Annotated in this window: 47 protein-coding genes (2 of these 47 running past the window's edge); 32 read left to right on the forward strand and 15 right to left on the reverse strand. The window is 45.2% G+C overall.

The window, feature by feature from the left end:
* From KCTCHS21_RS01200 to KCTCHS21_RS01210, 3 genes are all read left to right on the forward strand, one after another.
* On the forward strand, nt 1-886 hold the 3' portion of the coding sequence (locus KCTCHS21_RS01200; protein ID WP_130604757.1) for a sensor histidine kinase. It extends 494 nt beyond the left edge of the window; the window shows 886 of its 1,380 coding nt (coding positions 495-1,380); its start codon lies off the left edge, out of view; its stop codon occupies nt 884-886.
* Between the two features lie 64 nt (nt 887-950).
* The gene (locus KCTCHS21_RS01205) at nt 951-2,069 is read left to right on the forward strand and encodes an ABC transporter permease (RefSeq protein ID WP_130604758.1); all 1,119 of its coding nucleotides are present in this window, start codon (nt 951-953) and stop codon (nt 2,067-2,069) included.
* Nucleotides 2,066-2,746, forward strand: a complete 681-nt coding sequence (locus KCTCHS21_RS01210; RefSeq protein ID WP_130604759.1) for an ABC transporter ATP-binding protein — start codon at nt 2,066-2,068, stop codon at nt 2,744-2,746. Before KCTCHS21_RS01205 ends, KCTCHS21_RS01210 begins: the two co-directional genes overlap by 4 nt.
* 121 nt (nt 2,747-2,867) lie before the next feature.
* On the opposite strand, the gene KCTCHS21_RS01215 is transcribed toward KCTCHS21_RS01210, so the two are convergent.
* The gene (locus tag KCTCHS21_RS01215; RefSeq protein ID WP_130604760.1) at nt 2,868-3,626 is read right to left on the reverse strand and encodes a TrmB family transcriptional regulator; all 759 of its coding nucleotides are present in this window, start codon (nt 3,624-3,626) and stop codon (nt 2,868-2,870) included.
* A 321-nt stretch (nt 3,627-3,947) separates the two neighbouring features.
* On the opposite strand from KCTCHS21_RS01215, the gene KCTCHS21_RS01220 reads away from it, so the two are divergent.
* The gene (locus tag KCTCHS21_RS01220) at nt 3,948-5,321 is read left to right on the forward strand and encodes a purine-cytosine permease family protein (protein ID WP_130604761.1); all 1,374 of its coding nucleotides are present in this window, start codon (nt 3,948-3,950) and stop codon (nt 5,319-5,321) included.
* A 21-nt stretch (nt 5,322-5,342) separates the two neighbouring features.
* On the forward strand, nt 5,343-6,692 hold the full coding sequence (locus KCTCHS21_RS01225; RefSeq protein ID WP_232058021.1) for an amidohydrolase family protein: 1,350 nt from the start codon (nt 5,343-5,345) through the stop codon (nt 6,690-6,692).
* A 58-nt stretch (nt 6,693-6,750) separates the two neighbouring features.
* On the opposite strand, the gene KCTCHS21_RS01230 is transcribed toward KCTCHS21_RS01225, so the two are convergent.
* The 8 genes from KCTCHS21_RS01230 to KCTCHS21_RS01265 all read right to left on the reverse strand — a co-directional run bounded on the left by KCTCHS21_RS01230 (nt 6,751) and on the right by KCTCHS21_RS01265 (nt 17,408).
* The gene (locus tag KCTCHS21_RS01230; protein WP_130604763.1) at nt 6,751-9,414 is read right to left on the reverse strand and encodes an FG-GAP-like repeat-containing protein; all 2,664 of its coding nucleotides are present in this window, start codon (nt 9,412-9,414) and stop codon (nt 6,751-6,753) included.
* Between the two features lie 257 nt (nt 9,415-9,671).
* Nucleotides 9,672-10,226, reverse strand: a complete 555-nt coding sequence (locus KCTCHS21_RS01235) for a DUF1697 domain-containing protein (RefSeq protein WP_130604764.1) — start codon at nt 10,224-10,226, stop codon at nt 9,672-9,674.
* A gap of 280 nt (nt 10,227-10,506) precedes the next feature.
* Nucleotides 10,507-11,853 (reverse strand): MATE family efflux transporter, encoded by a 1,347-nt coding sequence (locus KCTCHS21_RS01240; RefSeq protein ID WP_130604765.1) that lies wholly within the window; start codon nt 11,851-11,853, stop codon nt 10,507-10,509.
* Entirely contained in the window at nt 11,850-12,848 is a 999-nt protein-coding gene (locus KCTCHS21_RS01245) for a histidinol phosphate phosphatase domain-containing protein (RefSeq protein ID WP_130604766.1), read from the reverse strand. Before KCTCHS21_RS01245 ends, KCTCHS21_RS01240 begins: the two co-directional genes overlap by 4 nt.
* Nucleotides 12,849-12,872: 24 nt before the next feature.
* Nucleotides 12,873-13,772 (reverse strand): metallophosphoesterase family protein, encoded by a 900-nt coding sequence (locus KCTCHS21_RS01250; RefSeq protein WP_130604767.1) that lies wholly within the window; start codon nt 13,770-13,772, stop codon nt 12,873-12,875.
* Nucleotides 13,773-13,790: 18 nt separating this feature from the next.
* Nucleotides 13,791-14,702: a carbohydrate ABC transporter permease gene (locus KCTCHS21_RS01255; protein WP_130604768.1), complete on the reverse strand. Its 912-nt coding sequence runs from the start codon at nt 14,700-14,702 to the stop codon at nt 13,791-13,793.
* A gap of 74 nt (nt 14,703-14,776) precedes the next feature.
* Nucleotides 14,777-16,465, reverse strand: coding sequence for an extracellular solute-binding protein (locus KCTCHS21_RS01260; protein ID WP_162309416.1), 1,689 nt, complete (start codon nt 16,463-16,465; stop codon nt 14,777-14,779).
* Between the two features lie 34 nt (nt 16,466-16,499).
* Nucleotides 16,500-17,408, reverse strand: a complete 909-nt coding sequence (locus KCTCHS21_RS01265; RefSeq protein ID WP_130604770.1) for an ABC transporter permease — start codon at nt 17,406-17,408, stop codon at nt 16,500-16,502.
* A gap of 246 nt (nt 17,409-17,654) precedes the next feature.
* Between KCTCHS21_RS01265 and KCTCHS21_RS01270 the strand changes: the two genes are divergently transcribed.
* On the forward strand, nt 17,655-18,449 hold the full coding sequence (locus KCTCHS21_RS01270; protein ID WP_130604771.1) for a DeoR/GlpR family DNA-binding transcription regulator: 795 nt from the start codon (nt 17,655-17,657) through the stop codon (nt 18,447-18,449).
* A gap of 138 nt (nt 18,450-18,587) precedes the next feature.
* Here KCTCHS21_RS01270 and KCTCHS21_RS01275 read toward each other — a convergent pair whose 3' ends face one another.
* On the reverse strand, nt 18,588-20,519 hold the full coding sequence (locus KCTCHS21_RS01275; RefSeq protein ID WP_130616287.1) for an S-layer homology domain-containing protein: 1,932 nt from the start codon (nt 20,517-20,519) through the stop codon (nt 18,588-18,590).
* A gap of 297 nt (nt 20,520-20,816) precedes the next feature.
* Between KCTCHS21_RS01275 and KCTCHS21_RS01280 the strand changes: the two genes are divergently transcribed.
* From KCTCHS21_RS01280 to KCTCHS21_RS01330, 11 genes are all read left to right on the forward strand, one after another.
* Nucleotides 20,817-21,386, forward strand: coding sequence for a 5' nucleotidase, NT5C type (locus KCTCHS21_RS01280; protein WP_130604772.1), 570 nt, complete (start codon nt 20,817-20,819; stop codon nt 21,384-21,386).
* Nucleotide 21,387: 1 nt separating this feature from the next.
* Nucleotides 21,388-23,136, forward strand: a complete 1,749-nt coding sequence (locus KCTCHS21_RS01285; RefSeq protein ID WP_130604773.1) for a LamG-like jellyroll fold domain-containing protein — start codon at nt 21,388-21,390, stop codon at nt 23,134-23,136.
* 29 nt (nt 23,137-23,165) lie between these two features.
* Complete coding sequence (locus tag KCTCHS21_RS01290) at nt 23,166-23,963, forward strand: DeoR/GlpR family DNA-binding transcription regulator (protein ID WP_130604774.1); 798 nt, start codon at nt 23,166-23,168, stop codon at nt 23,961-23,963.
* A 339-nt stretch (nt 23,964-24,302) separates the two neighbouring features.
* Nucleotides 24,303-25,028, forward strand: coding sequence for a glycerophosphodiester phosphodiesterase (locus KCTCHS21_RS01295; RefSeq protein ID WP_130604775.1), 726 nt, complete (start codon nt 24,303-24,305; stop codon nt 25,026-25,028).
* A gap of 143 nt (nt 25,029-25,171) precedes the next feature.
* Entirely contained in the window at nt 25,172-26,032 is an 861-nt protein-coding gene (locus KCTCHS21_RS01300; RefSeq protein ID WP_130616288.1) for an ABC transporter permease, read from the forward strand.
* A 91-nt stretch (nt 26,033-26,123) separates the two neighbouring features.
* Complete coding sequence (locus KCTCHS21_RS01305; protein WP_130604776.1) at nt 26,124-27,836, forward strand: extracellular solute-binding protein; 1,713 nt, start codon at nt 26,124-26,126, stop codon at nt 27,834-27,836.
* A 124-nt stretch (nt 27,837-27,960) separates the two neighbouring features.
* Nucleotides 27,961-28,872: a carbohydrate ABC transporter permease gene (locus KCTCHS21_RS01310; RefSeq protein WP_130604777.1), complete on the forward strand. Its 912-nt coding sequence runs from the start codon at nt 27,961-27,963 to the stop codon at nt 28,870-28,872.
* Between the two features lie 23 nt (nt 28,873-28,895).
* Nucleotides 28,896-29,792: a CehA/McbA family metallohydrolase domain-containing protein gene (locus tag KCTCHS21_RS01315; protein ID WP_232058023.1), complete on the forward strand. Its 897-nt coding sequence runs from the start codon at nt 28,896-28,898 to the stop codon at nt 29,790-29,792.
* Between the two features lie 85 nt (nt 29,793-29,877).
* Complete coding sequence (locus KCTCHS21_RS01320; protein WP_130604778.1) at nt 29,878-31,230, forward strand: MATE family efflux transporter; 1,353 nt, start codon at nt 29,878-29,880, stop codon at nt 31,228-31,230.
* Nucleotides 31,231-31,471: 241 nt separating this feature from the next.
* A complete protein-coding gene (locus KCTCHS21_RS01325) occupies nt 31,472-31,846 on the forward strand; it encodes a hypothetical protein (RefSeq protein WP_232058024.1) in 375 nt (124 codons plus the stop codon).
* Nucleotides 31,847-32,192: 346 nt separating this feature from the next.
* Nucleotides 32,193-34,385, forward strand: coding sequence for a WG repeat-containing protein (locus tag KCTCHS21_RS01330; protein WP_162309243.1), 2,193 nt, complete (start codon nt 32,193-32,195; stop codon nt 34,383-34,385).
* 118 nt (nt 34,386-34,503) lie between these two features.
* On the opposite strand, the gene KCTCHS21_RS01335 is transcribed toward KCTCHS21_RS01330, so the two are convergent.
* Complete coding sequence (locus KCTCHS21_RS01335; RefSeq protein ID WP_130604780.1) at nt 34,504-35,544, reverse strand: NAD(P)/FAD-dependent oxidoreductase; 1,041 nt, start codon at nt 35,542-35,544, stop codon at nt 34,504-34,506.
* An 81-nt stretch (nt 35,545-35,625) separates the two neighbouring features.
* Nucleotides 35,626-36,189: a TVP38/TMEM64 family protein gene (locus tag KCTCHS21_RS01340; protein ID WP_130604781.1), complete on the reverse strand. Its 564-nt coding sequence runs from the start codon at nt 36,187-36,189 to the stop codon at nt 35,626-35,628.
* Nucleotides 36,190-36,315: 126 nt separating this feature from the next.
* Between KCTCHS21_RS01340 and KCTCHS21_RS01345 the strand changes: the two genes are divergently transcribed.
* The 3 genes from KCTCHS21_RS01345 to KCTCHS21_RS01355 all read left to right on the forward strand — a co-directional run bounded on the left by KCTCHS21_RS01345 (nt 36,316) and on the right by KCTCHS21_RS01355 (nt 37,940).
* Nucleotides 36,316-36,933 (forward strand): DUF2975 domain-containing protein, encoded by a 618-nt coding sequence (locus KCTCHS21_RS01345; protein WP_130604782.1) that lies wholly within the window; start codon nt 36,316-36,318, stop codon nt 36,931-36,933.
* Nucleotides 36,934-36,951: 18 nt separating this feature from the next.
* A complete protein-coding gene (locus tag KCTCHS21_RS01350) occupies nt 36,952-37,179 on the forward strand; it encodes a helix-turn-helix domain-containing protein (RefSeq protein WP_130604783.1) in 228 nt (75 codons plus the stop codon).
* 530 nt (nt 37,180-37,709) lie between these two features.
* Nucleotides 37,710-37,940, forward strand: a complete 231-nt coding sequence (locus KCTCHS21_RS01355) for a hypothetical protein (protein WP_145988914.1) — start codon at nt 37,710-37,712, stop codon at nt 37,938-37,940.
* A 93-nt stretch (nt 37,941-38,033) separates the two neighbouring features.
* Here KCTCHS21_RS01355 and KCTCHS21_RS01360 read toward each other — a convergent pair whose 3' ends face one another.
* Genes KCTCHS21_RS01360 through KCTCHS21_RS01370 form a run of 3 tightly spaced genes read right to left on the reverse strand, consistent with a single transcriptional unit; the run spans nt 38,034 to nt 43,147 of the window.
* The gene (locus KCTCHS21_RS01360) at nt 38,034-40,271 is read right to left on the reverse strand and encodes an ABC transporter ATP-binding protein (RefSeq protein WP_232058025.1); all 2,238 of its coding nucleotides are present in this window, start codon (nt 40,269-40,271) and stop codon (nt 38,034-38,036) included.
* A 33-nt stretch (nt 40,272-40,304) separates the two neighbouring features.
* Nucleotides 40,305-40,883 (reverse strand): DUF1854 domain-containing protein, encoded by a 579-nt coding sequence (locus tag KCTCHS21_RS01365; RefSeq protein ID WP_130604785.1) that lies wholly within the window; start codon nt 40,881-40,883, stop codon nt 40,305-40,307.
* On the reverse strand, nt 40,880-43,147 hold the full coding sequence (locus KCTCHS21_RS01370) for an ABC transporter ATP-binding protein (RefSeq protein WP_232058026.1): 2,268 nt from the start codon (nt 43,145-43,147) through the stop codon (nt 40,880-40,882). The genes KCTCHS21_RS01365 and KCTCHS21_RS01370 overlap by 4 nt, the downstream gene beginning before the upstream one ends.
* 205 nt (nt 43,148-43,352) lie before the next feature.
* Between KCTCHS21_RS01370 and KCTCHS21_RS01375 the strand changes: the two genes are divergently transcribed.
* The 12 genes from KCTCHS21_RS01375 to KCTCHS21_RS31450 form a co-directional block, all read left to right on the forward strand.
* Nucleotides 43,353-44,567 carry an MFS transporter gene (locus tag KCTCHS21_RS01375; RefSeq protein WP_130604787.1) on the forward strand — a complete coding sequence of 405 codons (1,215 nt, stop codon included), beginning with the start codon at nt 43,353-43,355 and terminating at the stop codon, nt 44,565-44,567.
* A 203-nt stretch (nt 44,568-44,770) separates the two neighbouring features.
* On the forward strand, nt 44,771-45,265 hold the full coding sequence (locus KCTCHS21_RS01380; RefSeq protein WP_130604788.1) for an RNA polymerase sigma factor: 495 nt from the start codon (nt 44,771-44,773) through the stop codon (nt 45,263-45,265).
* A 312-nt stretch (nt 45,266-45,577) separates the two neighbouring features.
* Entirely contained in the window at nt 45,578-46,171 is a 594-nt protein-coding gene (locus KCTCHS21_RS01385) for a hypothetical protein (RefSeq protein ID WP_130604789.1), read from the forward strand.
* Between the two features lie 757 nt (nt 46,172-46,928).
* On the forward strand, nt 46,929-48,704 hold the full coding sequence (locus KCTCHS21_RS01390; protein ID WP_162309244.1) for a sensor histidine kinase: 1,776 nt from the start codon (nt 46,929-46,931) through the stop codon (nt 48,702-48,704).
* A complete protein-coding gene (locus KCTCHS21_RS01395) occupies nt 48,697-50,379 on the forward strand; it encodes a response regulator transcription factor (protein ID WP_162309245.1) in 1,683 nt (560 codons plus the stop codon). The genes KCTCHS21_RS01390 and KCTCHS21_RS01395 overlap by 8 nt, the downstream gene beginning before the upstream one ends.
* 135 nt (nt 50,380-50,514) lie before the next feature.
* Nucleotides 50,515-52,227 (forward strand): type 2 periplasmic-binding domain-containing protein, encoded by a 1,713-nt coding sequence (locus KCTCHS21_RS01400; protein WP_157993912.1) that lies wholly within the window; start codon nt 50,515-50,517, stop codon nt 52,225-52,227.
* Between the two features lie 115 nt (nt 52,228-52,342).
* A complete protein-coding gene (locus tag KCTCHS21_RS01405; RefSeq protein WP_130616291.1) occupies nt 52,343-53,197 on the forward strand; it encodes an ABC transporter permease in 855 nt (284 codons plus the stop codon).
* A gap of 19 nt (nt 53,198-53,216) precedes the next feature.
* The gene (locus KCTCHS21_RS01410; protein WP_130604793.1) at nt 53,217-54,107 is read left to right on the forward strand and encodes a carbohydrate ABC transporter permease; all 891 of its coding nucleotides are present in this window, start codon (nt 53,217-53,219) and stop codon (nt 54,105-54,107) included.
* Between the two features lie 515 nt (nt 54,108-54,622).
* Entirely contained in the window at nt 54,623-55,201 is a 579-nt protein-coding gene (locus KCTCHS21_RS01415) for a GNAT family N-acetyltransferase (protein WP_130604794.1), read from the forward strand.
* Nucleotides 55,202-55,366: 165 nt separating this feature from the next.
* A complete protein-coding gene (locus tag KCTCHS21_RS01420; protein WP_130604795.1) occupies nt 55,367-55,813 on the forward strand; it encodes a hypothetical protein in 447 nt (148 codons plus the stop codon).
* 13 nt (nt 55,814-55,826) lie between these two features.
* Nucleotides 55,827-56,867: a tetratricopeptide repeat protein gene (locus tag KCTCHS21_RS01425; protein WP_130604796.1), complete on the forward strand. Its 1,041-nt coding sequence runs from the start codon at nt 55,827-55,829 to the stop codon at nt 56,865-56,867.
* Nucleotides 56,868-56,874: 7 nt separating this feature from the next.
* Nucleotides 56,875-57,671, forward strand: the 5' portion of a protein-coding gene (locus tag KCTCHS21_RS31450; protein ID WP_179952654.1) for an ATP-binding protein. 445 nt of this gene lie beyond the right edge of the window; only the first 797 of its 1,242 coding nucleotides appear in the window; it begins with the start codon at nt 56,875-56,877; its stop codon lies off the right edge, out of view.

Genomic DNA, 57,671 nt, shown 5'->3' on the forward strand with positions numbered 1-57,671 from the left:
GATGATTGTACTGTTCACGGTGGTGTTCAGTGTTATTTTGTTCCTCCTAAGCACTCGCTATTTGGTTAATCCAATTACCCGTCTGACAGAAGCGACTAAACGGCTTGCGCAAGGTTATTACAATATCGTACTGCCCACCAAGAGACGTGATGAAATTGGGCAATTGGCTGTTCAGTTTATGACGATGAGTCGGGAAATTGAACGTTCGGAGCGATCGCTTCAAGAATTCGTATCGAATGTATCGCATGAAATCCAGTCCCCACTAACCTCTATTCAGGGATTTGCCCAGGTGATTACGAAGAAGGAGCTCCCTTCTGAGGAGCGGGATCATTACGCAGGAATTATTGAAGAAGAGAGTCGAAAGCTATCGGTGCTTAGTAAGCAGCTGCTTCTGTTATCCTCCTTGGATCAGGCAACTGAGACGCTGCAGAAGAAACCTGTTAATTTACGTGTTCAGTTGAAGCAGGTCGCACAAGCGATGGAATGGCAACTGGAGGCTAAGGAGCTGGCGCTTCGTCTAGTCGTGCCGGAGAACATCGTCGTTAACGGTGATGAGATCCTGCTCTATCAGGTTTGGCTGAATCTGTTATCCAATGCTGTGAAATACATTCCTGTGGGGAGTTCGATCCATATAAGCGCGAATCTCGACGATGACCGAAGCGTTATCAGCATCTCGGACACAGGTGAGGGCATTGCTGCAGAAGAGCTCCCTTTCCTATTTGACCGATTCTATCGCGTTGATCGTGTTCGAGATCGGGAATCAGGTAGTGCTGGACTGGGATTGTCGATTGTTCAGAAAATAGTAAAATTGCATGAGGGAACCATTGAAGTGGAGAGCACCCTAGGGCAAGGCACGAAGTTCACGGTATCCCTTCCGCATTTGTAATCTAATATTCACGCTCCGTTCATTTTCCCTCCCTACACTAAGAGCGAATAGGGGGGGACTAAATATGTATTTAGCTCTAAGGGAAATGAGATTTGCCAAGACACGCTACACTCTTATTATGACCATTATGCTACTGGTCTCGTTTCTGGTCTTGTTCGTTACGGGTCTTGCTAATGGATTGGCTTATGCCAATGCAGCTTCTGTAGAAAATATGTCTGCGAACTACTTTGTTTTGCAGCAGGATTCCAATAGTCGGTTCACCCGCTCGGTAATGAGCCATGATCAATTAACAGCAGCACGTTCTGTCGTAGGCGATACCAATGCGACTCCACTCCGTATTCAAATGACGACCGTCACCCAAGGCTCAACAACCTTGAAAACAGACGTCACGCTATTCGCTATCGATATGGATAGCTGGCTTGCACCAGCTGTAGTTGAAGGTAGTGGAGTAAGCAACGATTCAGTTGGCCACGTTATTGTTGATCAGAAGCTGAAGGACTCAGGCTTTACGATTGGCAGTCCCTTACGAGATCAAGTGACAGGGATGACCTGGACGATTAGTGGTTTTGTTAAAGATGAGTCTTATAGTCATACTCCCGTCGTATTCATGAACAAACAGGATTGGCAGCAGCTGAAGCAGCAATCCGTAATCAATGGGGATTCCGCGGATCAGCCCCCTATTAATACCATTGCCGTAAAAGCTAATTCAAACCAAGCGTTGCAGCTGCAAAAAGAACTCGGCGACGTAGAGGTCATTACGAAGGGGACGGCAGTTTCAGCCATTCCCGGTTACAAGGAGGAGCAGGGCTCGCTCCTTATGATGATTGCTTTTCTATTCGTTATTTCTGCCTTCGTGCTGGCCGTATTTTTCTATGTGATTACGATCCAGAAAACAAGTCAGTTTGGCATCCTAAAGGCGATCGGCACAAATACAGGTTATCTGGCAAGAAGCGTGTTCGGACAGGTGCTGGTATTGTCTATCGGCAGTCAACTGATTAGTCTTCTGCTGATCAAGATTTTATCTATGGCGCTACCAGAGTCGTTACCCTTCAAGCTGGATACCTCGACGATTATTTTCACCTGCTCCTTATTGGTCGCCATGTCGCTGGCTGGTTCGCTTCTATCAGTTATTAAGGTAGCGAGAACAGATGCACTTGATGCCATCGGGAGGGCCGCAGCATGAAAATAAAATTAATGCTCAATGAAGTTTCGCATATGTATCGTGATGGAGATACTACCTTAACTGTGCTTAATAAGCTGAACCTTCAAGTTAATGAGGGAGAGCTCGTTGCGATAATGGGGCCGTCGGGCTCTGGTAAAAGCACCTTTCTATCCATCGCTGGAGCACTGCTAACTCCGACAAGTGGTGAGGTCATCTTGGACGGTCAATCGCTTAAAGGTCAAACGGCAAGGGCGCTCGGTCTGCTTCGCCTAAGAAAAATAGGTTTTATTTTTCAAAGCGCTAATCTAATCCCGTATTTGAAGGTTGAAGAGCAATTGCTTTTTGTCGCTAAGCAGGCGGGAATGGACCAACAGGAGGCTAAGAAACGCGCGAAGCTGCTGCTCGAGCAGCTTGGCTTGCTCAATAAACGCAATAACTATCCTGATAAGCTGTCTGGCGGGGAGAAGCAACGAGTCGCCATCGCGCGGGCATGGATGAACAATCCAGCTATTCTTTTCGCTGACGAACCGACTGCCAGTCTAGATGCTCGCCGTGGGATTGAAGTTGTAACCATGCTCGCTAACCAGGTTAAGTTGGATAGGAAGGCCGCCATTATGGTTACACATGATGAACGGGTTCTTCCTCTATGTGACCGGGTGCTCCATCTGAGGAATGGCACTCTAGTTGAAGGTTCATGAGGGATCGGGACAGCCATAACTGGTGACCAAAAGAAGTGCGTCTGTTCGCTTTTCACGAAGCGGGTGGACGCTTTTTTGCATGCTGAAATCAGAGTTTTTATTATCGTATCAGCTCTTACTGTTAATATCTCAGCTTCGCTAAGAGATCGACATACTCTGCATCGTTCTGCAAAATATCGTTATATTTATCACTTAATAACGTAAGAATGATATCCCGATAAAAGAAATCCCGAAACACATCTACTAATTGCTCCGATTTTGTAATGATCGACTGCCAAGCGGGGTTTTTGGATATGGCAAACACGACCTCGCTATCATCTACGACGATGTTTTGAAACTTTTTAAGCTCTTTTTGGCTCTCACTAGGGACAAAATATTTGAGGTTTTTTAGTTTCGAATCGATCTCCCCAACAACATGGGCTTCTACGTGTATCCCCTGCTTTTCTTTTTCCTCCAGAATCGGCAAGTAATCCTCGATGATTTCCTTCCATGTAGAAATATATATCGTTTTTTTAGCGCTTTCTATTAACGAGAGGCTATACGCATATATAGATTCTTCCGTAGCTAAGTTCCAGACCCGATCATCGGGCTTAAATTGCTTTTGCTCACTAAGCCGCAATTGTTCAATATCAGACTGGAATTGTGATGTGAGCTTTTCTATCACTCGATCGAGTGGAAGGGCGCGATACATCTTTTTCTTTTCCAGCATCGAATCCAGTAATACACCTTTGTCTAGTAATCGGGCGATCACTTCATATACTTTCGCCTTCGGGACGCCGGATACTTTGGCAATTGCAGATGCTTCCACTGCTTGTCCGGCACTAATCATCATCTCGTAAACCTGGCTTTCATATTGAGAAAAACCGAATTTCTGAAGCAAGTGCGTATCCTCCCCCGTGATAATCCTACGATCATTATATAGCAAACTGGCTCACATTTACTATTGACGGAGTTTTCAACATAGGTTACTATCACAGTAGTAATCATATATAACACATTAAGTTATTAAATCTAACAAACAAAAGTGAAAGGAAAGATTCTAGAGCTAATGTGTTAGGTAATCAAACATATCCAAGAAGCAAAGAGCCCCGGTTCTGGCCAGAGAAACCGTGATGCCTAGCGATAATCGCGTTAACTTGTTAGGAAAGCAGCTAATCAGCTCAAGAGGAAGATAACTAACATACAGGTTGGAGGAAATGACATGAATATGGAGCAGCATAGTGTTGATTACATTCCAGAGTCCGAGCGGTATGGTAAGCCTAGAGATTTATTTACGGTATGGTTTGGCGCGAATCTCAATTTAACGACAATTGTGACTGGTGCGGTGTTGGTCATGATGGGATTGAACTTATTTTGGGCAGTAGCTTCCATTTTCTTAGGCTCCTTAATCGGTGGAATTTTTGTTGCTTCCCACTCCGTCCAAGGACCAAGGCTTGGTATTCCGCAAATGATTCAAAGCAGAGCCCAGTTTGGTGTTCTGGGTGCAATCGTACCGATGATCTTCGTGATGTTCGTCTATTTGGGCTTTGGAGTCGCGAACACCTTGCTGGCAACGCAAACCTTAAGCGAGGTTACTCCAGTTTCATCTAATTGGGTCATCTTTCTATTCAGTCTGATTTCTATAGTTATCGCCATCTATGGCTACAGATTAATTCATGCCACGCAAAAATGGCTTTCGATCAGCGCGTTCATCGTGCTCGGCATAGCGACAGTGCTAGCCATACGTCTACCGATTCCCCAAGGCACATGGAGTCCGGGACAGTTCGATCTTTCTTTATTCGTCCTAGGTGTAGGTATGATTACGACTTATGTGCTTGCACTGGCGCCTTACGTAGCCGACTACTCGCGGTATTTGCCATCTAATGCGTCGTCGTCCAAGGTTTTCTGGTACACCTATACGGGACTGACATCTTCAACGATGTGGATGATGACTATTGGTGCAATACTCATCGTAGCTTTACCTGACTTTTCCGATAATTTAGGCGTTGGCTTAGCCGGATTATTCAAGGGTTATGACTCAATTCTGTATATATTAATTATTTATGGCTTGCTAGCTATTAATGTATTTAACTTCTACGGCGCATTTATGTCGATTGTTACAACGATTCTGCCATTCAATAAGCTCAATGTAACCCCTCGTGTCAGGGCAACTATTCTAGGCGTTATTATGCTCATTAATATCGGATTGAGCTTATTAGGGGGAGAAGGAAATTTTATTAACTTTTTCATCAACTTCATTTTCTTCATGAGCTATTTTCTGATCCCATGGACCGCTATCAATCTAGTCGACTACTTCGTCCTACGTAAAGGGGAGTACCATATTGCTGACATATTCGATGTGAATGGGCGATACGGGAAGTTTAACAAGATTACGATTGTTGCTTTTCTAGCTTCGATTGTGATCGAAATCCCATTTGTTAATACATCGCTTTTTGTTGGACCAGCTGCGGAAATGCTCAATGGTATTGATCTGGCTTGGCTAGTAGGAATTATCTCTGCTTCGCTGCTCTATTATTTCCCAATGAAGGCGAAGTTAAGCAGTGGGATGAACGATGTAGGCTTGCAACAAGACTAATGTATACGGGAGGTTTTGAAATTGACATGTAAAGTGATTACTAACGTCGTTGTTTTTACGGTGGACCGAACAGATAGGATTATTAAAAATGGCACCGTCATTGTAAGAAATGGTCTGATTTCTGCTGTAGGTAAGAAGGAAGAAATATCGATCCCTATAGATGCAGATGAAATTATAGATGGAAGAGGCCAGATGGCCTTGCTTCCTGGATTAGTAGATTCGCACAACCATTCCAGTCTTATGCGTGGAGTAGCGGAGAACATGAGGTTAGTTGATTGGTTGCCTGTGTATGATTTGGAGCATCGTGCATGTACGGAAGAGGATGCTTATCACGCGGCGAGGCTGAGCTACTTGGAATGTCTCAAGAATGGCACGACAACTATTATGGATATGTACCGCTATATGCATCGAAGTGCAGAAGCAGCAGGCGAGCTCGGAATTCGAGTACATTTGGCACCCTATGCAGCGGATGTTCAGCCTTACAATTTTTTTGAAACGGCGAGAGACAACGAGAAATTAATCAAGACACACCATATGACTCAGAATGGGAAAATTCGGGTTTGGATGGGACTTGAGAATTTATTTTATTGCAGTGAAGAGATGTACAAAGGAGCCATTAGAGCTCAGCAGGAATATGGAGTCGGCATTCATACGCATGGCTGCGAGCAAGAGGAAGAAGAGCAGACAGTTATTCGCACCTTTGGCAAGTCTACGATTGATATGCTTGAACAACGAGGGATATTGGGCGAAAAAACATTGCTGGCACACTGTGTGTGGGTAAACGATGACGATATTAAAAAAATGGCTGCAACCGGTACGAATTTGGCCCATTGTGCAATTTCGGCAGCTAAGCTTGGCTGCGGTGTGGCGAGAATTCCCCTTATGCTGAAAGAGGGAGTGAACGTATCGATCGGCTCAGACGGAGTCATCGACAACAACAGTATGGATCTGTTTCAAGAGATGAAGTTTGCTTCCTTAATCCAGAAAGCTACGAATTGTGATGCCTCAATTATGAGTGCAAATCAAATGCTCCGCATGGCGACGATTAATGGTGCCAAATCATTGAACATGGAAAACGAGATCGGCTCCATTGAGGTAGGTAAAAGTGCTGATATGATCTTGGTAGATTTCTTTAGACCGAATCTTCAGCCGGTATTCTGGGATGAGGATGAAACGAATTTGCTATGGAACCTGGTATTTGCTGCAAAAGGGGAAAATGTAGATACGGTCATGGTACAAGGAGAGGTGCTCCTTCGCCAAGGTAAATCAACTAAGGTTAGTGAATCAGAAGTCATGATCATGGCTCAAAGGCAAGGCGAGGATTGGATGAGAAGAAGAGAAGTGCATAAGAAATTGACTGGGTTGAGTTAAGTGTTTTTCATAACCAAGCCGTCTAAATCTAGGAAATGAAGATTTAGACGGCCTGACATTAGTTACGTATAGTCCACAGCCTCAGCATTACGACTGCTGCCTCTGCTCTTGTTGTAATCCCATTCGGTACAAACCGATTGCTTCCTCGACCCTGCAGAAGCCCGCTCACATGCACCGCTTCGACATAAGGTCGTGCCCACTCGGGGATGCTCGTGCCATCGGCATAGGATAAATACTTCTCGCTGTCTGCTTTCCACTTCATTGATTTGGCAATCATCGTAGCCATCTCACTCCGCGTGATAGTCTGGTGCGGCCGGAATGTGCCGTCCGTATAACCCTCAAGCATGCCCTCGGCTACGCCTATGTGAATGGTTGAAGCTGCCCAACTTGGAATGCTTTCTTTATCGCTAAAAGGAAGAGTGCCCGATTGCTCACTGATTGGAATTTGGAGCGCCCGCAGCAGCATTACTGCAAACTCCGCCCGCGTGACCGTCCTGTCAGGTGCAAATGTATTTGCGTTCACGCCCTCGACAATCCCTAGATCAGCTGCCTCACAGATCTCTGCTTTTGCCCAATGCTGCTGAATATCGGTGAATGTACATTTGGGCTGAAGCTCAGCTCCTGAAGCAGCTTGACGGGTCAGGGTAATGGTATAGCTTTGGCTTGTGCCATCCTCGGCCGTTACGGTTACATCAATTACGTTCGTTCCCACATTCAGCGGCAACGTACCGCTTGTACCTCCACTAGTAACAGCTATGGGTGTACTACCATTCACCCGCAGCTTTACAGTCGCTTTCGTATCCGCTAATGTTGGGGTCACGCCTACACTGCCAATGTCATTCGTCACACTCGACGTATAGCTGAATGTACCTAAGGTAAACGTAGGGGTTAGTGCTGCTCCCCCTGTCAAGCTCAATCCGTTAAGATTGGCATTTGTGCTTCTTGTAGGCGTTACGACTCCCGTGTAATTCGCCCGAGTCACGTCCACTGTATACGTCTTGATCGTCGTACCATCCTGTGCAGTCACCACTACATCTATCGTGTTCACGCCTACGTTCAGCGGTAACTCGCTGCTTGTACTACCGCTTGCTATTACTTCTGGCGTACCGCCATTTACTTTGACGGTTACCGTAGCTGTCGCATCTCCAACTGGCGTTACGCGAACACTACTTTGACTATACGCCACATTGGAAGTGTAGCTGAGTGTACCTGAGCTAAAGGACTGACTTAGCGTGGCACCTCCTGACAGGCTCAATCCGCTGAGGCTCGCATCCGTGTTAGGACGGCGCGTCACGTCCACTGTGTATGTCTTGACCGTCGTACCATCCTGCGCAGTCACTACTACATCTATCGTGTTGATGCCTACGTTCAGCGGCAACTCACTGCTTGTACCACCGCTTGCTATCGCTTCTGGAGCACCACCACCATACACCTGCGCTGTTACTGTTGCTGTTGTATCGACTAAGGTTGGTTTCAAATTTATACTATATACGTTATAGGCCACGCTTGATGTATAACCGAGAGTGTCCGTATTGAATGGAGTGTTAAGATTGGCGCCTCCTGATAGGCTCAGACTTTGTAAATCTGCATTTCTATGATTACCCAGAAGAATGTAAACATAGTTGCCGCCTTGACTAACGAGCGCAACATCCAATACGCCATCACCGTTAAAGTCACCGCTAACGGAGTTGAATATTGCACCAATGCCGGTATTATAAGTCTTTGCAGGTTCAAAAGTACCGTCACCATGACCGGAGAAGATCGAGAGAGTTGAAGAAGACCCATAATTTGCCACTAAAATATCTACTTCTTCATCACCTACGAAGTCTCCAATTAAGATAGCGCGCGAATCGGCACCTTTAGTTAAATAATTAACTGAATTTTGAAAAGTACCGTCACCATTTCCCAGTAAAATAGAAATAGAACCCGATGAGTTACTCGCAACCAAATCTAATTTTCCATCCTTGTTCAGATCGCCGGTAACTACTCTTTGCGTGTATTGTCCCGTTGTATAATCTACTTTGGGAGCAAAGGTACCGTCACCATTCCCTAAGAGAACACTAACTTTACGATCAGTATAAGAAGCAATCGCAAGATCCGGCTTATCATCCGCATTAAAATCTCCAATTGTAACTTGATAAGTCGCATTCCCGGTGCCAAAGCTTACGCTAGGTTCAAAGGTTCCATCACCCTTTCCTAGCATAATATCCACACGACTACCACCCGAGTAGGTCAATGCCAAATCCATTTTCCCATCCGTATTAAAATCTGCTGTAGCAATAAAATGAACGGAATTGCTCATTGGGATAACCAATGCGTTTGCAAAGGTGCCGTCACCATTTCCTAACAAAATAGAAACGGAATGAGAACTCCAGTTCGCGGTTGCCAAATCGATGTGCCCATCTCCATTGAAATCCGCATTCGTTATGGCGATGGCCTGTCCTCCGGCATTGTATGTTACCTCGGATCCAAAGGTCCCATCCCCGTTGCCTAGTAGAACAGAGATAGAGGAACTGCTCAAACTCGCAGAAGCAACATCTAGATGCCCATCTTTATTAAAATCAGCACTAGTCACATCAGTAGTTGAAGTGCCTGCTGAATAGCTGGTCGCACTCTTAAAAGGTGCTGCATAGGTTTGAAACGGCTTCTGAATCGTAAATAGGAGAACGATAACTAGCGCAACTTTTATAAATAGGGATTTCTGTCTTATTAAAGATTTCATTTGTGTTTCCTCTTTTCTATTTTGTTGGAATGACAAAATGAACTAGCTTCATCGACGAGAAGCTTAACATAGTGCTATGAAAGAATTATGAAAGAAATAAAAAAATACATCGCGACGGGAAATAGCCCAGTGCGATGTATTTTTCAAATCTATATAGAGCCAGTATAGAGGGAGTGTCCAGTCTTCTGAGACACTCCCACTACGTCGATAGGAACGTTGTGAACATGGAGTTCGCGGGGGCATTAAGTTAGATGCCACTATTCAATCCCTTTTGCGATTCCGAGCATAAGCTCGTATATTTTGCGGGTTGTATTTACATTTCTAACTGTTATCTGTTGATAAATTTTTGTTCCGATGATCTTCGACATGCCGCTTCTGGTCACATGCTCTTTGTCCACCGACCAAAGGATCGCACCAGGAATGTACTGAACCCGATCAATCTCCGGCTTGATTTTCAGCTTATCAATAACTGATTCATCATTAATCTCATCCCACAAAAAAAGCACATCGCTTCTCATGCTTTGATCGTTAGTCCAATGGTCCGGCAAGGATTGAATGAGCTGTGTATACTCCTCAATGCTGCGAACGATAACTTTAATAGCTAAGCCGAAATCTGTATATATGGCTTCTTCCAGAATGCTGCAAAGCTCTTGTTTGGAATGCATGCTATCCGTAAATAGGATATTGCCCGTATTGATGTAGGTCATAACAGAACCCATACCGACCCGTTCAAATGTTTGGCTAAGCAACTTCATGTTTATTTTATTGTTCCCGCCGACATTGATTCCTCGTAGAAGTGCGACATAGACCAAAGTGATTCCCTCGCTTTTTGAAAACAGACTATAAATATCATTTCGCCTTCTTGCTGCTGATCCCCTTCCTCTAGACTAACATTGGTTGGCGCAATAGCTATAAAATGTATGGTTAAAGAGCCGATGGCGGCGTGTGAGAGGAGTTAATGGACGAACTGCAGTTAGAACTTGAAAAACTGAACACGATTACTGAGCTGGAGAAAGCGAGAATCAATAGATAAACTGAACGGGATCCAGCGCCCACCGCGCCCGAATCCCGTTCGAGACATACAACTCGCTCCTACGACGCCAGAATCTTAATGCTTTGCCAGGAACGTCTCCTCCATCTAAGTAGCATCATTGAGGCCCTTATCCATTCATCCATAGCAAAGGCCATCCAAATGCCTACTAACCCCAGTTGAAATACAATTCCGAATAAATAGGCTAACGGTACGCTGATCGCCCACATCGACACTAAACCAACAACTACAGGGTACTTAACATCCCCGGCCGCATTCAGAGAACTGATAAGCACCATATTACAAGCGCGTGCCGGCTCCAGTAGAATAGACAGAAGCATGATCTGCTTACCTAGCCGAAGGATCTCAGCGTTATTAGTAAAGAGTCCAAGCAGTAGACTCGACAGGCTATAGAGGAAAACACCGATCGCAAGAGAAATAAGAAACGCTAGTTTCAAGCTGCGAATACCAGAATGATAGGCATCTTCTTTCTGATGAGCTCCAATCAGGTGCCCGACAATAATTTGCGTTCCTTGGCCGATCGCCATCGAAAAAACAAAAACGAAGGAGGTAATATTCTGGGTATAAATCTTGGTCGTTAATGCAGTGGTGCCCAGTATTGTGATCAGGTAAGTGATGACTACCTGAGAAAGATTATAAGAAACATGTTCACCTGCAGAAGGAATGCCTAATTTGAAAATAAGACCAACGTTTCCTCTTCGAAATCTAAAAGGATTCATAAAACGTATGGGGTACCGTAGGTTTCTGAAGCATAGGATCAAATAAGCGATTACCCCAAGCGCCCGAGTAATCCAAGTCGAGACCGCCACTCCTTCTACGCCTAGATTCGGTAAGCCGAACGGTTCCATTAACACTAAATAGTTTCCAAAAATATGAAGCACATTCAACCCTAATGAGATGAGCATCATTTCCTTTAAAATACCGTGGCACCGTATAATCGTACCTAAAGTCATGCTCAATGCGATCATGAAGACTGAACTGCCGACGATAGATAAATACGAGACACCCTCAACCATGATATCTTCAGGTACCCTGAAGAGAGTCAGAAACACATCGGCATAAGCAAGTAATCCCACGCTAGCGATTAACCCGATCATCAAATTCAGAGTCAATGCTGATCTTCCGACCCTATCTACACCCTCCAGATTACCTGCGCCAAGCCACTGATTGAGAATTACGCCTGTACCAACGGCAACAAATCCGAACATCATACCGACTACGGTCAAAACCTGATTGGCTAACCCAACAGCCGCCACGGCGCCATCGGAGTAACTGCTCAGCATCATCGTATCCACAGTTCCAATCAGCGAGCCGAACATGGCTTCAATAAAGATTGGCCATGCTACCGCAAGAATGCTCTTTTTTCGTAGGTCGCTAGATTTACTCATACCAATATATGCCTATTCCGTTGTCGAGCCTTAAAGGTAACCGTTTCTTTAAAACCTACTTCTTTAAGCATGTTCAACTGCTGATTGGTATAACTGCCTAGATTCTCCGGATAATGCGCATCCGTTGAAGTCATAATCGAAACGCCCTTGGCGGACAAAATATTTAGAAAAGCGGGACTTGGACACATTTCCTTGATCGGATATCGGTAGACCATCCCGGCGTTGATTTCCGTGGCTATATTATGTTCAACCAGCAGCTCTGCAATCTGCTTATAAATCGGCAGCAATCGTTGTTCGTCGGGGCGATAGCGGAAAGCTTTCAAATTATCCAGATGGGCGACAATATCAAACAACTCTGAGCGAATAGCTTGTCCGACCACCTTGAAGAACCGATCATATAAGGTTTCTAGATCGAATAGTTCAAACCGGCTTTCCGTAGCCGGATTATCGAAGCCCCATCCATCGATAAAATGGACTGAGCCGATCACGTAATCATAAGGCTGAGAAGATAAAATAAGATCCAGCTCGCTTTCGCAGCCTGGAAAGTAATCAGCTTCAATACCCAAATAAAGTTCTATCCCATTACGCAGCCATTTTTCTTTCTCGTTTTGAATACAGGTTACGAATGAATCAACCGAAGCGACGCACACCTGATCAAGCCATTTTCTCTGCAATGTGCCAAGTGGCGTGTCCGATAGATCAATATATTTTTCATAATACGTTTTATATTCGGTGAACCGATAGAGGTGATCGACAATACCTACCTTTTTCAACCCTGCGTTCTGGGCTTGCTTTAAATACAGATCAAGCCATTCCGAAGTATAAGCTCCCTTATGAATCCGATTTTCCAGTTGGCGGAATACTTCCTGCATCCACTCGATCGAATGAGGCTTCCATTCGCAATCGGTAAATGTGGCAATACTTTCAAACGTGCGCTTCAGCCACCCTGCAGAGTACGGTCCTTCTTCAAGGTGAATGTGAAAATCTGCTTTCATTCTGTACATCCTCTCTTACTCTAGTTAAACAATGCTGTCGTTTTCCGAACGAATCCAAGATTGGAATTCGCGTTTTCCTTCGTGAAGAGTAATCACTCTTGCGCCGCGCTGTAACTCGCCATATGTGTTGTATCCCGTAACGCGACCGTAGACGAGTGAAATGCCATGTAGAACGCCTACATAATCATTGTCGTGATCATGGCCGGCGAATACCCCCATCACGTCGCCCGCCTCGAGAAAAGCCGCGAACAACCCACTATTTATTTTCGGACAGCAAACTTCCTCGCCTTTTCTCCCTGCCATCGTTCCGAATTGCCATACCGCATCATATTCAGGGAGGGGAATGTGCAGGAAAGCCAACCCAGGCAGCGGCCCCTCATTTTTTCCTGTGACTTGTCGGGATTGATCTGCATACCAGTGAATTTGGTCGGGATGAATCCAAGCGTATCCTCCAATGCTATCCGGCGCATACTCTCCTGAATCAAAAAAGTAGAGCACGGCAGCAGCTTGATCCTCCGTGGAATGTTGCACGGTGACCGTATAATTGCCGACACCGTGAATATGGGCCGGACCAGTCTCGGAAATACAATTGTCAAACTCGGATAGGATGTTTTGTAAATCCATTCTTGTAACACCCTTCTCCGAATCATGATTGCCGTAAATTACGGCGAAAGGAATATCGGAATTCGTCGCGCATTGTATAGCCCGGCGAAAAGTCGTTTTCTGATCGTCAACGTCATCGCTGGAAATGAGATCGCCGGTAAAAACAATTAGATCCGGCTTTTCGGTCTCCACAATCCGCTCCATTAAAGCCAGTGTACGGACATCCTTATCCGGTTCGATGCCATCCTTTAGGTGGATATCGGTAAACTGGACGATTTTAAACGTCCCCTCTTTATTAAATACCAGCTTGCTCATACTCATCGCTTGTCTCCTCCTAAACTATTCTTTTAAAGCTCCGGCAGACACGCCTTTTGTAAAATGCTTTTGAACAAACGGGAAAATTAAAATGACCGGCAGAACGACAAGCAAAATCGTCGCCATTTTTAACGAATCGCCTGTTATTTGAATACGATCCACCATCTCGTACGATAACGAGCCTGAAGATTTCATCAGCGCATTGCTAAGCGCCTTCTGCGTAGTAAGCATTTCTTGAAGCAAGGTCGATGCGGGCTTAATATCTGGATTGCGCACAAAGAACGTACCTGTGAACCAATCATTCCAGTGTGTAACCGCATTAAACAAGGACATCGTTGCAATAACCGGCTTGCTAAGCGGCAGAATAATACGGAAGAAAATACCGAAGTCGTTCAAGCCGTCCATTCGTGCAGCTTCTTCAAGCCCTTCAGGAACCTGCTGAAAGAAGGTGCGCATGACCATGATATTCCATACGTTGTATAAGCTCGGAACAATATACACCCATATCGTATTCGTCAGATGCAATTCCTTAAGCACCAAATAATACGGAATCATCCCACCGCTGAACAGCATCGTGAAGAAAATAAAAAAGGCGATCACGCCGCGCCCCGGCAGCGTTCGGCTCGTTAAGGCGTAAGCCGCCATAGCCGTAAGAAAAACGCTAGATATCGTGCCTGCTACTGTTCGTATTAGAGAGATGATAAATCCGTTCGTCATTTGCGATTGGGCAAATACTTCTGTAAAATTTTCGAACGTCCACTCTCTCGGCCATATATAAATGCCGCCTCTTTGTGCATCGGCTCCGCTGTTAAAAGCTAGAGCGAATATATTCAACAATGGAAGAATGATAGTCAGGCAAACGAATAGGATGATCAAATAGTTGAAAATGGTTAAAAGACGTTCACTCCATGGCGCTTTGTAGAAGCTTGTGTTCATTGTCCGTCTCCTTTATTTCAATCAGGAAGCATTCAGGAACCACGCTTAAAGCAAGGCTCCTGAATGTGCAACTATTAAAATTTAATCGATACTTTTTCCGCAGACTCTTTATTTTCCAAAAATTGAACATATTCTTTGAGGCCGTATTTGTCCAACCGAGCAGCTGCCTCATCCATTATTTTACGAGCTTTTTGCATATCGCTGCTGTAATAGGCTCTTAACAAACTTTCATTGTAGTTGTCTATAGCCTGTCTCAAATCCGCACCTTGATCAAAGTCATATATAAAAGAAAGCGGCGTGAGTCCATCAACAATTTTGGCGGCTTTCAGTTTGCCGTCATAATCCCACAATTTAATGATTTCGTTAGGCGTTTTGTTGGTATCCGCGGAAGCTGCATCACCATAAGCATCTTCACCAAAATCGCCCTTCGGATCCAAATCCGTGTAGCCAAGATACTCGCCCCACCAATTGCCTACGCCACGGAATCCAAGCTTGGCAGCTTCAGCAGGATTGCTCGCTTTCAAATCAAGCACTTCTTGTTTCGCAATCGGATTACCCTTGGCATCAAGCGTGTAATCTCGTCCTTCAATGCCGTATTGCGCCAGCAGCTTGCCCTCTCGGCTTGCTAGGAAATCCGCCAGCTTCACAATGTCCTCTGGATTTTTCGTCGTTGCGGGAATGGACCAGCCGCCGCCGCCCGATTTATAATCGACTTGCATTTGATAAGGGCCGTTAACGTAGTTGATAGGGCCAAGCGGTACGTAAGTCATATTATTGTTCTCTGGTATATAATTGTGCATTTCCGCGACAATTCCGAAGCTGTGGTTGATCAGAGCTTCCTTGGAACGGTTTTCCTCCATGGTGAAAAATTCCGGATGTATTAGCTTTTCTTTCAACAGCTTTTGAATAAATGCAATGCGTTCGAGACCATAATCGGTTTGGCTTTCGAATTTGATTTTTCCGGCTTCATCCTTCATAAACTTCTCTTCGGTCGGGCCTGTCCAAACCAAGTCATTAAACAGGGAATTCACATCTTTACCGCCCCACACTGTAGGACCAATCGGATAAATGTCTTTACCATGAGCATCCTTAAAGTGGCCGTCCTTCATTTTCTTCGCCAAATCATAGACTTGCTCAGTCGTGTTGATCGTGCTCGGGTCAATGCCAAGCTGATCCATAATATCTTTGCGTACGAAAGGTCCGCCTACATACTTCTTTCCAATTTGCCCTGTATTCCGGGAGATCGCCGTATAGACAAGATAAGTAGCGCCATTGAAATCAGGACGAAACATAATATTGGTCTTAGCATCGGTCGGGAGATAGCCATCCTGAAAATACTTGCTATAGATGCTCGTGTTTTTCAGAGAAGAGGTCAAGTCGGCGAACATGCCTTCCTTGGCCGCTTTTAATAAAATAGGCATTTCCGGACGTCCGCTATTATTCAAATAAAATCCGATAAAATCCGGCAAATCGCCGGCAGCCAGACCGGCGGCGAGCGCCTGCGTAGAATCTTCCGATGTCACCCCTTGAATCTCAAGCGTAATACCCGTTTTTTCTTTCAACACTTTAGCGATTTCGGGATTCATATAGGTAGAAATATCGCCGGCATCCTGAAAAATTAGTCCTTTAATGGTACGATCCGCGATCCACGTAGCAGGCTTGTCCGATGTAGCAGTTGTATTCTCCTCGTTCGATGTCGCGGATGAACATCCCGTCACGAATAATGCAGCCACAAGAGGAACCGCAAGAGATTTTTTCCAAATATTCATATTCACTGACCTTCCCAATGATGTATTTTTACCACAATGAAGTATTGAACTTTTTACGGGATAGTTGGTTTACCGCGATTACAAGAACAAGGCCGATAACGCCCTGTATCATGCCGACTGCCGAAGCATAACCGAACTGCGAATCCTGCATCCCTACCCGAACGACATACGTATCAAGCGTTTCTGCTAGCTCCATGTTGCCCGGAGTTTTGAGTAAATAAATTTGATCAAAGCCTGCGGATAGAATACTCCCAAGCGATAAGATGAACAAAATCAGGATCGTCGGGCGAATGCCTGGCAAAGTAATATGCCAAATCTGTCTAAGCTTCCCGGCTCCATCCATCTTCGCCGCTTCATAGAGAGCAGGGTTGATTCCCGTAATAGCAGCGAAATAGATAATGGAATTCCAACCAATTTCCTTCCAAATAAAGCTCCAAAACATGATCGGGTAGAAGGATGCCTTTTCCATCATAAAAAATCGGCTGCCATCGCCTCCTAGAGAGTCAATGAATTGATTCAGAAAGCCGGTATCCGGAGCCAAAATTCGCTGAATCATTCCGATTACAACGACCCAAGAGAAAAAATGCGGAAGATACGCGATCCCTTGAAAGACATTCCGGAGCCTTGTATTTTTGATCTCGTTCATCTGCAACGCAAAAATAATTGGGAACGGCAACGCTAAGAAAAGTTTCATAGAACTAATGATGAGCGTATTTTTAACAAAAACCATGCTCTGCGAATCACTAAAGAATTTCTCGAAGTAACGAAGCCCTACCCACTCACCTCCATATAACCCCCCTTTAAACGTGAACTCCTTGAACGCAAGCACAAGTCCTGTCATGGGCAAATAAGAAAAAGCAATAAAAAAGGCGATACTTGGAATTAACATGATGTAAATATAACGATGGAGCCAAATTCGTCTCTGCCATTTCAACATCTTTTTAAATAATCACCTCTTCTTTGTTTCGTTGTTTAAATTTGTTGGTTATTGCGAGTTTGTGTTGTTTCTCGACTGTTTAAACTATAATTTACCTTTGTAAACGCCATTCATTCAGTTTGTAAATTATTTATCAAGTCGATCGGCGCAGCGATATATGATAGACTTGACACGGATAAATTTGATATGGTAGCTGTAAGAAGCGATTCTAGATAGTTCAAAAGTATGGTGTGAGGTGTTTCGAGGATGTCTCTCTTAGCGGAAGAAAGAAAGAAAATTATTTTACAAGAACTAGACGATACGGGTAAGGTCGAGGTCATTCTTCTCTCCAAGCGTTTGCAGGTTTCCAACGAAACCATACGCCGAGATATGGACGTCCTAGAGGAGTTAGGTAAATTAAAGAGGGTGTATGGCGGAGCTGTGAAAATTGCTCACAAAGACGGTGAGCCTGCGTATAACCTTCGTAGAGTTATGAATTATGCCGAGAAGCAAGCGATCGGTCGTCAAGCCTCGGAACTCTTGAAAGATGGCGACACCATTTTTCTGGATACGGGGACAACGGTTCTTGAATTGGCTCGTAGTATTGCGGGCAAGAAGCGGATTACGATTATTACGAATTCCCTTCCTGCTGTCCATGTATTAGTTGAGTCATTAAACCAGGAGCAGTTTACAGGACAGGTGATTCTTCTTGGCGGCGAAATTTCTCCGAAGCAGCAATCGATCAGCGGACTCATGAGTCATGAGATGCTTCAAAATTTTTACGTGGACAAAGCATTTCTGTCCGTCGGAGGGATCTCGCCCTTGCATGGTATAACGGACTTCGATATGAACGAATCTCTCACTTCCAGAATGGCGGCAAAACGTGCCAACGAGGTTATCGTGCTGGCTGATCATAGCAAAATCGGAGGCAACGCCTTTTGCCACATTGCACCGATAGAGGTAGCCGACATGATTATTTCTGATCAAGATCCGCCTGTTTCGTGGATAGAAGACCTGGCCACCCATGATATTACATGGATAAAAGTGTCCTTGCCCGAATAATTCCCGTGGTTAGTAGGCGCCTAAGCTCATCATGCTCAACGCCTTCAATAGGAACAAATTAGGGCTGTGCTCGAAGTGATTATCCCACTTCAGGCGCAGCCCCGTTTTTGACGAGATCATTTGGTTGACTTCTACAAGTTATCCTTCGATGAGCTCAAACACGCGCTCCAAGATCACGTACGTTTGTTCATGCGTAAGTTTGCCATGCGGGTCAAAGTGGGTGCTGTCCGTTCCTTGCAACAAATTCAATCGAACAGCTTCGTAAACTACGTTTTTCGCCCATGGTGAGATAAGGTTGTCGTCTGCAAATGGTGTAGCCGTTGCAATACCGCCGCTCGTCGCGTTCACCGAGCTTCCTGCGCCTTTCTTCATGTTAAGCGCCTTATCGTACACGTTCAACAATAGCTTCGCCGCCTGCTCTCTCGTAATCGTCGCGTCAGGCGAGAACGTCGTAGCCGACGTGCCGCTAATAATCCCATTTTTGTTTGCCCAATTGACTGCCCAATCGCTAACGTCACGGAACGGAGTGGAGTTGATATCGTTGTGGAGCACTTGATTTTCAACAATATCCTGCTTCATGACAATCTCGAGCATCCGCACCGCCATTCCTGTGAACGTTATCCGTGAAATCGGCCGCTGATAATTGAGATCGAAATCCATTGGGATTAGACCGTTTCCTTTAGCCTTCAAGTAAGCGCCCTGCGCCCACGTGCTAACTTTCTCATCCCCATTCCCACTTACCCGCAGTGTTACTATTTTGGATTTTGGATCTCCGATATAACGGTCCACGCTTACATAGGCTTCTCCCTTACGGATTCCCGTAATCCGTCCTTGTGCATCAATCGATACGATCGATGAATTGGAACTCACAAACAAGTTATCGCTCGTTTGTGTGCCCGATTCTAAGCGTAACTGAATCGTTTCGCCTACATGCAATTTTATCGGAGCGTTTGCTGTGAAGTGTGGTAGCATCTCGAACATCGTCGTCTGAAAATGGATTTCCTGCGCCTGACCATCACGACCGTACACGCCTGTAATGGAGACACTGAACGTATCGTCTTCTGCGAACTCCTCTATCCCGTCAGGTCGGAAAATAATCGAATAGGGGATGCCGCCATACCCGCCAGTGTCTACATTAAAAAATTTCCCTTCTCTATCCGTATCACTTGCATTAAACGACCATTTGCGTTCGTCGCGTTCCCGCACCAATTCGACCCGAATGTCATTAGTGTGCGACTTGTCATAACGGCTCGTATTTAACGACACTGACCAAGCATCATTCGGGGAGAATACTTCTTGTGGAAAATAGCCCGCCGAAGGCCACGCGACATAATCGTAGCTTACTTCGCTCGGATTACGTTCACTATTGAACGCGGACATCGTGGCAAACGGAACTGGATACCCATACGACATGTCCGCATACACCATGCCGAACATCGTCTTCTTCATTGTCGGATTGATGATCCAGCGGCGATGCCCTACACGATCAATATTCGATGCATCACTGTCCGACATATAGCCAAGCACGTTATCGTAAAAAGTATTGCTGCCCAGGAATAAGTTACTTGAGCTCGTCGCTTTGTATCCAAGATCAAATTGCGATTGGCTCATATCGGCTGGCTGAACTGGATGATGGGAAAGTTGTTTGTTGACCGCATTCAGAAGCGCACCAGTTTGCTGCTGCTGTTCCAACGATGAATCTGCTACTAGGTCGTCCGGAACTCCTGCGAGGTAGCGAACGAAATTTGCTGCATTAATGCCATCTTCAATATATTGAGGTTTGAGCTTGCCTGGAGAATACGGTGCAATTAACTGAGGGGCTTGCTTATAAATTGCATCCGTATTGTATATTCCGTCCTCAGATGTATAGCCGGCCTTCACCATGTCCATGGGGCGGTATTGCAGCCATTTGGCTAAAATGTCCTGCTTCGCGCGGTTTTGCGTTAACTGCTGTACATCACTGGAGGCGGCAGAGGCGTGTTGCGGTGCTCCGGCTGCTGACCAGATTGACGTTGCAACGAGTGTGGCGAGTATGAGCTTGAGCGGTTGGTTCCATCGGTGGCGAGTCATGTTCACGAATGTTGTCCTCCTAGGGCGTTTGATTATGCGACAAATTTTGCGTACAACATTTTTATATTATTCAATAGAAATTTCCAATATCCTCTCGCGAAATGTGATATCGAACGAAATCAGAAGCAAAACTATAAATATCTTAAATGTGTGGAACTTTCATTTGTTTTACAATACGCTGATACGGACTTTAAATAATGAAAACAATCAATGCCTACAATTGTGGTATATAGACTGTTTGATTCCGATTTTTTTGTTTTTTTGAATACTTCGATGTTGAAAATAGGAGAGATTATATTGAAACGCATAGCAATTGATATGGATGAAGTCATGGCGGACACTGTGGCTACACATTTGGAATGGTACAACAGGGATTATCATGATAACCTGCATCTAACGGATCTGCATGGAACTACACTGATACAACTAAGACCTGAGCGGATAAGAGAAATAGAAAGCTATTACGATAAAGAAAATTTCTTTCGTGAACTGAAAGTTATTGAACATAGTCAAGAGGTCATACGAGAGCTAAGTCAGTTTTATGAAATATTTATCACTACTGCTGCCATGGAGGTTCCTGCTTCCTTCAAAGCCAAGTACGAATGGCTACTTGAACACTTTAGCTTTCTTGATCAAATGAATTTTGTTTTTTGCGGAAACAAGAGCGTTATTCACGCTGATTATTTAATTGATGACAATGTAAAACAGCTTGATCGTTTTCGAGGGCAAGGCATTCTTTACACTGCGTCCCACAATATTTTTGAAACCGGGTACGTTAGGGTGAATAACTGGCATGAAGTGAGAGAGTTTTTCGTAGATAAAGAACGTCTGCTAGATGGTATGGATATAGAAAGGGAGGTTAAGTAATATGGAGATGTGTCGTGTAATGCACATCCCCAAGCGCCAGCAGCCTATACAAGTACTAGCCCACTGGATATTCGATCCGATCCATACGAAATCTGGATCGATTCAGGAAGGGAATCTAGTCTTAGCCGATAAGAGCGGCCTCGGCAATCATATCGAATTGGTTACGACTAATGAAAGTACTACGCAGCAATACGCCCCTCATCTTGATTGGATGAAGGATACTTCAGGAGGGGCCGGCTTATCTTTATATAATGATCGATGCGATAAAGGTACAGGAAGTTATTTTCAAACCGTGAAGGATGCCCCTCTCAATCAAGAGAGCTTTGGGCAAGGATACACCATCGAAGTCGTCGTTCAAATGCCAGAGCTTTTCGATGAGGATAGACACAGTTGGATGGGTGTGCTGACGAGACAGGGTAGAGCGGCGGATCTTGGTAAATCGGGAGAAAACGAAATTGTTGCAACTCTATCTATTTCGAATTGTAAGGAATACCAATGGGTAAGTCATCCTACGAATCAAACTTCATCGGTTACGAATTGGTCACGTTATTTGAAACCCGGACAATGGCATCATGTCGTCATCGTTAATGATACGATACAAACACTGTTGTACGTGGACGGGATTTGTGATTTCAACAGTCCTACAAGAGATATCAGGGGTATCGCTCAAATCGAAGGAAAAGGTTGGAATATCGGAGCCTCAGAATGGGGCGGCCAACTAGATCAACTGTTTTCTGGCTCCATTAGAGAGATTCGTATTGCAGGAGAACCCCTTGAGAGAGTGGATTGGCTACTTGATTCCAAGCCGCAGCAAGTTATTAAAGGTACTAACGAGGAGCATCCTCTTTCACTCCAGAAAAGCGCTTATCACTTTGTTTTTGTCCCTGATGCACAGAAGCTTGTCTATTTAAATCCCGAAATGTTTGAAGCGCAAACAAAATGGATAGTGGACAATCACTCCAGATTTAATATTGCTATGACTGCATTTGTAGGAGATATCGTCGACCATAGTGATGCCCCAGAGGAGTGGGATCGCTCTTCCAGGGCGATATCCCTCTTGGATCAATCTCACACTCCATATATGATGACTGCTGGAAATCACGACTATGACGCCGCTGATACTTATTTGCAGCACTTCGGACCTGATCGCTTTCGCAGCAAGGAATACTATAAAGGCCATTCACCGTCCCAATACAGCTCGTATGGTTTCATTCAAGCAGGAAGCTATACTTATCTCTGGTTAATGGTAGATATGCAATACCTTTTGCAGGACATGGCATGGTGCAAAGCAGTGCTCGAGGAACATCCGAATATACCTACTATTATTGTGTCCCATGATATTCTTTATGCGACGAAGGAAGAGGAGCGCCGAATTGTTCATGAATCGGAGAACGGCAGGCTGATATGGGAGGAATTAGTTGCTCCTTATAATCAGGTGTTCCTGACCGTAAACGGACATTATGACGGGACTGCTCACCATATACGAAGAAATAATTCCGATCATATGGTCATTCAACTGTTGATCAATTATCAGGACAGCTACCGTGGCGGAAATGGTTGGATGAGACTAGCTGGATTTAATGAGGAAGCTAACCAAATTTCTTTTCTGACCTACTCGCCTTGGGTAGAGCTTCTAGGAAAGAACGAACCGCTGTCCTATCCGGATTACCGATACTTGACGGGACAATATGATACTTTTGTGATTCCATTTCCTTTTGAGAAACGTTTTAATTTTGTGACCGAAAGTTAATTATCCGATTAATTTGGAGTGATCGCTCAATGTCTCTTTTATCCGAAGAAAGAAAGCAGCATATTCTCATTCAACTAGATACGATCGGCAAGGTGCGGGTTATCTCGCTGGCTGAACAGCTTCAAGTCTCGAATGAAACGATTCGGCGTGATCTGTTTGTATTGGAGGAAGAAGGAAGGCTTAAACGCGTCTACGGTGGAGCTATAAAGGTGCAATATGATGAGGGCGAGCCCCCCTATCAGCAACGACAAATCTTAAATTATGAAGCAAAGAAGACTATTGGGTACAGGGCTGTTGATCTGATCCAGGACGGAAACACTATCTATATGGATACGGGAACAACGATCCATGAATTGGCACGCTCCCTCAAAGACAAGAAACGAATAACGGTTATCACTAATTCCTTAACTGTCGCGAATCTGCTGACAGAATCGTTGTCCCAAGCCCTCTTCAGCGGGCGAGTAATTATTCTGGGCGGTGAAATATCGCCGGAGCAACAATCTGTAAATGGCTATCTTCCTCAGGAGATGCTTAAAAATCTCTATGTGGATAAGGCTTTTGTTTCGGTGGGAGGGATTTCGATTGAGACAGGTATTAGCGATTACGATATGAATGATTCTGTTATTACCAGAATGGCGATATCGAAAGCGAAGGAAGTTATCATTCTAGTGGATTATAGCAAGATCAGTATACAAGCCTTCTGCCATATTGCGCCTTTAGAATTAATTGATGTTGTCGTATGTGAAAAGGAGCATCCAAAAGCATGGGCACAAGAGCTAGATATGAAAGGGATTACGTGGATTACCGCAAATGCAATCATAGAGTAAGCCGGGTACATAACCTAAATAGCTAGACAACGAGCTTTTTAGCCCTTTCGATTTCTAACAGGAAATCGGGAGGGTCTATTTTTTTCCAACACCTCCCCTCCAATCTCTGCGACACTTGAGCCCGGTTCTTTTTGCTTCGTTAACATTCCGTCAACAAACCACATAAAAAGATCGGTTTTTTTCCATTATTCCTCTAATCAATAACAAAACATCAACATCAGTCTTAATAATAACTTGTTAATGTGAAAATACCACGATAACAATCTCAAATTACAATATTAATATCACAACAATAGTAAATCTGGCGTATTGAGAATTGGAGGAATAGGAGAACAATTTATGAATCACCGACCTTTTTCACTTATTTGCGCACATACGGGTTGCGGCACCGCCCCGGATAACACGATGGCTTCCTTTATGGAGGGTATTGCTATGGGGTCAGACATAGTAGAAGTCGATCTCCGGGTGACTAAAGACGGCACAGTGGTATTAATGCATGACCATAGCCCATTGCTTGACGAAATGTCATTCGAGCAATTAAATCAGCTTGAAAACCGTATGAAGATAAACCCCGCCTACGAATTTCACACTATCGCTACACTCGACGAAATTCTGGAGAAGGCTAGAACACACGGGATAAAGCTCAATCTAGATATCAAAACGGAAGCCACCATTCAACCGACCATTCGAAGCATTCAACGCTCCGAAGCTGAAGATCTTGTCTTCATTACAGGCTGCTCAAATGGCATTACAGACTCTTATAGCGGGATCAAGGTTCTTTACAATACTCCAGAAGATCTTACTGAAGATGAGGAGCGAGAATATGCCTCATGGTCGCGAGCCATTAGCGAATCGGCGCATGCAGGCGGATACTTCGGCTTGAACATGGATTACAAAACTTGCCGACGGGAAGTCGTTGAAGAGGCTCATGCGTTAGGTTTAGCGGTGTGGGTTTATACCGTGGACGATGAGGAAGCTATTTGCAACATGAATGAGATAGGTGTAGATGAGATTACCACCAACGAAGTAACGCTGTTAAAACAGCTCCGAGCCCAGAGAGGCTAGTTGTTTTTTACACAGAAATTTTTTGATGAAGGGAGAATCCTACATTGCAAACAAAAGTTCCATCTGTTCCGGCGGGACTTCGCAAAAAGCAACACCTTGTATATTTGTGGAAAAAAATACTGATTTATCGTTATTTGTACTTGATGCTCATTCCATGTTTTGCATCCTTCATTATTTTCTCCTATATTCCGATGGGCGGGTTGCTGCTGGCGTTTAAGGAGTTCAAATTTAATCAAAGCGTGCTTGAGAGTCCTTGGGTAGGCTTTCAGTATTTCGAACAATTTTTCAACGACTATAAAAGCATGACATTAATCAAAAACACACTCATCATCAGCACCATGAAGCTTTTCCTCGGATTACCTTTTCCGATTCTTCTGGCGCTTATGTTCAATGAAATCAAAAACCGATGGTTTAAGAACATTGCCCAAAGCATTTCGTATTTGCCGCATTTCATGTCGTGGGTCATTGTCATCGGTTTAATGCAAAGAATGTTGGCACCGGATACTGGGTTGTTAAACGAAACGATTACCTTTTTCGGCGGTAACGGTAATACGTTTTTTATGAATGAAGCGCATTATTTTTATCAAATTATGTTCGGCAGCCATATCTGGAAAACAATCGGCTGGGATTCAATCATCTACCTGGCGGCTATTGCCGGAATTAATCAAGATATGTACGAGGCGGCCAAGATAGATGGGGCGAGCAAATGGGCAGAAGTATGGAACATCACCCTTCCGTCGATTCGCCCAACCATCCTGATCGTATTTATCCTATCGCTTGGAAGCATTTTGTCAGCCGGCTTTGATCAGCTTTATTTGCTCAAAATGCCAGGCAATGCAGAGCTTGTAGACATTCTGGATACGTACGTGATCCGCGTTGGTTTGCAGCAAGGCCAATACGGCTATGCAACTGCGGTCGGTATGATGCAAGGCGTTATTGGTTTAATCCTTGTGGTCGTTGCTAATCGTTTCGCTCGAAAAGTGTCTGGCACTTCGGTTTGGTAACTTTCCTTAGCAAGCCACTCTCTTTGAAGAGAAACGACTAGCAGCTTTATATACCATCTAAATCATAAGAGAAAGTGGGAATGAAGAAATCATGTTAAAGAATACAAAGCTGTTAAAGATGCTTGCAGTTCCGCTGATCGCTTCGTTAGTCATGACAGGATGTGCACCAAAGGAAAAAAATTCAGAGAACACCAAACAAGAAACCATCAAGGATACTGCAGGAAAACCAGCGACTTGGATTGCCGACCGCAAGATTAAAGGCTTGATCTTTATGGATGCAGACGATATTACGGAAGAAATGAACCCGGAAGTACTGAAGCAAATTAAAGATAAAACGGGAATAGACTTCGAATTCAATCTTATGCCTGCAGCGAATTCGCTCGACGGATTAATTGCCGGTCTTGCTTCCGGTGACTTACCGGACTTTATCGCCTTTTATTTGAATCATAGCGGTCGAAAGGAAATGCCCATTGTACTGAAAGCTGCGCGCGAAGGCATGTTTACTGACCTGACTCCTTTCATAAAGGATACGAAAATATTCAGCAAGTATTTACAAGATGGATACTTGCCGCTTGATACTAAAAACGGAGTTATGTTCCGTCCGGAATTTAACGGCGCGGCCTACTTCATGCATATGAATGTTTCGAGAGAACCAGGGTATATGACGAGAAAAACGTTAGGTGGACCTTTCATTCGCAAAGATATCGCCGATGCTCTGAATGTGGATCCAAGAACAATTACAACTTCAGAGCAAATGTACGAGCTGGCCAAAAAAATTAAAGCAGATAATTTCAAAGATAACAATGGCAAGGACATCTCTGTCATCGGTCCGAGATATTGGGGCGGCACGGAAGTTAAAGCCTTGTATAGCGATTTAGCAATTAACGTCAACCATACTTTTGGACGCGACAAGGAAGGCAAAATCGTTCACGAAAGCCAGACGGATTACCCGTTGAAGCGCGTGGAGTACGTCCAAAAGCTGCTGAAAGAAAAGCTGATGAACCCTGAGTTTTATACAATGGATGAAAATCGCGCAACAGAAGGTATCTTGAACGGGTCTTTCGCGATCGTTGCAGATATGCACAATTACCTTGATTTTAATAAAGATATGCATTATTTACCGATTGGTCCACTTAATGAGGGGGACAAGCCTTTCCGAATGGGGCTGGACTTTAAGAGCTCTGGCGGTGCTTGGGCAATTCCGTCCACGACGAAAAAACCGGAGGACATTGTTAAATTCGCAGATTTCCTGGCGAGCCGCGAAGGCAAGCTGTTATGGCAGTATGGAATTGAAGGAAGAGACTACACGCTGGATGCTAAAGGCAATCCGATTGTAAACAAAGAAGTGTCTGAAATGAAGGATAAAGATCCCAAAGCTGCTAAAGCGCTCGGGTTCGCAGGAGTAGGAAATTCTTGGGGCGAGATCCTGGGCAATACTGACGTTGATCGCATTGACGACTTCGGTGAAGCAGAATACGGTAGCGCAGCTCAATCTCAAGTAGATGAGGGACCTCTCAAGATTGCGGAATATTGGGGCTGGGACGAAAAACGGAAAAATGCGGAAATCTCGGATACGTATTCTCCTATGGCATTCTTCGGCGAGTTCTCGAAGGAAAATGAGTTAAAGGCTGCACTTGATAATTACAACGAAAGCATCATACGTGCTTATTATGCAAAAAGCCTGGATGAAGCCAAGAAAATTCTCGGTGAGGCGTCGAAGCAATTACACGCAGCCGGCTTGGAAGATTACTTGGCGCTGCTTGAGAAAAAAGACGCCGATCCTAACACGAAGGTGAACCTGTAACAAACATTGATTGCTGGTTGGGAGAGGTCGGTTTTATCGGTTCTTGGATAAAATCGACCTCTCACTATAAGTATATGCTTCGGAAGCCGTTTTGCTTCGCAGACCTTGAAGGAGTGCAAATGACGTGGGGAAAGAATTTTACAAGATTTCTACAGGAGAAAAAGTTACCCGGATCGTTATCTATGTGACAATCATCCTGTTATGTTTATCTATTATTTTGCCGCTTTTGAATATTTTCGCTCTCTCCTTCAATTCCGGTAAAGATGCAGAAAGAGGCGGCATTTATTTTTGGCCGAGAATTTGGTCTATTGAAAACTATAAAGAAGTTTTTACTTCCTCCAATATTGTGAATGCCTTTGGGATATCTATGTTCCGTACGATTGTCGGAACAGTGGCGAGCGTTTTTTTAACCGCAATGGCAGCTTACGCCTTAAAGAGCAGAACGATGCCGGGCGTTCGGATTATTACAATGCTCCTATTTTTTACAATGCTGTTTAGCGGTGGAATCATTCCTTATTATATGCTGTTGAAAGACTTGCATCTGACGAACACGATCTGGGTCTACATTGTACCGGGATTGTACAGTGCGTGGAACATCATTATTATGCGAACCTTCTTTCAGGAAATCAGTCCAAGCCTTGAAGAATCGGCACGGATCGACGGATACAACGATTTTTCAATTTTTATGAGAATTATTATGCCGCTCAGCAGACCAGTTGTTGCTGTCATCGCGTTGTTTAATGCTGTTGAGCACTGGAATGATTGGTTTACAGGGGCATTTTACGTTCGAGAAAGCCGCTTGAGGCCACTATCAACACTGCTACAGGAAATGCTAACCCGGGCAGATGCCCTTCGTAATACGCTTGAACAAACAGCGGGAACGAAGCAATACGAAATGCTGGATAAAATTCAGGTGACGGGAAACTCGCTGAAAATGGCTACGATCATCATCGTCGTCGCACCCATTATTCTTATTTATCCGTTTATTCAGAAGTATTTTGCCAAAGGCGTTATGATCGGTTCGGTCAAAGAATAAAGCGGGAAAGGACGGAAATAGACATGGAACGAATGTTAATTTCAAATCCTTATGACAAGCAAGGAATATGGCTTAAGGGAAGCTTCCATAATCATACGACGAATAGCGCTTGCGGCTCACAGCCGCTCGAAACCGTCTACCGGATGTATGGGCAATACGACTTTCTCGGTATTTCCGACCATGATTTTATAACCGTCCACGAAGGGGAACGTTCTATCCCTTCCGTCTTCGAAGCGTTAGAAGTAAGTAGTCCGCAAAGGCATATGCTTCTCATAAATCCTGCACGGTCGATCATGGACGATTATTCGAACGAATTTTCGATAGAGAGGTATCAGCAGCTATCCGATAGCTGCACCCGACATGGCGGAATGAGCGTACTTGTTCATCCCAATCGTTATTACTCCCAGTTTTGGCCGATTGAAGATATGCTGGCGATGAAGGACTACACCGGAATTGAAGTCATTAATGGCGAAGGAAACCCCGAATACGACATTGCATTCGACAAATGGGATGCTTTGCTGTCGGCTGAGCGTAAAGTATGGGGCTTTGGTGGAGATGATTTTCACGTGTACGGGCAAGAAAAACGAACTTGGAATATGGTTCTAGCCGAACAAAATACGAATGAAAGCATCCTTGCGGCGATGAAAGCCGGAAGTTTCTATATTTCGACCGGTTATGGCTTCGAGTCCATCCGGGTAGAAGACGGCATGATTGAGTTCAACTTGCTTTCCAGTGAAGGGTTGGACCGCATGTACAAATACGTAACCTTGATTGGCAAAGACGGGAACATCTTATACGAAACCTCTGGGCGTATCAATAGCGTTAGCTATAAATGTCGTGGAGACGAAGGTTACGTAAGGGCGGCGGTCTATTTGGAAGGCGGCTTCGGCGCATTCTCTCAACCTTTATTTATCGGATAGGCGCGTATACTTTATTTCGATCCTCTTAAGGATGATGTGACGATAGTCATAGGGTTGGACATGAACAGGGAGAATGTGAGCTTGTATGAGTAAAACGTATGACCCGCGTCAAAAGAGCATTATTTCGATAACATGGCCTATATTTGTTGAAGCTTTATTCGGCATGCTAATCGGAACTGTGGATACAATGATGCTAAGCAGTTACTCCGATGGAGCTGTAGCAGCTGTTGGAATAGCTAATCAGGTTTTAACCGTAGTGGGCTTAATGTTCGGATTTGTTACGGTAGGTACAAGTGTAATCCTTAATCAATGGCTAGGCGCGGGGAAGTTAAATGATGCCGATATAATCGGAAGATCAGCACTGACTTTGAATTTAATAATCGGTTTAATAGCTAGCGTAGGATTATTAGTATATGCAGATGTGTTTCTAAACATTTTCAAAGTACCTGATGCTGTAATGGTTGAAGGTGTCTCTTATTTATCCATTGTTGGCAGCTCCGTCTTCATTATCGCTATTAACATGACTTTGGGTACCATTTTACGATGCCGCGGTATTGTGAAGGAAATGATGCTAATCTCATTGGGGTTAAACGTGTTCCATATTATTGGAAACTATTTGGTGCTGATGGAACCCTTTGGGTTGCCGAATCTAGGTGTAGAAGGTGTTGCAGTATCCACATGGATCACCCGAGCAGTTGGAATGATCGCTTATCTGATTTTATGTATGCGAAGCTTGGGGTACCCCGTTCGTCTACTGAATCCTTTTAAATTTCAAAAAAGGAACCTTGGGCTTATATTCAAATTAGGTATTCCTTCTGCCGGCGAGCATGTTTCCTATAGTCTCTCTCAAGTTGTTATCACCTACTTGGTAACTCTATTAGGTACGACGGCATTAACGACAAAGATCTATTCCCAGAATATAACCTCCTTCGTTTTTATTTTTTCGATGGCGATCGGCCAAGGAACACAAATTATAGTCGGACACATGATTGGGGCTCATCAGAAGGAGAATGCCTATCGATCTGGTATGAAAAGCTTGAAGCTGGCATTGCTAATTTCTCTTGGAATCGGTATTTTCCTCTATAGTCTGGCGGGTCTATTGCTCGGCCTATTTACCAAAGACCCTGAAATTATTCAGCTAGGAAAGCAACTCATACTCTTGTCTATATTACTGGAACCAGCTCGCGCTTGTAACATGGTGCTAATCAGCTCTCTAAATGCAGCCGGAGATGTTAAATTCCCGGTAGCTATTGGCCTAGTGTCCATGTGGGCGATTAGTGTTCCGTTGGCCTATGTATTCGGAATCGTATTTAATATGGGGTTGGTAGGTATTTGGTTGGCCTTCTCGATCGATGAATGGGTAAGGGCATTTATGATGCTCATCCGGTGGAGAAAACGTTCTTGGCAGAACGTCAATCTCCTTACTCCAAATCCGTAAAAGAGTCGGGGGCTGGCAAGTCCCCGCTTTCCATCGGCTGCCGAGCATACTAACACTGAATGATGTTGTGTTGAAAGATTTGGATGAAGAAACCTTTAGAAAGTATTCTGTGAACCTCCCTAATACGAAAAACTCGATTGCATGGCATCTCTGGCATATTACTAGAATTGAAGATATGACCATGAGCATTCTTGTCGCTGATGACCAACAAGCTCTATAATCGGGAAATTGGTTTGAAAGAATGGATACTAGATTTCCCCACTCTGGAAATGATATGAGTGTAGAGGATATTGCCGAATTAAGTTCAAGGATAGATTTTGACTCATTATTGGCATATAGAATGGCTGTCGGAAAGCAAACGCGACAAATCGTATCTACTTTGGAGCCAGGACAGTTAAAAGAAAAGGTTGAACAAAACAGAATAAAACGATTGTTTGAAGAAAACGCTGTTACACAAGATGCGAGCTGGCTGGCCGATTACTGGAGCAAAAAAAGCATAGCAGGGCTAATACTTATGCCCGCAACAAGACACATCTTTTTACACTTAAAAAAATGTATTCATATCAAAGATAAACTCAATAAATCAACAAAGAAACGATTAATCGAATCGATTTAATAGATAACTTGGAGTACATCGTATGTGTGGCGATGTACTCTTTTGCGTTGTGCTCAGGAGTATCGAGGTCAACAAGGAGTCAACGAATGGGGGTGAACGTACTTACAAAACAGTAATGTTGATTTTGGGAATCCTTGTATTTTACATTCTGGACCCCCACCTTTGTATGAAACAACTATGCAATTACCTTGACAACCCGTTGTATAGTTAGTAGTATTTTAAGGAAAATTTTAATATGGGTTTTAAGGAAATATCAGTTTAATTTCCCAAATCCACCAGTAAGTTTGTTCAATATCAAATTTGAAATAAATCACTTGAGATTCATAACATGAGGGGAAGTATCAGAATGTTTAAAAGATTTGTAGCGACCTTGCTAGTGCTGTTGATTACCATGACCTCAGATTTTCAAACCAATTCCGTCGCGGCGAAATCTGACGCCAATAATAATGAGATGGTGGCAATATCCGCCGGAAGCGACTTTTATGTTTCTCTCACACGACAGGGTACGGTTTGGTCTTGGGGAAATAATGAGTTAGGTCAGCTTGGCGATGGAACGGAACTCAAGAGGACGGCACCGGTGCAAGTAGACGGGCTGCTTGATATAACGGCTTTATCCGCAGGGAAGATGCATGTGCTGGCTTTGCAGAAGGATGGATCCGTCTGGGCCTGGGGAAGTAACCGCCTTAAACAATTGGGCATCAAGGACGTTGAGCAGAGCAACATCCCCGTCAAGGTGCAGTCGATTTCCGACGCTACCGGGATTGCGGCAGGGGAATATCACTCCGTGGTCCTCAAACGGGACGGTACCGTCTGGGCTTGGGGACTTCGGTTACTGACGCCAATGCAGGTTACGGGGTTGAGTGACATCACGGCAGTTGCTGCAACAAGCTTTAAATCACTAGCGTTGAACAAGGATGGCTCTGTATGGGAGTGGAGCATGTCCAGAAATCCGAGAGAAGACAGAATCGATTCTTTTACCGTTCCTCAGAAAATTTCTGATCTTTCCAATATAATAGCGATATCGATTAGTGAAAGACATGCTTTGGCATTGAAGAAGGACGGTACCGTTTGGGCCTGGGGCAGCAATTACGTTGGACAGCTCGGTGACGGTACGAATGCGGAGAGAAGCAAGCCAGTTAAAGTTAAAGGACTGTCAGGCGTTATCGCCATATCCTCCGGGGAGGAACACTCGATCGCGCTCAAGTCAGACGGTACCGTCTGGGGCTGGGGGGCGAACAACACTGGCCAAGTCGGAGTTCCGATGCAATGGGAATTCATTAAACATGAGAGAAAACTAATTAACTATAGTACGCCTGTTAAAGTGAATATTAGCGGTATTACTGCAATCGGCGCAGGTGAAACGCAATCGTTTGCTATCGGTAAGGGCGGTGTTGCATGGGGCTGGGGCGATGGCCTGGCGGGGATTAATCGGATGACGGAAGTCCAGTCTTATGTGATCGACCCCCAATTTGAATCGGCAAGCAGCTTTAGTGATGGGGTTGCTTACACGGACAGGGGAGTATTTATTAATCAAGATCGCGAAAAAGTTATGACGGTTCCGGATCGCTTTTGCCGCGGGATGTATGTTTTTGAGAATGGTATCTCCGTTTCGTGTATCATGGTTGGCGACAAAATGCGGTTCGGACTTTTTGATAAGAATTTCCGGGAAATCGTCAAGCCTCAATACGAATTTTTCGATAAGTTCGTCGATGGGCTGGCAGCCGTTTATAAAAATGGCAAATGGGGATTTATAGATCGGAATGGAAAGGAAGTCGTCAAGCCGCAGTACGAAGCCTATGGCTATAGTTATGAATTTTTAGAAGGACTAGCTCTGGTTAGTAAAAACGGAAAAATGGGTTATATCGATAAAACGGGCAAGGTAGTTATTCCTTTACGTTACGATTACGCAAGAAGCTTCAGCGATGGACTAGCTGCGATCATGGTAAAAGACAAATTTGGCTATATCGACAAGAATGGCAAAATCGTGATTCAGCCTAAGTATGATGAGGCTTACTCTTTTGGAGAAGGCGTTGCCATCGTCTATCGCAACGGATGGTTGCTTATCGACAAATCCGGCAAGGAAACGAAGCTGAAGTTGAATTGGCAGTACGAAATCAGCGAGTCTGATACGTTTTCTGAGGGCCTACTCAAGGTGAAGTTTAAAGGAAAGTATGGCTTTATGAACAAAAAGGGCGAGCTTGTGGTTAAAGCACAATATGAGAGCATCGACCCATTCATCGGAGGAGTCGCTAGAATAAGCAAGAGCGACCCGAAGAACGCAAGGGCGTATCCCAAATACGGTTTTGTAGACAAGAAAGGCAAGGAGATTATACCGGCTAAGTACGATTATGTCGGCATGTTCAGTGAAGGCTTGGCAGATGTCAGACAGAATGGAAAATGGGGTTTTGTCGATCAGACGGGCAAGGTTATCGTAAAGCTTCAATTTGATGATGCCTTAAGCTACAGCGAAGGGCTTGCAGCAGTAAAGGTTAACGGCAAATGGGGTTATATTCGAAATCCACTCCATGCGGTGAAATAAAGATAAACTATAAGATATATCTTGAAGTACATTGCCACATGGGCGATGTACTTCTTTATGTTGTACTCGGGATTGTTTAGCTGGAGCTGAGAAACGGCGGGAAAACCCTCAATATGTCCTAAAAGCGAGAGAGCCGACAAGGGTCTAATTCACTTCTTGATTCCCGATCGATTATTTCACTTGCAGCCAGACGCGCAATTAGCGGTGCCAGTGTAATTGCAGAATGCATCACCGTCAGATAAAGCCCCTTTATGTGATCATGGAAGCCCACGATCGGATAGCCGTCTTCAGGCATTGGTCTCATCCCGACCTGGATGCTTTCCAGTTCCAGTTGATTCCCGTCCTTCAAACTGCGACGCAACGTCTCGAACGCTCGTTTGCCGACCGCCTCTGGTCCGTTTTCCTCCGACTCGTCGATATAATCTTCCGCAGCCAGCAGCGTATGATCCGTCAGTTGACGCGCTTCAAATTGCGCATTTGAGATTAATGTGCGTATCAGCTTATTCGTAGTTTTCATCCGAATTAGAATGGAAGGCGACGACGTTACTGGCACGGGACAACCTAACGGGTTGCAAAGTTCGGGTATGCCTGTACCTGCGGCTAATACCACGACATCCGACTCCAGAAAACCCTTGGACGTATGGATGCCGACTAGGCGGGAATCTTCTTGCTGCAGCAATGTAACGATGGTATCGAACTGCACTTTTGCTCCGTACTCCCGCGCTTTGCTGAGCAACAGCTCTGTTAACCCTATTGGGTCCAACGCACCTTCCTCGCTGACAAAAATCGCTTCATCCGGGTATTCCTTCAGATTCGGCTCCAATGCCTCAAGCTGCTCCCGATTTAATTTTTGAGAGTGGAGTTGCTCCCTTAGGGGCGGAGTGCCCCAAGTCAGCGCTCCATGCCAATGAATTTTCAGCTCGGACAGCTCTTGCTGAAGCGCATGATATTCTTCCAATGCTGCATCGTACAAATGCCAGTATTCGGGAGCCACCCTATGAGTCGTATGTATCCAGGCAAAAGATTTTTCCGTCACTTCACGCGCTGCGGCTGGATGCCGCTCAATAACGGTTACATCTTGATTCTGTTTGGCTATATGATAGGCCATGGACGCCCCGACAATTCCTGCGCCAATAATCACGATTTTTTGCTTATTCAATAATGACTCCCCCTTTGGGCTTCTCGTTCAACAGCTTGCAAATTAGTAGCCGGAGAAAGCATTGCTTCGGTTTGTAAGTTGTTAAAAAAGGCTTAGCAGATGCTTGCCTATAAAAGCGTATAGTAGCATCCCCGGAATTTTGCCTATTGCGGATGCTAATGCATAGATTGGAAAAGAAATAGAAGTGGCCCCGGCATAAATTGAAACAATTGATTGCGGAATCACTGGGATAAGACGTGCCAATAAGATGGAAACAAACGGTTTTTTCATCATTTTTGCATGAAATGAGACAACTCGTTCGTTGGTCGACAACCATTTATTCGTTTGTTCGCTATAAAAAAATCTAGTGTAGGCATACATCAGAATGGAAGATATCCAAGCGCCGCTCCAACACAGTAAGGCGCCTGGGAGAGTGCCGTACATAAATGCCATGATCCCGATGACAACGCTGTAAGGGATTATAGGGAAAAAGGTAAAGCAAATCGTTATCAACAGCATGAGGAAGACTGAATGGGAACCCTGCTGCATCCAAGCCAGAAGCTCGGATTTATAAACGATAAGCATGCTTATCGTTAATGCGTAAAAAAGAAAAGCAAGCCATTTTTTTATCTTCGCGTTACCTGATGGAGCATATAGATTCCTCATGAACCGATTATACAGAAATGCCGAGGAAAAATCTTTAATTTAATGTTTATCATTAAATAGTTATTGTTTTTCGTGAACAAATAAATTAATATATAGCTGTAAGTTCACATGAAAAGGAGATCGCGCATGAACGGAATTGAATTCAAAGCCAAACCCGGTTTCAAAAGAATGCACAATACGCTTCAGATCGGATACTGGGGAGCAATCGGGCTACTTATTGCTTTTGTCTGCTTCGATATATGGATCGGATTAAAGCCCCAGGAGTTGTTCTCTGCAGAGAAGGGAATCGCGCACTGGTCCTTTTCCGTACCGATATGGGATACGGTGACGAAGAGCGTTCTGGTTCCTTTCACTTATTTTCAGCCGATCAATCCTGATAAGTTCGATGCCAAGACCGCTTATCTGGTCGTCAGCTTGACCAATACCGTGCTTGCCTTCTGTGCCTACCTCTACTCAATTGGTCAGATCCGCCATATAATAGGAAGCATACTTAGTGGAAGCAGCCCTTTCGTCCTGGCGAATGCCTCCCGTCTGAGAAAGCTGGGAATCGCCGTCATTCTGTATTCCTTGCTGGCGAAGCTCATTCTCAATATTATGATCTGCCTGCTCGTCACTCGCATCTTTTCCATTAATCTGGGCGGTATCTCTTTAATCGGAATTATTATCGGCATACTCGTTCTGTTCGTGTCCGAGATTTTCAAGTACGGCGCTCTTCTGCAGGAAGAGCATGATTCGACTATCTGAGAATGGAGTCTGACGAAAGTGCCGATTATTATACGCCTGGACCGGGTTCTAGCCGACAAAAAAATGAAATTGAACGACCTGGCCGACAAGGTCGGCATTTCGAACGTCAATCTGTCCAATCTGAAGACGGGCAAAGTGAAGGCGATCCGGTTCTCCACCTTAGAAGCGATCTGCGAAATTCTGGACTGTCAGCCGGGAGATATTATGGAATTCGTGGCCGATAGCGAAAGCTGTAAAAACGATTGAAGGGAGCTTATCCTCCCTTCAATCGTTTTTTTTCGGGGTAAGCTTATCATGGGGCTGCTTGCTTCACTTGGCCTTTTGTTGGCGTTCGGCTCAGCTTGGTTCAGCCACAGGCGGATACCTCGTCTTGGCTCAAACTGTATTGTTTCGTCAGCCCCATCATCCACGGGCCTCTTGCTCCCTAAGTCTCCCAAGCGTAGCCAAGGGTGGTCGTTGCACATGCATCTTGGCATATCCTCAGAGACATTCCCACCGCACTGATCGGAACCCCCATTTCTTGGCGTTGGAGCCCTCAGAGCATGGGTGTTCGTGGGGGTATAAGAAGCTGGAGCGATTGGATTACTTGGCAAGATAACCCGATAGCCGTCGGGGACGAATGAAGTCCGAGTGACATATAGCAGTATGTAGATCATGAATCGGTGCTTGTTACATCCTACTTCTATAAACAGTATGACAGGACAAAATGGGTAAGAGCACTACTCGTCACGTCTATGATGAACGGAATTATATGTCTAACCTTTGGGTATGGACTTGTGACAATTGGTAGATATATTAGGTTTCAATTAACGGCTTACGATAAAATTTTATATTTGTTGCCCGAAGTGATCATTTTACTGACTCTTATTCAAATCGTGATGCTAATTGTCGTTTGGATGAAAAAGCAATACCGCATATTCGACCGGGTAATGTACAGCCTGTACACCACCGGATTGATCATCATTTCTTTTTTTATGGGATGGGCTTTTATTGTGGGGTTACAGTAACCTAACCTTGGATCTCGAAGCCAACCCGACAGCTGGAAAGATTGGATTTCGTACGAGGGAAATCCGGTAGCGAGTCACAGCCCTTTATGGATATTATCCGACAAGCTCATCCTTCTGCTCTTTCTTCGACATTTGCCTTTGGGCCGTAATCAGTTTATAGTAATTGCCTCTCTTCTCCACCAACTCGGCATGGGAACCTATTTCCGCAATTGTGCCCTTCTCCAGCACAGCTAGTCGGTCGGCATTGCGGAGAGTCGACAGTCTGTGGGCGATCGCAATCGTTGTTCGCCCTTTCATGATTCGCTGAAGCGCCTCCTGAATGACGCTTTCCGTCTCAATATCGAGCGCAGAGGTAGCTTCATCCAAAATAAGCAGAGGCGGATCATTAAGAATCGCTCTTGCAATTGCCAGACGCTGGCGCTCGCCGCCGGATATATTGTTCCCATTCTCCTCCAGCAGCGTGTCGTACCCATCCGGCAGATTAATAATAAAGGAATGCGCATTGGCGATCTTGGCCGCCCGGATTACTTCCTCTTCCGTCGCACCCGGCTTGGAGTAACGGATATTATCGAGTATCGTCCCTGTGAACAGGAATGTCTCCTGAAGCACAACACCAATCTGAGAGCGCATGTCATTCTGCTGGATGTCTCGAATGTCTACACCATCAATGGTAATTTGACCTTCATTCACATCATAGAAACGGGATAAAAGGTTAATCAATGTCGACTTTCCAGAGCCCGAATGTCCTACCAGGCCAATCATTTCCCCTTCCCGAATATCAAAGGACACATTCTTAAGCACCGGCTCATAGGACTTATAGCCAAAATAGACGCCACGGAACGAAATCGCGCCGCGAATTGTATGCTTCACAGCCCTCTTGGCCTCTAGCACCTCCGGCTGCTCGTCAATGACCGAAAATACGCGGTCAATCGAAATCAGCGCATTGGCAACCCACCTCGGCATGAACATCATCCAAGCAATCGGTCCAAACACCATTGACGCATACATGCTGAACTTGATCAGTTCACCAACATTCATCTGATTGTTCAAAATCAGGTTGCAGCCAAGCAGAAGCACAAAATATTGACCAAGCTGGATCAAGTAGTTTGTAATCGGGGCCAGCACGTTAAGAAGAGTCTCATTTTTAATCGTAGCGACGGCGAATTCACTGTTGTAGGTGCGAAATCTTTTGATCTCTCGGGATTCCTTGCCGAATGCCTTGACTACCCGGATTCCGCTCAGTACATCATGTAGAAAAGAGCTCGCCCGGTCGTAGACTCTCCACTGCTTGTGATACAGCTTCCACAGCACATGCTTCCAGATGTAAATGTTCATGTAAGCGACGATTGGCGCAGGCAGCAGCACTACACAGGCGAGGCGCCAGTCGGCACTGAACAACAGAGTGCTGGAAGCGATAAGGAGCATCAGCTGATAGATTGCCGTTGTACACAGTTCCTGAATCAATTGCCGGATCCGGTCCGTATCAGCCGTGATCCGATTCATAAGATCTCCTGCCCGTTGAGAGGTCATGAATCCGAGTGGCAGGCTTTGTATCTTCTCATAAACCATTCTGCGCAGATCGGCGGCAATATTAGAGCTGACATTTGCCATGACACGTGCACGGACAATTGACAGCAGTTCTCCAATCACTAGTCCTCCGATCATGGCAGTAAGTGCGATATAGAACAGCTTCATGTTCGGACTTTGTCCGTCAGTCGGCCGTAAGGCACCGTTAATCAGGAGCTCTTGAAAATAGGGTCCTGCCAGCGATATAGCTGAAGCCGCAATCATAACAATCAGCCCTACAGCCAGCGGCTTCCAATGCAGCTTCGAGACGCCAAACAGTTTTTTGAACGCTGCGGCCTTGCTCATGCACCTGGGGCATACACGGGTCCCTGTCACGAGCCGCACGCCGCAATTGGCACAGGTGGCTTCCTCTTCATTATTGAAAATACGGACTTTACGGGCTGCTGATTTATCGTTCAGCACCTGTGCAATGTAGCCGAAGCGGGCGGCATGCTCCATTGAAGAGCGGACGAGGACACGCTTCCCTTGCTTATCCTCGGTCTCCAGCACAACATTTCCGATGAGTGGAATGACCTTGTATTCCCATGAATCAGCAATGATACCTGCTTCCTTCGCTTGTCCGTTCTCGATGTAAGCCCATTTATCCTGCCCGATAACGAGGAAGCCTGCTGATCGGTAGCCAAGCAGAGACAGGTTAGCCGGAACACAATATTCAATCTCTGTTCCGACAGCCTGCACAGCAGCATTCTTGTTCTGTTCAGCAAGCGAGAAATTCAAATTCATCGGCTTTTCCATCTCCTTCATAGCCGCTCTGTTCGCACAGTACAGATGACCTGCCTACATACACAGCTCTACCAGCCGGTATTCCCTGTCCGTCAGCTTGCTCATATCCGGGATGACGAATCGGTTGCCGTCTACGTCAGTCACGAGCAGCAGGACTGGGGTTACCAGCTTGGCGTGGCCGCCACCGCCTCTGACCGTGAACCGGCATAGCCCGGCTGTAGTCTCCGCCTCCCAATAGGAGTAGCCGAACTCCTCTTTCACGCTAATCACCTTGCTGATTTCTGGAGTGAAATAACGGATGTGCAGCTGCTCTTCCAGTAGTTGCACTGTCTCCTCCGTAAAATCATCCAGACTGCGGATCATGCCAATTTCCTTGTTTTCAACTGTTCGGACAGACAAATACATGCGTTTATTCGTATGAGGAAAAGAACAGTGTACATAAACGACAGGATGCGTTTCTTCTCCAACCGTTACAGACAGCATCTGGCCCTCCGTTTTATCAAATTTTGCATTAACCTTTGTCAGATAATGAATGTCGGCGGCATCAGACAGCGAACCTGCTGTGAACTCCCCTTCCGGTAGCTCAGCTGCTTGGGCTGCAGCCACTTCCTTCTCTGTTTTAGACGAATTCATGCTGAAATCACCTCGCTCATTTTTAAAGCCTCATCATGCTTTTTCACCAATGTATAATAAGCGCCAGGGGTACTCATCAGCGATTCATGCGTTCCTTCTTCTACGATCTTGCCCTGATCCATCACTACCAGATAGTCGGCATTGCGAAGCGTGGAGAGCCGGTGTGCAATTGCAATTGTTGTACGTCCCTTAATCAGCTTATCTAGTGCCTCCTGGATTTGCAGCTCCGTCTCCGTATCCAGAGAAGCTGTCGCTTCATCAAGAATTAGAATTTTCGGGTTATGCAGAATCGCCCGTGCAATGGATAACCGCTGCTTCTCGCCGCCCGATAGATTGTATCCACCCGTTCCCACGAGTGTATCGTATCCGTCCGGCAGCTTCTCGATAAAATCATGGGCGTTGGCAATTTTCGCCGCATGAATGATGTCCATGACACTGCAATCCGGGTTGGCATAGGCAATATTTTCAGCAATGCTGCCTGAGAACACGTATACATCCTGCGATACAATCCCAATATTGGAGCGGAGCGATTCAGCGGCCAAATCCTTCACATTCACTCCGTCGATAGTGATTGCACCTTCATTGACATCGTATAGTCGGGAAATCAGGTTGACGAGTGTTGATTTGCCTGCTCCGGAATGTCCGACGACGCCAAGCATTTGTCCTGCCTTCACCTGCAGCGTAACCTTCTTCAAAATCGATTTATTCGGCTCATAGCCAAATACGACATTCGATACTTGAATATCACCCTTCATTACCGGAATCCGGATCGTATCTTCCTTCTCCTTCACATCAGGGTTGGCGTCTTGAATTTCAAAAATTCGCTGCGAAGCTGTCATACAACGTGACCACCAGCCCACGATATTGTTCATAAACTCTATAGGGCCATATAACAGATACATATAATTGACAAAGGTCAGCATCAGCCCAAACGAAATTTCCCCCCTGAGCACCATCCAGCCACCGAATGCCCAGATGAACATGCCGCCCATATGGGTCAGCAAATTAAGCACTGGAAAGATCGTGCCGCTCAAACGGTTATAATGCTGCTCCGAGCCGGAGAAATTCACATTAGCCCGCTGGAACCGTTCCATCTCCTTATGCTCCATGCCAAATGCCTTGACTACTCGGACACCCCTAATGGAGTCGCTAATGATAGAATTCATTGCTGACACGCGACGGTGCGTCCGCCATGATAGCCTCCATAGCTTAGGTAATACTTTGCGTACCAGAAAAAAGACAATCGTCAGCGGCAAAAAACACAGTAGCGTGAGTTTCCAGTCCAGCACCAGCAATATGACCGTAATCCCGATGATATTCATGACATTCACAACAAAGTAGGAGAGTACATCAATGAAAAAGATTTGCAGCTCGGCTGAGTCATAATTGACTCTAGTCATCAGCTGTCCGGTCTGCTTCCGCTGGAAAAAGTTCAGCGACAAGCGCTGCATCGCAGTAAAAATGACTGATTTCAGATCGAAAACAATATTAGCAGCCATTCTCGCATTGATGATTCCGAATAAGACGCCAAATATAAGGGATAGAGTCCGAAAAACAATGACCAGCAAGATGACCAGTCCGACTTGTCCGGCAAAATATCCTTCGCCTTGTAGTGCCTGATCAAATAATGCCGTACCCGTCAAATAGGGAATGACAATTGTAGTCACGGAGCTTAGCAGCATTAGCACAATAATGAGCAGCACGGAGGTTTTATAAGGCTTGGCAAACGATAGCAGTCGGATGAATAGTGCACTTTTCTTCATGCATTTTGGGCAAACCTCGCGGCCTTCTTCCGGGTAAATCCTTCCGCATTTGGGACAAGAGGCATTTACCCCCTCATCCTTCAGCAGCTCACTGTCCAACTCCTCTTGCTGTTTCAGCTTCTTAATGATTGCTGTCAGCCTGGATGCTTTGCTCATCAGTCCATTGGTGAACGCCGCAATCATTCTCTCCTTCGGCGCCTTCACCACCAGCATGCCGGACGCGACAAGGTTAACAATGAAAACGGATTCAATATCACTGATTTTCAATGTTTGAATCGACCAGTGTTCCGCCCCCTGCGTATTGTGCTGCGTATGGCTTTTGACTGGGAGTGAGTAGCCCTTAAAGGTTTTTTCTTGATCTGGTGACTTGAGACTTGTTGCAATAAGCATCTCATGTCGGGATAAGGCAATGTAGGTATCGAGAAAATGCCCCTCTGTCGTAAGGTCGCAAGTCATCTCGAACAGGATATCCTTCTCCGCCCATCCCTGTTGCTGCAACAAGTTTAATTTTTCAGTAGAATGAATAGTCATCACCTCCAAAGGTGATATGAATGTTTGAATGCTCCATTTATATAGTATACATATTAGTATAAAAAGTATATATTGACTATGGAATAAATGTGTATTAGATTTATTCCATACATTTTATACTTCTATGTTTAATAATGAGTTTGGAATTTCGGGATTTGAGTTGGAGGATAATCAGATGGCTTTATTATTTAAAAGTCGGGGCGCTATGCTGCTTCTGATGTTTAATTTATTTTTGGTCTTTGCCGGCATTGGTCTGGTCATACCGGTAATCCCTAAATACATTACAATGTTGGATATTAACGGAAGCATTGCTGGTTTGCTTACCGCCTCTTTTGCATTTACACAGTTGGTTTTCTCTCCGCTTGCAGGACGGTTATCCGATTCCTTCGGACGTAAGCGCGTTATTGTCGTCGGAATGCTGGTCTTCGCCTGTGCCGAAATTATATTCGGATTAGCTGATTCTGCTCTGCTTCTCTTCGTATCCCGGATGATGGGCGGCATTAGCGGAGCGCTTATCATGCCTGCCGTTATGGCCTATGCGGCGGATGTCACGACCGAGGAAGAGCGTGCCAAAGGGATGGGCTTTATCAATGCTTCTATTTCGACAGGCTACATCATTGGTCCCGGCATTGGAGGCTATATTGCCGAGTTCGGCATTCGTGTGCCGTTCTATGCTGCTGGAGTTGCAGGTCTGGTCGCTGCGGTTATCACGATGATTGTACTGCCGGAGTCGCTACAGTCCATTAAAAAAGGGAATGAGAATAACGAAAAGGCAGGAGCTGATACGGAGACGAAACAAAGTCTGTTCCAGCAGCTGCGTTTTGCTTACCGCGAACCGTATTTTATTAGTTTAATTATTGTGTTAGTTATGTCCTTTGGACTTGCCAACTATGAAGCGATATTCGGCCTTTTCGTCGACCATAAGCTCGACTTCACTCCGAAGGATATTGCCTTCATTTTCACATTTGCTTCCATTGGTGGTGCTGTGGTTCAGTTAACTATTTTCGGATGGCTAATGAACCGCTTTGGCGAGAGGATGGTTATTACACTTTGCCTACTCGCTGCCGGGGTCTTCGTCCTATTGACGTTGTTCGTGCACCAATACTGGCTGATCTTTGCTGTTACCTTTGTTATCTTTTTGTCCATAGATATTTTACGTCCTGCCATCAGCACACAAATGTCCATGTTCGCCCAAGAAAAGCAGGGGTATGTAGCAGGACTTAACTCCGCCTTTACTAGCCTTGGCAATATTATCGGACCAATAGCAGCTGGAATGCTATTCGATGTGAATATGAACTTCCCTTATGTGGTTGCCGGAATCATTCTGATTCTGTGCTTCGGGCTCACTTTGTTCAAAGGAAGCCAGCGCGTACAGCGTGCAAATGCTTAAAGAATTCAAAGCAGTAATTATATTTCGAATACATCGCTGTGTAACCCAAGGGTACCAGCGATGTATTTTTCATTGTCGGAGTCAACAAGGAGTCAGCACTCAAATACAGAAAATACTAATATACGCTCAAAAATTATTTTTTCCATTTCCGAACCATTCATCGATAATCGACACTATAGAGATGAAAGGCAGGTGAAGCTTACATGCCAGACACGATTGCTATGTCCATCCAACGTGATTACTTAGAGAAACTTTACTATTTCGCGCTGAAGAAGACAGGAAGCAAACACGAAGCGGAAGATTTGGCCCAGGACATTGCATCGCAGGCGCTGCTCAGCCTCGCGAATGGAAGCCGCCCGGATGACCTAAGTCGATGGATTTGGACGATTGCGCGTAATCGCTATGCGAGTTGGGCGAAAGAGAAGAAACGCCGCAGTGGTACAGTTTCTAGCGAAGCATCGCTCATCGCTGTGCCTGACGGGCAAGCAACGGCGGATGATCAGCTGTTGCTCCGAGAGAATCTTTCCTTGTTGCGGCGCGAGTTATCGCTTCTGGTAACTGGCTACCGTGAAATCGTCGTCGCCTATTACTTTGAAGGTGAGCGTCTCGCAGACATTGCAGCGAGGCTCGATATACCTGAAGGAACGGTCAAACGCAAGCTTCACGAATGCCGAAAAAACATTCGGGAGGGAAGATAAAATGGATTAATCGGACTGGATGTGCCTGCCAGACTGATCGGTCAGCTGAAATTCGTATATCCAGTGAATTCCTTTATATCATGCGAATTATGTGCCTTCGGCATGCCCTGGATCAAGGACACATCAAGCTGCCGGAGGAACCGATGAAAAGCACGATTGCCATGTATATGATGCTCGGCTAAAGCAACAATAAGTGAATTTCTCAATAAAGCAGGATTCAGAATGGCTATAGATTGGCTGACCAATTTGCACCAAATAAGTAGTATTAAATTTTAATGTGCTATAGAATGTTAATAATTGGGGGGGAGAAGAATGAATAGAAATAGTGTGATAGCTGTTTGTCTCTTTCTTTCGCTTATAGGAAATGCATTTTTGCTGAAAATGTATTTTGACGATAAACACAACCAGGTTACGCTTGAAAAAGGAATTATTATGAATGAAATGATTGAGCGGGAAAAGGGATTAAGGAATTTCAGAGCATTTGTCGGCGAATTAGCAGCAAAATATGACGAACATGTCCCTATTAGTAAAGAACAATCTAGTCTCTATTCGTTATTGGCATCCCCTTATAAATCGTTAATTCCGAAAGGCACATATGAGATACAAGCAGACTATAAACATTACGATGATTATTTAGGATTCATTCAAGAATTTGATAGAGAGTACGAGGCAATTGGAGATAACTTTAAGATCAGGCTGCCGTTAATGACTAAAGAACAATTAGTAAATTTCTCTTCTCATTTAGATGGGACTTATGATTTGCTTATGGATAAAGCATTACGAGATTGGGGAATTAGAAGAACGGGTAAAAAGTTAGACATTAAATTTGAGCCAAATAAAGAAATACTTAATCAGGTGTTAAAAGAGCTAAAGTCGATCCGTGAAGAGCTTGAAGCTCTTGGGTGATTTTTCGGGTTACCTATTGTTCAGCGAGTAAACAGGTGGTTCTTGAAACTTCTTACAGATCGGGTCAGACAGAGTTGCCGTTGAACATTTGAGACGAGAACAGCGTTTCGCTATCGGGAACTTCTTCGCGCCCCCATTCTGTCAGAGATATATAAGGAATTATAGTTAACGGCCTCACAACCGCCGCCACTGGCTTTTTAACCATAGAAATTATAGTTAATGGCCTCACAAACTCTGTCATCGTCTCTATAACCATACAATTTATGGTTAATACTCCAATAAAATTCTACACCGTCTCTTTAACGGCTTATTCTGATAAAACTGATTGAACCCAGCATCATTTCGTTTACCTTCTCCGGTGTAGCTGCTATTCAGACCGCCTATGTTTGCCGTACTGATCGGACTTACCATCATTCAAATGCTGTTCGTAAATCTAATCCTGGAAAAATTATTCTGGGCAAATATTTAAACCTTTGCGGGCAAGGCGCTACTTGGGGGCTCTGGAATCCGTTTGAGCAATACCTGTTCAGGATAACCAGCTCAATTTCTGTGGAATATCCTTAAAACTCAAAGAAAGCCGTCAGGAAGAACTTTCCTGACGGCTTTCTTATGTACGGCGCGCCTAGACAAACTAGGCATTGGACGACTAAGGAGCCAGCTTCGGCAAGCGCACTTGATGGTCCGGGATATCACTCACTCGTCATTCATGTTAAACTCAAAAACAAAAGTAAACGGTTTCAATGTGAGGAGATTTCGGATGAACGATACAGGGGTATTTTGGAAGCAATCTATTTTCACGAGACTGATTGTAACTTTCTTGGTCAGCATGATACCCATTTTCGTGCTTGGGGTATGGAGTTACAAGTGGAGCAGTCAGCAATTGTCCGAAGAAATTTTCAATTCGATGAAGCTGCAGGTCTCTTACTATATGGACAACCTTGACCATGATATCCAACGTATTCAAAAGCTGCAGTTCGATATGACACAGGACGAGGACTTAAACCAAATCGCCAACTCATCGCAGTATTTGGATAATTTCGAGAAAACGAAAGCGATACTTAGAATCCATCAACGGCTGTCCTCCATTAAGAGTAGTAGCGGTTATATTCAGGATGTGAGAGTGCTTATTCCTTCCTTAAAATGGTCTATTAACGCAGATGGCTATCCTAGGGGTTTATACAGCGAGCTAATGCTGGAGGAATTCGATGGGTTAAAGGCGCTCAAAAGCGATTCCGCCTCGCAAATCGTTCATTGGCAGGACCGTCTACTGATGCTGGCTGGTTTCCCGAACTACGCGCAAGGCGGCAAGCCGCCACTGTTCATCATCGAGATCGAGCTGTCCAAGACGGCTCTGGAATCGGCACAATTGCAATTGGAAGGCTACAAGGACAGCGGATTTATAATACGAAAGCCTTCGCAGCAGTTCATGATAGAAAACGTAAACGACGTGGACTCGTTAGCTAAGCTTTCCCAACGTCTGGATGTTGCCCTGCAAGACAGCAGTAGCGGTTCTATCCCCGTCGATCTGCACGGCAAGCCGTATTTGCTTGTTTACAAGATGTCAGACTTTACCGGTATTACGCTTTCCTACGTTTTGCCGAAGGAAGGCATTCTGACGTCGTTAAAAAAGCTAGTCACTTGGAACTGGAGTTTCTTCTTGATCGCTATCTTGATTACAGCGGCATATTCCTACTCCTTGTACATGTTAATCAAGAAGCCGCTCGTCAAGCTGATCCGATCGTTCAGAATGGTGGAGAGCGGCAATCTTCAGATGCGAATTGATTATGAAAGCCGTGATGAATTTGGCTATTTGTACAGGCGTTACAACGCCATGGTGGAAAATTTGCAAAATCTGATCGAGCAAGTGTACGAGCAAAAAATACTGAGTCAGAAAGCCGAGCTGAAGCAGCTTCAAACGCAAATTAATCCACATTTTTTATATAACAGTTACTTCCTGCTGCACCGCATTATTAAAAAAGAAGATTACGAGAACGCGCTGCGATTTTCGAAGGAAATCGGCCGGTATTTCCAATTCATTACGAGAAACGGCGCAGAGACGGTCACGTTGGATAAGGAAGTCGAGCATGCCCGGATTTACGCGGAAATTCAGGCGATGCGCTTCGCGGGGAGAATCTCTGTCGATTTCGCTGATTTTCCTACGGATCTCGGACAGCTGGAGGTGCCGCGACTTATCCTGCAGCCCATCATTGAGAACGCTTTCGAGCACGGATTGGAGAATAAGCAGGATCACGGCTTGCTCTCTGTCCGTTTCGCTCCGGTTTCGGGGGGGCTCGTCATAACCATCGATGATAACGGGGAAGAGCTGACGGATGCGTATTTGGAGAAGCTGGCCCTGAGCTGGCATAAGGAAAACGACTATACGGAAGTAACCGGCCTTGCGAATATCCATCGACGCGTCAAGCTGTTCTGTAAAGAGGGAAGCGGATTGACAGTTGCCAGGTCGGAATCAGGCGGGTTGCAAGTCCGTCTTGCGATTATAACGGAAGAATCGGGGGAGAATGTCCATGCATAGATTAATGATCGTGGATGACGAGAGGCATATTGTGGATTGGCTTTACGAGCTATTTATGGATAATTCGGATATGGATTTAGACATTGTCAAGGCTTACTCGGGCAAAGAAGCTTTACAAAGGCTGGAGGGTGCCAAGATCGACATAGTGCTCTCGGACATTCGCATGCCTGGGATGAGCGGGCTTGAGTTAATGGAAAAAATAAAAGAAAGCTGGCCGGGATGCAAAATCGTTTTCCTGACGGGCTACAACGATTTCGAATATATCTACAGTGCGGTGAAGCAAAACGGCGTAAGCTACCTGTTGAAAACGGAAGACGACGATGAGATCGTCGAAGCCGTTAAGCAAGCGATCTCCGCACTCGAGCAGGAGCTAGGCAACCGGCAATTGCGAAGCCGCGTGCTGGAAAGAGAAGAGCTTGTGGCCCACCTGATGCGTAAGGAATTGCTGCTAGACGTCATTGGCGGCAAGGTACGTTTGGCGGACGCGGATCGGGGCTGGCTGGACAAGCTGGCTATCCCTTTTGACGAGAATCGGCCGGTAATGCTGTTGTTCGGTCGGGTACACGGTGGTATGGTCAGCCAGGATTACTCGGAGAGATTCTTGAGTTTGAGGGGGCTTTCATCCTTAACCGGACAGTATTTATCGCCGTTCGCATCCCATGCGCTGATCGACATCGAGAAATACGATCTTTTATGGCTCATACAGCCCGTGAAACGAACTGATGGCGACGCTAATGCCGCATCCGAGAGCGATGATCAGCTCTGGCGGAGAACAGTGCTATTCGTCAAAGGTAATCTTGAGACGTTGCAAGCCGCGAGCGAAGAAGCGTTGGAGACGAAGATATCGTTCCTGTTGTATGATCAGCGCGTTCCTTGGTCGTCGGTACAAGAAAGCTGGGATTTATTGAAATCGATGGCCGACATCCGTATTCATTCACCGAGGGGCATGCCCATCGTTTGTTCAATAGACGCCGAAGAGGCGTCCGCGTTCGATGCAGCCAATAAGGCTGCCCTGGACGGAAGCGCCTACGCTAGAAAAACGGAAGCGTTACAGGATTGCTTGGAGCAAGGACTTCGCAAGGAATTTTTCGAAAAGCTGGATGAGGTGGATGAGGGCCTGAGCGCCGTCTCCCGCATGCGCGATCTTTCTGCAGCCCAAGTGTATTGCACGATATCGCTGCTTTTTCTGACCTACATCAACAAAAACCGTCTGGCAGACAAGCTCAACGATCGCATCGCTTTAGGCAGGCTCATCCCTACGAACGGGTTCGATTCCTGGCGTGAGTCATTCGAATATTTGCGCGAGCTGGGGCACGCGGTTTTCGCTTTGAAGGAAGACGAGCGGACCAGCAGGGAGGGCGAATTGATCGAGCGGATTATCGCTTTCGTCAGAAGCAACCTGCACGGTGAATTGACGCTTGTTCGCATCTCGGAGAAAGTGAACTACAATCCTTCCTACGTTTCGAGAATATTTAAGCAGGCAACGGGAACGAATCTATTCGACTTTATTAATAAAGCCCGAATCGGCAAAGCCAAAGAGCTGCTTGAAGACGGCGCGCGCCCAATTCAGGATATCGCCAGAGCCGCCGGGTTCGATTCTCCTCAGTATTTCGCGACGGCGTTCAAGAAAATGACGGGCATGACTCCGAACGAATACCGTAACCAGCTTATCTGAATATCGTCTCAGCTGGTCAATGGATCAAACAAAAGTAAAGAGATTGAACTATAAATAATCGATGGTGGCGCTTACAATAATTCATAGGGGCCCCTCCCCAAGAAGATTATGACGAACCGTATTCAAGGAGGGTTTATGTTGAGGCAAACAAAGAAAACTCGCACAAGCGCGATCGTAATTTTTATGCTTGTTCTCGTTCTGGTTGTATCGGCTTGCGGCAAAAAAGAAAATGCAGGCCAGCCAAGCGAAAGCAGTGGTACTCCCGCTAGTGAAACATCCGCCGCTTCACCATCGGCAAGCGCGGCTAACGAAGAAGGACCATGGTCGAAATACGAGAAGCCGCTCAAAGTGACGACGGCGCTGAAGACCAATACGGGCATTACCCAGCTGGACAAAGATACGTACGACGACAACCTCTGGACAAGAGCGATTGAGAGTACTTTTAACATTAAGATGGAAAACCTGTGGACAGCGGACGCGACGCAGTATACAACCAAACTGAACGTCAGCATCGCGTCTGGCAATCTGCCCGATGTATATACGGTCGACAACGTTCAATTCGCGCAGGTCACCGCATCCGGTCTCAACATGGACTTGATGGAAGCTTACGAGAAGTTCGCTTCTCCAGAACTCAGAAAGATCATGGAGGCCGACAAAGCTGGTTTTGAATCCGGCATCATCGACGGAAAGCTGATGGGTATTTCCACCCAGCATTTCGGGATGATTGCCGTTCCGAGCGTCGTTTGGATTCGCGACGATTGGATGAAAAAGTTCAACCTTGCTCCTCCGAAGACGATGGACGAACTTCTCCACATTGCGGAAGTATTTAAGACGGAAAATCCGGACGGCAACAAAAAGAACGACACTTACGGTATTGCTATCAATAAAAACCTTTATGACACCTCCATTTCGGCGACTGGAGTCGCGCTTGCTGATGGCATTTTCAATGCTTATCATGCTTACCCGGCCGCGTGGATCAAGGATGCTTCTGGCAAAATCGTTTACGGCTCGGTACAGCCGGAGATGAAAGCGGGCTTGGCGGTTCTTCAGGACATGTTCAAAAAAGGCTTGATCAGCAAGGAGTTCGGCCTGAAGGATACGGCTAAAATTGCCGAAGATCTGACGAACGGCAAAGTCGGCATTGAGATCGGCTCCAACTGGAACGGCTATTATCCGGGACCGGATATTATCAAGAAAAACGGCAACGGCGCTATTCTGATGCCTTACGCGATTCCTTCAGGGGACGGTCAACCCGTGAAGCAGCCGGGCAATTGGCCGGTAGGTAGCTACATTGTTGTAAACAAGAAGTTCGCGAATCCAGAAGCCGCGATCAAACTCATCAACCTGTATGTCAAAATTAACCAAACAAACGACGCGGACGAGTACATTAACTTCACTGCTGGTGGAAGAATGTGGAACGCTCCAATCGGAGTCAGCGATCCAGATCAGAGCGCGCGGGAATACACGCAAATCTCGCAGGCTTTGGAAACGAAGGACACCTCGAAGTTGGCCGGTTCGTCCGTCGGCAAATATAGCGCGGCGCTTAAATGGGTGGAATCGCAAGATCCGGATTCCGCAGGCGCTTGGCTGCAAAACTCTTCGGTAGGCTCGTTCTCGGTATTGCAGAAGCTGTTCGATAACGGCAACGTGTTGCCGACGGAATATCGCGGCGTGGATACGCCTACGATGGCCGAGAAGAAAGCGACATTGGAGAAGCTCGAGAAAGAAGCTATCACCAAGATCATTATGGGCGCTTCATTGGACGAATTCGACAAGATGGTTAGCAACTGGAATAAACTCGGCGGCGAAGCCATTACGCAAGAAATGAACGATAAATACAACAAATAAGAAAATAGGGCGGACGGGGAAGTCTTCCGAATTTCCTCGTTCGTCCGTGCTTTTTTAGGAAGGAGACAAGGCGTTGCTAAGAATCGGAAGAAGCCGAACCACACCGCTGCACTTGATGCTGCTTCCCTCGGTGATTGTTGTACTCATTTATAGTTATCTTCCCATGGTCGGACTCTTCATAGCCTTTCAGAAGTTCAATCCGGCACATTTATTTAGTTCGCCTTGGGTCGGTTTTGACAACTTCAAATACGTCTATTATATGCCCGGCTCGATGCAAATCTTATGGAATACGTTGACGATCGCATTATTCAAGATCGTAGGCATGATCGTCGTGCCGGTTACTTTCGCCCTGCTATTGAACGAAGTGGGGAAATCGCTATTTAAGAAATCGTTCCAGACACTCATTTATCTCCCCAATTTTCTATCTTGGATTATTATGGGGGGCGTGCTAATCGATATTCTATCGCCTTCGGATGGAATCGTTAATCAGGCGCTCGGTTTGGTCGGCATCAAGCCCATATACTTTCTAGGCGATCCTTTTTGGTTTCCTATCACGATGATTGTATCCGATATATGGAAAGGATTCGGATTCGGAACGGTCATCTACCTGGCCGCGCTGACCAGCATTGATCCATCGCTTTACGAATCGGCCCGCGTCGACGGGGCTAACCGATGGAAGCAAACGTTATTCATCACATTACCAGGAATTATGCCTATCATCATCCTAATGTCTGTGTTGAGTCTCGGAAACGTACTGAATGCGGGCTTTGACCAAATTTTCAATTTATACAGTGCTTCCGTGTATGAGACGGGCGACATCATCGACACGTTCGTGTACCGGCTCGGCATCGAACAGACCCAGTATTCTCCGGCTACGGCAATCGGATTGTTTAAATCAGTTGTCTCATTCACCTTAATCTCGATCTCTTACTATTTGGCTTCAAGGTTTGCGGACTATCGCATATTCTAATAGAAGGAATGAATTCCCCATGAATCGCTACGACACTTTCGGAAGAAGACTGTTTGTTGTAGGCAATTACACTTTTCTGGCGCTTACGGCGATACTCTGCCTACTGCCGTTCATTAATCTTCTGGCAACCTCGTTAAGCGGAAGCACCGCTGTCGCTGCCGGGGATGTGAAATTTTTGCCTATTGATTTTAATTGGAAATCTTACGAGTTCGTCATGAAGTCCGAACAGTTTGCTCGTGCTCTTTGGGTATCTGTGGAAAGGGTCGTGCTCGGTGTTGGCGTTAATATGTTCCTTACGATTCTTGCCGCCTATTCCTTGTCCAAAGAGAGAAGAAACTTCAAGTGGCGCGGCATGTACGCTTGGTTCTTTTTCGTGACGATCTTGTTCAGCGGGGGGTTGATCCCGTGGTATGTGGTCATCAGCAAAACCGGCTTGATCGATTCCATCTGGGCATTGATTTTGCCCGGTGCCCTGCCTGTGTTTAACGTCATCGTCCTGCTGAACTTTTTTCGAGGTTTGCCTAAAGAGCTGGAGGAAGCGGCTTTTATGGATGGTGCATCTCATTGGACGGTGCTTTGGCGAATTTTCACACCTCTATCGAAGCCGGCATTGGCCACGTTAGCCTTGTTCTGTATCGTCAACCATTGGAATTCCTGGTTTGAAGGCCTTATCTTAATGAACCGTACGGAACATTATCCGCTTCAAAGCTACTTGCAGACGATCATCATCAATCCTGAAAATTTTATCAGCATGGCCAGAGGAGAATACTCTGATTTGCTCAATTTCGTAAACGCCAGAACGTCCCGCGCAGCTCAGCTTTTCGTGGGCACACTGCCGATCCTTCTCGTGTATCCGTTCCTGCAAAAATACTTCACTTCGGGGCTTGTGCTTGGAAGTGTCAAGGGTTGACCCGTGTAGGTCACGATAATATGTGTAACTATAAAAGGCGTGCCTCTGGGCATGCCTTTTGTTCACTTTTCAGAAAGTATAAAATCACTACCCTATTTCAATACGCACTGGTTGCTAGGAGACAAATAAAGTACCCCAAAGTGCCAAAGTGCCCCGCACTCTTGTGACAAGAGGCTTGAGTAGAATGTTTTTCATCGTTAATAGCCAGTAGGGGCGCTTCCAAAGACGCATTAACGATGTTTATGATCGTACTTTCTACACAATAGTCCTCTGCGCCTGACCATTTTCGTCGAAGTATAATGTTTTTCATCGTTAATAGCTAGTGGGGACGCCTCCAAAGACGCATTAACGATGTTTATGATCGTATTTCTCTAATTTTATGTAGCTATAGTGCTGCTCGGGGAAAAGACACTGAGAACGGACAGATTACTTATAAAGAATAAATACTACCTCCATATTGGATTATTTAGGTAAAATTGAGAGGGCGTATTAACCAATAATGGAGGTAGGATTATATGAGACAAATAGATTATAGTAATTATTTTTGGCAGGATGAAGTAATAAGGTTACGCGCAATACAACCGGAAGATTGGGAAGGGCATTATATTAATAGGTTTGATACTCCTGCACGGCGTCTTCTTGAATGTGCAGTTGAACTACCACCTACAATTACAGAGGCAAAAGCGTTCGCAGAAAGCTTCACCGATTTCTCTTCGAATCGTCTTATGTTTACAATTGAAAACATAAATGGTGAAAATGTTGGCGGAATTAACCTAAATAGTATCGACGAAAGAAACGGCACTTTCAGTATTGGTATTCAAATCGACAGAGACCACAGAGGCAAGGGATATGGTACAAGAGCTGTGCACATACTTTTGAAGTATGCTTTTTTTGAGCGTAGACTTAATAAGTTTAATGATTACGTGCTTGAAGGAAACGAAGCCTCTGCTGCGATGTTGAGAAAAGTCGGTTGTATTCAAGAGGGAGTTCGTCGCCAAGTTTTCTACACGAATGGTCAGTATTTAAACTCCATATTATTCGGCTTAACCAAGGACGAATATGTGCAGCTTTTTAATGCGAACTCCAAGAAATAAGAGAGTGATTCAGCGAATAATAAGTTGATGAAGAGGAACTGAAATACATCGCCACGAGGACTGTGCGCCTGGTGATGTGTTTTTTGTTGTGGAAAAAGGAGGATATAAATGCAATGTCGAATTATGTAGATAGAACAAGACGATTTGATGGTATAGGTGAAATTGATGAACAATTATAAACCGTTATTAACCGAGAATTCGAAAAAAACGACAACTTATCGAATTGCGAACCTTTTTTACGTTGCTCTGTTTGGCGGGGTAACTGCTCTAACGTTCATAGGGCTTAAAAACGCGCAAATGCTGCGCCTTCGCAAATCAGTATTTTGGACGTTGTTGATGTTATCTATCGTCAGCTTAGTGGGGAAAATTGTCCTCATATGGGTGGCTATTCATAATTTTGAGCTTCCAGCCGAGCGGTTTGGCTTTAGTATATTCAAAATACCGGACCTTTTGTTGTTTGCGGTGTATTATCACGCATTAAAAGTCCCCTACCGTCTCCATATGGTTTACCATAGCGAATATTATAATATGTCTTATCGAGGCTTGTCTATTTACGCAAGTCTTATTAGCTTGATCATCGATATTATTATCTGTGTTGCTCTATTCTCCTAGTAGGAGGTTTCAAATGGAATTACAGCAAAGAAAATTGCTCCCTATGATCGAACATTATTTGGACATCAAACGATACGATCAAGCGAAGGTACTCGTGCATGAAGGCTTGGCGGAAAGTCCGGAGGATGCTCATCTGCACTTTTTGGCTGGAAGAGTTTATTATCTATTGGATGAGTATGATCAAGCAGAGGAACATTTGCGATTCGCTTTTAGATATGGTTACGATTTTGTTGCTGTTCAATATATGTTCGGCCATATCTATTTAGAGAAGGAGCAATGGGCGTTATCTGAGTGTGCGTATCTAGCAGCGTTAGAGAAAAGTCCGAACAACGCTCGACTTCATGCAGCTTATGGAGCCCTGCTAATTCAAACTGGCGAATGGAAACAAGGACTCCATATGCTGAACCAGGCCGAAAAGCTGGATCCGAATGATTCAGAAGTGCTTCGTCACAGGCTGTACTATGACATCGCTGGAAACCATAACAACAGTAATATGATTACACTCGAAAAATATATGAGATTCGAAGACGACCAAACGGCAAGCTTATCCCAAATGGGTATTACCGAGTATTACAGAGGGAACTATCGAGCGGCCAGAGAGCATTTTCGGCAAGCCTATCTTTCCAATCCCGCTGACAAAAGCTTGCTGAGGAATGTCAGATTGCTTGAAAATCAAGCGAATCCACTACTCTTTCCGATAAGCTGGTCAGATAAGATCGGCGGAATGCCGTTTCTATGGTTTTGGGTAACTCTACTTGTACTGTTCTTATATCCCTACAACGACAACTTTCTGGGCTGGGGAATTACTGGATTTATTTTTTTAGGAGTTTATATCTATCTAGCCAAATCGCTGGTGCTCATTCATCAAGAGGCTTTGGATTCCGGCTTGTCTTACTGGAAGGCACTATTAAATTCCAACGTAAAAAGAAAAATCGCCGCCGATGGCATCCTCCTGCTAGGGGTAATGTTAATATTCGTATCCGGGCCATTTGGAATGATTATTGCATTTTATGTAAGAAAAGCGCTGTTGAAAAACACTAATTATAGGGTGTGATGTTATTGTGAATCGTTTGAACTGGTTAAAAAGTATAACGGAGCGGCTACCGGACGAAGCAGAAGGCTGGTACTGGCTAGGAATCGAATATTTGGAGCGGCAGGAATCTGTTCAAGCGGTGCTTGCTTTTACAGAAGGGTTGAAGGTTTCATCCGAGGATCAAAAGCCAAATCTTTTGGAGAAGCTGGTAATTGCGGCTCAGCCTACTCAACCGCCTCAAGCGACCCAACCGACCCAACCGACCCAACCGACCCAATCAGCTCAGCCGGCTCAAGTTCAGTCCGAGCCTGTGCGCGAAACCATTCAGTCAAATGAAAAGCATCGTCCTTTTCAAGTCATTTCCGGGAAAAAAAGCGATTCTAACTCGGATAGCAAGGATTCCGAACGGGATGTTATTAATTTTGACAGTGTAGCCGGACTAACAGAGCTTAAAAAAACGATTCGAATGAAAATCATAAGTCCGTTCCAAAACGTCGGCCTATTTTCCAAGTTCAAGAAGAAAGCGGGCGGAGGAGTCCTACTGTACGGGCCCCCAGGCTGCGGCAAAACGTTTATGGCAAAAGCAACGGCAGGAGAGTGCCGCGCGAAATTTATACCTATACATATTACGGATATTTTCGATCCTTATATAGGCGTAAGTGAAAGAAACCTGCATGACCTGTTCGCTAAAGCGCGTTCCCAAAAGCCGAGCATTCTGTTCATCGACGAGCTGGATGCGATTGGATTTGATCGGGCAAAGTCATCTTCCAATTTCCGTGGGGTAGTCGACACGTTTCTCTCCGAGATGGAAGGGATCGACACTTC

The sequence above is a fragment of the Cohnella abietis genome (assembly GCF_004295585.1).
Taxonomy (GTDB): domain Bacteria; phylum Bacillota; class Bacilli; order Paenibacillales; family Paenibacillaceae; genus Cohnella; species Cohnella abietis.

Coding starts and splice junctions, on each gene's coding strand:
- KCTCHS21_RS01205 (WP_130604758.1), top strand. CDS start 951: ATGTATTTAGCTCTAAGGGAAATGAGATTTGCCAAGACACGCTACACT.
- KCTCHS21_RS01210 (WP_130604759.1), top strand. CDS start 2,066: ATGAAAATAAAATTAATGCTCAATGAAGTTTCGCATATGTATCGTGAT.
- KCTCHS21_RS01220 (WP_130604761.1), top strand. CDS start 3,948: ATGAATATGGAGCAGCATAGTGTTGATTACATTCCAGAGTCCGAGCGG.
- KCTCHS21_RS01230 (WP_130604763.1), bottom strand. CDS start 9,414: ATGAAATCTTTAATAAGACAGAAATCCCTATTTATAAAAGTTGCGCTA.
- KCTCHS21_RS01240 (WP_130604765.1), bottom strand. CDS start 11,853: ATGAGTAAATCTAGCGACCTACGAAAAAAGAGCATTCTTGCGGTAGCA.
- KCTCHS21_RS01245 (WP_130604766.1), bottom strand. CDS start 12,848: ATGAAAGCAGATTTTCACATTCACCTTGAAGAAGGACCGTACTCTGCA.
- KCTCHS21_RS01250 (WP_130604767.1), bottom strand. CDS start 13,772: ATGAGTATGAGCAAGCTGGTATTTAATAAAGAGGGGACGTTTAAAATC.
- KCTCHS21_RS01255 (WP_130604768.1), bottom strand. CDS start 14,702: ATGAACACAAGCTTCTACAAAGCGCCATGGAGTGAACGTCTTTTAACC.
- KCTCHS21_RS01265 (WP_130604770.1), bottom strand. CDS start 17,408: ATGTTGAAATGGCAGAGACGAATTTGGCTCCATCGTTATATTTACATC.
- KCTCHS21_RS01270 (WP_130604771.1), top strand. CDS start 17,655: ATGTCTCTCTTAGCGGAAGAAAGAAAGAAAATTATTTTACAAGAACTA.
- KCTCHS21_RS01275 (WP_130616287.1), bottom strand. CDS start 20,519: ATGACTCGCCACCGATGGAACCAACCGCTCAAGCTCATACTCGCCACA.
- KCTCHS21_RS01285 (WP_130604773.1), top strand. CDS start 21,388: ATGGAGATGTGTCGTGTAATGCACATCCCCAAGCGCCAGCAGCCTATA.
- KCTCHS21_RS01290 (WP_130604774.1), top strand. CDS start 23,166: ATGTCTCTTTTATCCGAAGAAAGAAAGCAGCATATTCTCATTCAACTA.
- KCTCHS21_RS01295 (WP_130604775.1), top strand. CDS start 24,303: ATGAATCACCGACCTTTTTCACTTATTTGCGCACATACGGGTTGCGGC.
- KCTCHS21_RS01300 (WP_130616288.1), top strand. CDS start 25,172: ATGCTCATTCCATGTTTTGCATCCTTCATTATTTTCTCCTATATTCCG.
- KCTCHS21_RS01305 (WP_130604776.1), top strand. CDS start 26,124: ATGTTAAAGAATACAAAGCTGTTAAAGATGCTTGCAGTTCCGCTGATC.
- KCTCHS21_RS01315 (WP_232058023.1), top strand. CDS start 28,896: ATGGAACGAATGTTAATTTCAAATCCTTATGACAAGCAAGGAATATGG.
- KCTCHS21_RS01320 (WP_130604778.1), top strand. CDS start 29,878: ATGAGTAAAACGTATGACCCGCGTCAAAAGAGCATTATTTCGATAACA.
- KCTCHS21_RS01325 (WP_232058024.1), top strand. CDS start 31,472: ATGGATACTAGATTTCCCCACTCTGGAAATGATATGAGTGTAGAGGAT.
- KCTCHS21_RS01330 (WP_162309243.1), top strand. CDS start 32,193: ATGTTTAAAAGATTTGTAGCGACCTTGCTAGTGCTGTTGATTACCATG.
- KCTCHS21_RS01340 (WP_130604781.1), bottom strand. CDS start 36,189: ATGAGGAATCTATATGCTCCATCAGGTAACGCGAAGATAAAAAAATGG.
- KCTCHS21_RS01345 (WP_130604782.1), top strand. CDS start 36,316: ATGAACGGAATTGAATTCAAAGCCAAACCCGGTTTCAAAAGAATGCAC.
- KCTCHS21_RS01360 (WP_232058025.1), bottom strand. CDS start 40,271: ATGAAGGAGATGGAAAAGCCGATGAATTTGAATTTCTCGCTTGCTGAA.
- KCTCHS21_RS01365 (WP_130604785.1), bottom strand. CDS start 40,883: ATGAATTCGTCTAAAACAGAGAAGGAAGTGGCTGCAGCCCAAGCAGCT.
- KCTCHS21_RS01375 (WP_130604787.1), top strand. CDS start 43,353: ATGGCTTTATTATTTAAAAGTCGGGGCGCTATGCTGCTTCTGATGTTT.
- KCTCHS21_RS01380 (WP_130604788.1), top strand. CDS start 44,771: ATGCCAGACACGATTGCTATGTCCATCCAACGTGATTACTTAGAGAAA.
- KCTCHS21_RS01385 (WP_130604789.1), top strand. CDS start 45,578: ATGAATAGAAATAGTGTGATAGCTGTTTGTCTCTTTCTTTCGCTTATA.
- KCTCHS21_RS01390 (WP_162309244.1), top strand. CDS start 46,929: ATGAACGATACAGGGGTATTTTGGAAGCAATCTATTTTCACGAGACTG.
- KCTCHS21_RS01395 (WP_162309245.1), top strand. CDS start 48,697: ATGCATAGATTAATGATCGTGGATGACGAGAGGCATATTGTGGATTGG.
- KCTCHS21_RS01400 (WP_157993912.1), top strand. CDS start 50,515: ATGTTGAGGCAAACAAAGAAAACTCGCACAAGCGCGATCGTAATTTTT.
- KCTCHS21_RS01405 (WP_130616291.1), top strand. CDS start 52,343: ATGCTGCTTCCCTCGGTGATTGTTGTACTCATTTATAGTTATCTTCCC.
- KCTCHS21_RS01410 (WP_130604793.1), top strand. CDS start 53,217: ATGAATCGCTACGACACTTTCGGAAGAAGACTGTTTGTTGTAGGCAAT.
- KCTCHS21_RS01415 (WP_130604794.1), top strand. CDS start 54,623: ATGAGACAAATAGATTATAGTAATTATTTTTGGCAGGATGAAGTAATA.
- KCTCHS21_RS01420 (WP_130604795.1), top strand. CDS start 55,367: ATGAACAATTATAAACCGTTATTAACCGAGAATTCGAAAAAAACGACA.
- KCTCHS21_RS01425 (WP_130604796.1), top strand. CDS start 55,827: ATGGAATTACAGCAAAGAAAATTGCTCCCTATGATCGAACATTATTTG.